The sequence below is a fragment of the Vibrio sp. SCSIO 43140 genome (genome assembly GCF_023716585.1).
Lineage (GTDB): Bacteria > Pseudomonadota > Gammaproteobacteria > Enterobacterales > Vibrionaceae > Vibrio > Vibrio maritimus_B.
The window spans coordinates 2,926,519-2,984,189 of the sequence record NZ_CP071850.1 but is presented as its reverse complement, the minus strand read 5'-3'; the positions used below and the strand labels follow the sequence as shown (position 1 = coordinate 2,984,189).

At 45.5% G+C, this 57,671-nt stretch carries 54 protein-coding genes and 2 tRNA genes (2 of these 56 only partly in view); 26 read left to right on the top strand and 30 right to left on the bottom strand.

The window, feature by feature from the left end; genetic code table 11:
- On the bottom strand, positions 1-1,103 hold the 5' portion of the coding sequence (locus J4N45_RS14285) for an ABC transporter substrate-binding protein (RefSeq protein ID WP_252012098.1). 163 nt of this gene lie to the left of the window's left edge; 1,103 of the gene's 1,266 nt are visible here — the first part of the coding sequence; it begins with the start codon at positions 1,101-1,103; its stop codon lies off the left edge, out of view.
- Between the two features lie 385 nt (positions 1,104-1,488).
- Between J4N45_RS14285 and J4N45_RS14280 the strand changes: the two genes are divergently transcribed.
- Positions 1,489-3,525, top strand: a complete 2,037-nt coding sequence (locus J4N45_RS14280) for a HAMP domain-containing methyl-accepting chemotaxis protein (protein ID WP_252012096.1) — start codon at positions 1,489-1,491, stop codon at positions 3,523-3,525.
- Between the two features lie 77 nt (positions 3,526-3,602).
- Here the strand turns inward: J4N45_RS14280 and J4N45_RS14275 are convergent, their stop codons facing one another.
- Positions 3,603-4,646, bottom strand: coding sequence for an aldose epimerase family protein (locus tag J4N45_RS14275; RefSeq protein WP_252012094.1), 1,044 nt, complete (start codon positions 4,644-4,646; stop codon positions 3,603-3,605).
- A 278-nt stretch (positions 4,647-4,924) separates the two neighbouring features.
- On the bottom strand, positions 4,925-6,673 hold the full coding sequence (locus J4N45_RS14270; RefSeq protein ID WP_252012092.1) for a family 31 carbohydrate-binding protein: 1,749 nt from the start codon (positions 6,671-6,673) through the stop codon (positions 4,925-4,927).
- 404 nt (positions 6,674-7,077) lie between these two features.
- Here J4N45_RS14270 and J4N45_RS14265 point away from each other — a divergent pair, with 404 nt between their 5' ends.
- Positions 7,078-9,384 (top strand): family 31 carbohydrate-binding protein, encoded by a 2,307-nt coding sequence (locus J4N45_RS14265; protein ID WP_252012090.1) that lies wholly within the window; start codon positions 7,078-7,080, stop codon positions 9,382-9,384.
- A gap of 106 nt (positions 9,385-9,490) precedes the next feature.
- Here J4N45_RS14265 and J4N45_RS14260 read toward each other — a convergent pair whose 3' ends face one another.
- Complete coding sequence (locus tag J4N45_RS14260) at positions 9,491-10,378, bottom strand: MalM family protein (RefSeq protein ID WP_252012079.1); 888 nt, start codon at positions 10,376-10,378, stop codon at positions 9,491-9,493.
- A gap of 479 nt (positions 10,379-10,857) precedes the next feature.
- On the opposite strand from J4N45_RS14260, the gene J4N45_RS14255 reads away from it, so the two are divergent.
- Entirely contained in the window at positions 10,858-12,156 is a 1,299-nt protein-coding gene (locus tag J4N45_RS14255) for a carbohydrate porin (RefSeq protein WP_252012078.1), read from the top strand.
- Between the two features lie 212 nt (positions 12,157-12,368).
- Here J4N45_RS14255 and J4N45_RS14250 read toward each other — a convergent pair whose 3' ends face one another.
- The 5 genes from J4N45_RS14250 to J4N45_RS14230 form a co-directional block, all read right to left on the bottom strand.
- On the bottom strand, positions 12,369-13,061 hold the full coding sequence (locus J4N45_RS14250; protein ID WP_252012076.1) for a hypothetical protein: 693 nt from the start codon (positions 13,059-13,061) through the stop codon (positions 12,369-12,371).
- A gap of 216 nt (positions 13,062-13,277) precedes the next feature.
- Entirely contained in the window at positions 13,278-13,499 is a 222-nt protein-coding gene (locus tag J4N45_RS14245; RefSeq protein WP_252012074.1) for a hypothetical protein, read from the bottom strand.
- 233 nt (positions 13,500-13,732) lie between these two features.
- A tRNA-Val gene (locus tag J4N45_RS14240) sits at positions 13,733-13,809 on the bottom strand.
- Between the two features lie 39 nt (positions 13,810-13,848).
- Positions 13,849-13,925: transfer RNA gene (locus tag J4N45_RS14235), tRNA-Val, on the bottom strand.
- A 180-nt stretch (positions 13,926-14,105) separates the two neighbouring features.
- Positions 14,106-14,771, bottom strand: a complete 666-nt coding sequence (locus tag J4N45_RS14230; protein WP_042472456.1) for a DUF2726 domain-containing protein — start codon at positions 14,769-14,771, stop codon at positions 14,106-14,108.
- A gap of 141 nt (positions 14,772-14,912) precedes the next feature.
- Between J4N45_RS14230 and J4N45_RS14225 the strand changes: the two genes are divergently transcribed.
- On the top strand, positions 14,913-15,449 hold the full coding sequence (locus J4N45_RS14225) for a lipocalin family protein (protein WP_252012071.1): 537 nt from the start codon (positions 14,913-14,915) through the stop codon (positions 15,447-15,449).
- Here J4N45_RS14225 and J4N45_RS14220 read toward each other — a convergent pair.
- Positions 15,446-16,207, bottom strand: coding sequence for an MBL fold metallo-hydrolase (locus J4N45_RS14220; RefSeq protein ID WP_252012069.1), 762 nt, complete (start codon positions 16,205-16,207; stop codon positions 15,446-15,448). The genes J4N45_RS14225 and J4N45_RS14220 overlap by 4 nt on opposite strands.
- 112 nt (positions 16,208-16,319) lie before the next feature.
- Here J4N45_RS14220 and J4N45_RS14215 point away from each other — a divergent pair, with 112 nt between their 5' ends.
- Positions 16,320-17,060 carry a glycerophosphodiester phosphodiesterase family protein gene (locus J4N45_RS14215; RefSeq protein ID WP_252012067.1) on the top strand — a complete coding sequence of 247 codons (741 nt, stop codon included), beginning with the start codon at positions 16,320-16,322 and terminating at the stop codon, positions 17,058-17,060.
- Here J4N45_RS14215 and J4N45_RS14210 read toward each other — a convergent pair.
- Positions 17,011-17,946 carry a LysR family transcriptional regulator gene (locus J4N45_RS14210; protein ID WP_252012065.1) on the bottom strand — a complete coding sequence of 312 codons (936 nt, stop codon included), beginning with the start codon at positions 17,944-17,946 and terminating at the stop codon, positions 17,011-17,013. The genes J4N45_RS14215 and J4N45_RS14210 overlap by 50 nt on opposite strands.
- A gap of 101 nt (positions 17,947-18,047) precedes the next feature.
- On the opposite strand from J4N45_RS14210, the gene J4N45_RS14205 reads away from it, so the two are divergent.
- Positions 18,048-18,974, top strand: coding sequence for a DMT family transporter (locus J4N45_RS14205; protein WP_252012063.1), 927 nt, complete (start codon positions 18,048-18,050; stop codon positions 18,972-18,974).
- Between the two features lie 118 nt (positions 18,975-19,092).
- Positions 19,093-20,199 (top strand): M20/M25/M40 family metallo-hydrolase, encoded by a 1,107-nt coding sequence (locus tag J4N45_RS14200; RefSeq protein ID WP_234495759.1) that lies wholly within the window; start codon positions 19,093-19,095, stop codon positions 20,197-20,199.
- Between the two features lie 66 nt (positions 20,200-20,265).
- Here the strand turns inward: J4N45_RS14200 and J4N45_RS14195 are convergent, their stop codons facing one another.
- Genes J4N45_RS14195 through J4N45_RS14185 form a run of 3 tightly spaced genes read right to left on the bottom strand, consistent with a single transcriptional unit; the run spans position 20,266 to position 21,436 of the window.
- On the bottom strand, positions 20,266-20,619 hold the full coding sequence (locus tag J4N45_RS14195; RefSeq protein ID WP_286036887.1) for a ribosome recycling factor family protein: 354 nt from the start codon (positions 20,617-20,619) through the stop codon (positions 20,266-20,268).
- Positions 20,598-21,035, bottom strand: coding sequence for a DUF3859 domain-containing protein (locus J4N45_RS14190; protein ID WP_252012061.1), 438 nt, complete (start codon positions 21,033-21,035; stop codon positions 20,598-20,600). Before J4N45_RS14190 ends, J4N45_RS14195 begins: the two co-directional genes overlap by 22 nt.
- A gap of 32 nt (positions 21,036-21,067) precedes the next feature.
- Positions 21,068-21,436 carry an ATP-binding protein gene (locus tag J4N45_RS14185; protein ID WP_252012059.1) on the bottom strand — a complete coding sequence of 123 codons (369 nt, stop codon included), beginning with the start codon at positions 21,434-21,436 and terminating at the stop codon, positions 21,068-21,070.
- 184 nt (positions 21,437-21,620) lie between these two features.
- Between J4N45_RS14185 and metA the strand changes: the two genes are divergently transcribed.
- Positions 21,621-22,562 (top strand): homoserine O-acetyltransferase MetA, encoded by a 942-nt coding sequence (metA, locus tag J4N45_RS14180; RefSeq protein WP_252012057.1) that lies wholly within the window; start codon positions 21,621-21,623, stop codon positions 22,560-22,562.
- A gap of 79 nt (positions 22,563-22,641) precedes the next feature.
- Here the strand turns inward: metA and J4N45_RS14175 are convergent, their stop codons facing one another.
- The 3 genes from J4N45_RS14175 to J4N45_RS14165 all read right to left on the bottom strand — a co-directional run bounded on the left by J4N45_RS14175 (position 22,642) and on the right by J4N45_RS14165 (position 27,307).
- The gene (locus J4N45_RS14175; protein ID WP_252012054.1) at positions 22,642-24,963 is read right to left on the bottom strand and encodes a hypothetical protein; all 2,322 of its coding nucleotides are present in this window, start codon (positions 24,961-24,963) and stop codon (positions 22,642-22,644) included.
- A gap of 327 nt (positions 24,964-25,290) precedes the next feature.
- Complete coding sequence (locus J4N45_RS14170) at positions 25,291-25,542, bottom strand: DUF3081 domain-containing protein (RefSeq protein ID WP_252012052.1); 252 nt, start codon at positions 25,540-25,542, stop codon at positions 25,291-25,293.
- Between the two features lie 97 nt (positions 25,543-25,639).
- Positions 25,640-27,307, bottom strand: coding sequence for an AMP-binding protein (locus J4N45_RS14165; RefSeq protein ID WP_252012050.1), 1,668 nt, complete (start codon positions 27,305-27,307; stop codon positions 25,640-25,642).
- Between the two features lie 227 nt (positions 27,308-27,534).
- On the opposite strand from J4N45_RS14165, the gene pilW reads away from it, so the two are divergent.
- The 11 genes from pilW (at position 27,535) to J4N45_RS14110 (ending at position 37,932) form a co-directional block, all read left to right on the top strand.
- Positions 27,535-28,311, top strand: a complete 777-nt coding sequence (gene pilW, locus J4N45_RS14160; RefSeq protein WP_252012048.1) for a type IV pilus biogenesis/stability protein PilW — start codon at positions 27,535-27,537, stop codon at positions 28,309-28,311.
- A gap of 177 nt (positions 28,312-28,488) precedes the next feature.
- A complete protein-coding gene (gene phnD / locus J4N45_RS14155; protein WP_252012046.1) occupies positions 28,489-29,427 on the top strand; it encodes a phosphate/phosphite/phosphonate ABC transporter substrate-binding protein in 939 nt (312 codons plus the stop codon).
- Between the two features lie 91 nt (positions 29,428-29,518).
- Positions 29,519-30,331: a phosphonate ABC transporter ATP-binding protein gene (gene phnC / locus J4N45_RS14150; RefSeq protein ID WP_252012044.1), complete on the top strand. Its 813-nt coding sequence runs from the start codon at positions 29,519-29,521 to the stop codon at positions 30,329-30,331.
- Entirely contained in the window at positions 30,328-31,125 is a 798-nt protein-coding gene (gene phnE / locus J4N45_RS14145; protein ID WP_252012042.1) for a phosphonate ABC transporter, permease protein PhnE, read from the top strand. The genes phnC and phnE (J4N45_RS14145) overlap by 4 nt, the downstream gene beginning before the upstream one ends.
- The gene (gene phnE, locus J4N45_RS14140; RefSeq protein WP_252012040.1) at positions 31,125-31,937 is read left to right on the top strand and encodes a phosphonate ABC transporter, permease protein PhnE; all 813 of its coding nucleotides are present in this window, start codon (positions 31,125-31,127) and stop codon (positions 31,935-31,937) included. Before phnE (J4N45_RS14145) ends, phnE (J4N45_RS14140) begins: the two co-directional genes overlap by 1 nt.
- A 161-nt stretch (positions 31,938-32,098) precedes the next feature.
- Positions 32,099-33,097 (top strand): AraC family transcriptional regulator, encoded by a 999-nt coding sequence (locus J4N45_RS14135; protein WP_252012038.1) that lies wholly within the window; start codon positions 32,099-32,101, stop codon positions 33,095-33,097.
- 121 nt (positions 33,098-33,218) lie between these two features.
- Complete coding sequence (locus tag J4N45_RS14130) at positions 33,219-34,820, top strand: aldehyde dehydrogenase family protein (protein WP_252012036.1); 1,602 nt, start codon at positions 33,219-33,221, stop codon at positions 34,818-34,820.
- 13 nt (positions 34,821-34,833) lie between these two features.
- Positions 34,834-35,850: a hypothetical protein gene (locus J4N45_RS14125; RefSeq protein ID WP_252012034.1), complete on the top strand. Its 1,017-nt coding sequence runs from the start codon at positions 34,834-34,836 to the stop codon at positions 35,848-35,850.
- A gap of 78 nt (positions 35,851-35,928) precedes the next feature.
- On the top strand, positions 35,929-36,618 hold the full coding sequence (locus J4N45_RS14120; protein WP_252012032.1) for a hypothetical protein: 690 nt from the start codon (positions 35,929-35,931) through the stop codon (positions 36,616-36,618).
- A 94-nt stretch (positions 36,619-36,712) separates the two neighbouring features.
- On the top strand, positions 36,713-37,531 hold the full coding sequence (locus J4N45_RS14115) for an SDR family oxidoreductase (protein ID WP_252012030.1): 819 nt from the start codon (positions 36,713-36,715) through the stop codon (positions 37,529-37,531).
- Between the two features lie 11 nt (positions 37,532-37,542).
- The gene (locus J4N45_RS14110) at positions 37,543-37,932 is read left to right on the top strand and encodes a helix-turn-helix domain-containing protein (RefSeq protein ID WP_252012028.1); all 390 of its coding nucleotides are present in this window, start codon (positions 37,543-37,545) and stop codon (positions 37,930-37,932) included.
- A 14-nt stretch (positions 37,933-37,946) separates the two neighbouring features.
- Here the strand turns inward: J4N45_RS14110 and rlmF are convergent, their stop codons facing one another.
- From rlmF to J4N45_RS14090, 4 genes are all read right to left on the bottom strand, one after another.
- On the bottom strand, positions 37,947-39,002 hold the full coding sequence (rlmF, locus tag J4N45_RS14105) for a 23S rRNA (adenine(1618)-N(6))-methyltransferase RlmF (RefSeq protein ID WP_252012026.1): 1,056 nt from the start codon (positions 39,000-39,002) through the stop codon (positions 37,947-37,949).
- On the bottom strand, positions 38,986-39,495 hold the full coding sequence (locus J4N45_RS14100) for a M48 metallopeptidase family protein (protein WP_252012024.1): 510 nt from the start codon (positions 39,493-39,495) through the stop codon (positions 38,986-38,988). The genes rlmF and J4N45_RS14100 overlap by 17 nt, the downstream gene beginning before the upstream one ends.
- Before the next feature lie 170 nt (positions 39,496-39,665).
- On the bottom strand, positions 39,666-40,850 hold the full coding sequence (locus tag J4N45_RS14095) for a D-alanyl-D-alanine carboxypeptidase family protein (protein WP_128649216.1): 1,185 nt from the start codon (positions 40,848-40,850) through the stop codon (positions 39,666-39,668).
- A gap of 317 nt (positions 40,851-41,167) precedes the next feature.
- Positions 41,168-42,439 (bottom strand): diguanylate cyclase domain-containing protein, encoded by a 1,272-nt coding sequence (locus J4N45_RS14090; protein ID WP_252012022.1) that lies wholly within the window; start codon positions 42,437-42,439, stop codon positions 41,168-41,170.
- 303 nt (positions 42,440-42,742) lie between these two features.
- Between J4N45_RS14090 and J4N45_RS14085 the strand changes: the two genes are divergently transcribed.
- The 7 genes from J4N45_RS14085 (at position 42,743) to J4N45_RS14055 (ending at position 48,107) form a co-directional block, all read left to right on the top strand.
- Positions 42,743-43,021: a hypothetical protein gene (locus J4N45_RS14085; RefSeq protein WP_252012017.1), complete on the top strand. Its 279-nt coding sequence runs from the start codon at positions 42,743-42,745 to the stop codon at positions 43,019-43,021.
- 136 nt (positions 43,022-43,157) lie between these two features.
- The gene (locus J4N45_RS14080) at positions 43,158-43,382 is read left to right on the top strand and encodes a hypothetical protein (protein WP_252012014.1); all 225 of its coding nucleotides are present in this window, start codon (positions 43,158-43,160) and stop codon (positions 43,380-43,382) included.
- 299 nt (positions 43,383-43,681) lie between these two features.
- Complete coding sequence (locus J4N45_RS14075) at positions 43,682-44,809, top strand: ABC transporter substrate-binding protein (RefSeq protein ID WP_503056903.1); 1,128 nt, start codon at positions 43,682-43,684, stop codon at positions 44,807-44,809.
- A 21-nt stretch (positions 44,810-44,830) separates the two neighbouring features.
- Positions 44,831-46,537, top strand: coding sequence for an ABC transporter permease (locus J4N45_RS14070; protein WP_252012010.1), 1,707 nt, complete (start codon positions 44,831-44,833; stop codon positions 46,535-46,537).
- On the top strand, positions 46,503-47,150 hold the full coding sequence (locus J4N45_RS14065) for an ATP-binding cassette domain-containing protein (RefSeq protein WP_252012008.1): 648 nt from the start codon (positions 46,503-46,505) through the stop codon (positions 47,148-47,150). The genes J4N45_RS14070 and J4N45_RS14065 overlap by 35 nt, the downstream gene beginning before the upstream one ends.
- Entirely contained in the window at positions 47,143-47,751 is a 609-nt protein-coding gene (locus J4N45_RS14060; RefSeq protein ID WP_252012005.1) for a CDP-alcohol phosphatidyltransferase family protein, read from the top strand. Before J4N45_RS14065 ends, J4N45_RS14060 begins: the two co-directional genes overlap by 8 nt.
- A gap of 8 nt (positions 47,752-47,759) precedes the next feature.
- A complete protein-coding gene (locus J4N45_RS14055) occupies positions 47,760-48,107 on the top strand; it encodes a YajD family HNH nuclease (protein ID WP_042499543.1) in 348 nt (115 codons plus the stop codon).
- A gap of 67 nt (positions 48,108-48,174) precedes the next feature.
- Here J4N45_RS14055 and dkgB read toward each other — a convergent pair whose 3' ends face one another.
- The 9 genes from dkgB to J4N45_RS14010 all read right to left on the bottom strand — a co-directional run.
- Positions 48,175-48,981, bottom strand: coding sequence for a 2,5-didehydrogluconate reductase DkgB (gene dkgB / locus J4N45_RS14050; protein WP_252012003.1), 807 nt, complete (start codon positions 48,979-48,981; stop codon positions 48,175-48,177).
- A gap of 115 nt (positions 48,982-49,096) precedes the next feature.
- The gene (locus tag J4N45_RS14045; protein WP_252012001.1) at positions 49,097-49,333 is read right to left on the bottom strand and encodes a hypothetical protein; all 237 of its coding nucleotides are present in this window, start codon (positions 49,331-49,333) and stop codon (positions 49,097-49,099) included.
- Positions 49,334-49,469: 136 nt separating this feature from the next.
- The gene (locus J4N45_RS14040; RefSeq protein WP_252011999.1) at positions 49,470-49,838 is read right to left on the bottom strand and encodes a hypothetical protein; all 369 of its coding nucleotides are present in this window, start codon (positions 49,836-49,838) and stop codon (positions 49,470-49,472) included.
- A gap of 213 nt (positions 49,839-50,051) precedes the next feature.
- Positions 50,052-51,500, bottom strand: coding sequence for a decarboxylating NADP(+)-dependent phosphogluconate dehydrogenase (gene gnd / locus J4N45_RS14035; protein WP_128648871.1), 1,449 nt, complete (start codon positions 51,498-51,500; stop codon positions 50,052-50,054).
- Positions 51,501-51,595: 95 nt separating this feature from the next.
- Positions 51,596-53,098, bottom strand: coding sequence for a glucose-6-phosphate dehydrogenase (gene zwf / locus J4N45_RS14030; protein ID WP_234495739.1), 1,503 nt, complete (start codon positions 53,096-53,098; stop codon positions 51,596-51,598).
- Between the two features lie 162 nt (positions 53,099-53,260).
- Entirely contained in the window at positions 53,261-54,265 is a 1,005-nt protein-coding gene (locus J4N45_RS14025) for a LacI family DNA-binding transcriptional regulator (protein WP_128648872.1), read from the bottom strand.
- 190 nt (positions 54,266-54,455) lie between these two features.
- Positions 54,456-55,559, bottom strand: coding sequence for a porin (locus J4N45_RS14020; RefSeq protein ID WP_252011997.1), 1,104 nt, complete (start codon positions 55,557-55,559; stop codon positions 54,456-54,458).
- Positions 55,560-55,706: 147 nt separating this feature from the next.
- Entirely contained in the window at positions 55,707-56,723 is a 1,017-nt protein-coding gene (locus tag J4N45_RS14015; protein ID WP_234495737.1) for a nuclear transport factor 2 family protein, read from the bottom strand.
- Between the two features lie 167 nt (positions 56,724-56,890).
- Positions 56,891-57,671, bottom strand: the 3' portion of a protein-coding gene (locus J4N45_RS14010) for an MFS transporter (RefSeq protein WP_252011995.1). 524 nt of this gene lie beyond the right edge of the window; only the last 781 of its 1,305 coding nucleotides appear in the window; its start codon lies off the right edge, out of view; its stop codon occupies positions 56,891-56,893.

Below are 57,671 nucleotides of genomic sequence, written 5' to 3'. Positions count from 1 at the left end.
GAAATTTTTTGCTTAAATGGGTTTTGCAGCCCTTTGTCTGCACCTTTTGCAACTGGAATGATTTGGTCAATCTCCGCAAGCTTGGTCTGGCTGTTTTCGTTAAGGAAGAATTCCAACCATCTCGCAGCTTCTGGTTTAGCGCCCTTAGCAAAAGCGAAACCATTGATGCCGCCTAGCGTATCGCTACCCGCACCGGCACCACCTTTAAGTACAGGGAAGTTCATAAAGCCAAGGTCTGAGTCAACCACACCTTTCTTATCAACCGCTTGTTGTGCTTGGAAGTTATAATCCCAGTCACCCATTAGATGGATAGCGGCTTTGTAGTCACCAAATAGACCTGCAGACTCACCATAACCCGCTGCCATAAAGCCAGGCTGGAAAGGTTCTAGCGCAGCAAGGCGTTTAAGTTCTTCACCTGCACGAACAAAGGCTTCACCAGCAAATCCGTCGCCTTGGTCTTGCATTGCTGCGGCAAACGCTTCTTGACCACCCGCTCGCATTACTAGGTAGCTCCAGTAAAAGTGCATTGGCCACTTATCTGCGCCACCGACTGCGATAGGAGTAATACCTGCGGCTTTTAGTTTCTCAATAGCGGTTAGGAACTCATCCCATGTTTGGATGCTTTCGCCATCAATTCCTGCTTGCTTGAACAATTTCTTGTTGTACCAAAAACCTACTTGGCTAACCATGTATGGCGCGCCGTATTGCTTGCCGTCAATTTTGAAGGCATTCATTCCCGCAGCAGAGAGTTCTTGATTAAGAGTTGCTGAGTAGCCTTCCATGTCTTCCAACAAACCAGACTCAGCGCGAACTTGGAAGTTACCACCGCCCCAGCTATAGAAAAGGTCAGGTTTTTGTTGTGACTGAAGTAGCGTTGGCAGTTTTGCTTTGAACGCTTCGTTCTCTAGAAACTCCAGATTAACCTTGATGTCAGGGTTCTTTGCTTCAAAGTCTTTGGCAATCTCTTCCCATACACCAAGCACGTTCGGGTCCGTTTCGATGTGCATCATTCGAACCGTGGTGTCAGCGAATGCTGTAGAAGAAAGAAATAGGGAAATCGCTGTAGCACTAAACACTTTACTAAGTTTGTGGTTTCTTAGCATGGTATTACTCCATTTTTTAATTTTTATCCAATATGACTCTCGAACTGGGTAAGCTTCACGTGAGAGTTACATATTATTTTTGTTGTTATGGAAACTTTGGCAAGCTTTGAAATGTGACCAGCGTAACACCAGATAATAAATATCACTTTTCATAATGACATTACTAAATATCGTTATTCGCAGGAAATAAATAGAATAAATGTGGTGAGAGATATAATAATACTTGCCATAGTTTTCATTTCAATCCTTGAAAATATATTCGAATTTTAGACTAATCGAATATGAGACATCCATCAATATTATTATCAACTAATCATGCTTTACATCACACTTGGTATTATCGAACCAAAACTACAATTAAAGGACAATAATAGGAAGGAATCAGATGCTAAATTCTATAATAAAACAAATTATATTTGTCTTCGCGCTTATCTCTCTCAGTGTATTCTTATTGTCTGCCAGCGCATACCGAAATGCACAACACATGACCGAGCAAATCGACAGTGTTGAATCTCAAGTTATCGACCCTCTCAATCAGTTTAACCAATTAAGGAATCGTCTTTTAGAAGCATCTAACTTAGTCGCACTATACAACCCAGACACCTCGCGCCGAGATGAAAGCGTACGACAAAATGAAACCACGGCAGTAGACAGCAGTGAACTCATTAATGAACTGGAGGCACTTGCTATTTGGCTATCAGCGCTCGATATAGCAAGTTGGTTGCCAACTCTCGAGCAAGTTAAACTCGACACGCTATCGACCACCCTAGCCGACTTCGTACCTCTGATGGAGGCACAGCTCGCAAGTAAGGATATCTCGGCGCAGGCCTCTATCGGTGCTCAGCTTAGTGCGGTTTTATACAGTCAATCGGCAGACACCATAGGGAATAACCTTAATAAACTGCAAGTAACAGAAGGGGTAAGAGAACGAGACATACAATTTTTGCAGTTTCATTTTAATTCCGCCGATAAACTGATCCGTCAGATACTATTACTTACTACATCAGATGAAGTCTGGGTGGTTAAATCCGGGCTAGACCGACACAACCGTATGCTTGAAAAGAAAATCGATTTCATCGCCAAGAAAAACCCGGCATTTTCTCTAGAAGCAGCATCCATACTCGAACCGCTTTTTACAGCCATAAATTCCTCTGATGGTGTGCTGACACTGCACCTAAATAACTTAGAACAGCAAAACGTGACTGTGGAGCAGCAGGCACTATTAATGCAAGCCAACAGCTCCCTTAAGAGCCAGCTTAATGAAGTGGAAGCTCTGCTCGTTTTAATGACGCAGAACAAGATAAATAGCTCGCGCCAATCTGCCATGACAGCGACACAGATGACATTAGGTCTTCTAGCGATGGCTTTGGTCATTGCCATAGGCGCGAGCTCACTGCTGACGCTTCGTATTCGCTCTGCTATGTCCAAACTCATCACCTCTTTAACTCGTATCGCTAATGGGCGTTTAACTAACGAAGATATTCCCGTCAGTAAAGATGAGTTTGGGAAACTTAGTTCGGCAACGAACCAAGTGCAGAGCCACTTACTTGATATCGTGTCTCAGCTCCAATCTGGTTCTGAATCTCTATTGTCAGCGAGTCATACTATTGCGACTCGCACAGAACACACTGCGCAAGTCACTAACAAGCAGAGTCTAAACATCGAAGCTATGTCTGTTTCTCTAGAGCAAATGAATCTCGCCATTCAAGAAGTCGCTTCGGCCGCAACCTCTACTCAAGATGCCATTGGTCGAGCGAAACTTAACGGTGATGAGTGCGCGGGAGTCACTAACAACAGCATCAACTCCATATTGTCGCTTGCCGAACAGCTTGGCCAATGTGATAAGAAAATGGACAGCTTGCTGGAGCGCAGTCAATCGGTTGAGTCCGTCTTACAAGTTATTCAAAACATTGCTGAGCAAACTAACCTGCTTGCACTGAACGCGGCAATCGAATCAGCACGCGCTGGTGAACACGGCAGAGGGTTCTCTGTAGTCGCGAATGAAATTCGACAATTGGCAGAGAAGACTCAAAACTCAACCTTGACGATTCAATCTATTTTGGGTGACTTAAACGCTGAGATTGCTGATATCGCTACAGAAGTGCGTGAATGTGTGAGTCATTCACAACAAAACGCTGACGATGCTACCTTAGTTGGAAACAGTTATTCCAAGGTACTTGAAGACATTAATATTGTTAACGGCATGAGCATTCAAGTCAGCGCATCCGCCGAAGAACAAAGCATAGTGGCACGACAACTCGTTGAAAGCATGAATGAACTTAAAGACGAATCTGTGCAAATCAGCGACATGTGCCAGAAGACAGAGGCGCAGTGCCAAGAGTTAGAGAACGTGGTACAGATTAATACTCACATTATTCAAAGGTTCGATATTAGCGCGGGAACTGACATCAAACCCATCTAATTAGAACATTTATCATTGACCACAAAAAAGGACAGTTTATTGACTGTCCTTTTTATTTATTGCTTTAAAACAGAATGTTACGCGTGACCCTCCACGCTCGCTTTAAACACCGTCGTAGAGTTAAAAGGACGATTAGGTGTTACTAATACTTGATCAGCGATATCTGGCATATTGACTTGATTTGGGTAACTTTGGGTCTCGAAACAAAATCCCATATGTGTACCAAACGGTTTGCCGAATGAATCTTTATGGTCACCTAAGTGATTTCCAGTGTAGAACTGCATTGCGGGTCTATCTGACATCACTTCGAGGACAATCCCACCTGATTGCTCAAATGCCCACCCTACGGGTCTCAACCCCTCACCATTCAGAATAAAACAATGATCGTAGCCACCAGCGGAGACAAGCGCCGCTTCTTCTGTGGCAAAGCCCAAAGCAATTCGTTTCGGTTGAAGGAAGTCCATCGCAGTGCCCATCACTGAACGTGATTGCGTAGGGATTTGCTCAGCATTAGTATCCCAGTACTCGTCAGCATCAATCGCCACTATATGCCCCTGAACATCATGCTTGCCTCCACTTAGATTGAAGTAAGCGTGATGCGTCAGATTAACGGGACAATCATCGTCCGATTCAACCCAATAGTGAACCGTCAGTTCATTAGCGTCACTTAAACGATAGGTGACGCAAATCCTCAAATTTGCAGGATAACCACCCTCTCCTTTGTTTACCTGCGTTTCAAGCGTAATCCCCTGAGCGGCCAAGATAGTAACGTCCCAGCGACGTTTGTGAAGTTCACAGTCACCACCATGTAAATGGTTACTCCCTTCGTTCTGGCACAACTGAATAGGATTTCCAGCGTGATCATAGCGACCATTTTCAATACGATTACCCCAAGGTCCAACAACACCGCCCACGTACGCTTGTCCCGCTAGGTAATGCTCTGGACGGTTGTAACCAAGAACTATGTTTCTTTCTCTATGGTATCTATCTTTGAGTTTGAAGCTCACTATGGATGCGCCTAAGTCACTAATTTCGACGCGGACACCGTTACTGTTTTCTAAACAATACAGTGAGTAGTCGCCCCAGGCAGAAGGCTCGACTAATGTTGTTTTATGGTCCATATCCACTCCTTTTTTATTACGATTTTAGAAAGCGGATAGCATTGCGCTATTATGATATTTAGCTCTAGGTTGATGTAAAATGATAACGATGTGCGAGATCACATCGTGAATGAAGAGTATGAAATGTTGTAAGGTAGAATTAAGAACTGACAACAAAAAGTAGTAGTACAAATAAACTGGGCCTCCTACTTTACCATATGAAACCATAACAGTAAGATATATTGTCTTATTTAAATAAAAATAGAGAGGCTATTAACCCCTCTATTTTTAGTGGTTATTTATTGAGCGCAACTTGTATTCCCGAACGTGATGTTTTTCTCGATAATAAACTGAGAGGCGCTGTCTTCTACTTTAAATGTAATTTTATAGTCACTACCTAAAGTTGCATTAAAACTACGACTATAGCTATCTCCAGAATTATCACCTGGTACACAATAGTCATCTAAGCAGATGTAGTTCCAACTTGCAGACCAACCAAGATCTTTATGAAATACCTCAATCTCTGTGTCCGAGCGATAATTGTAACCAAAATCAGCGCTACATTGACTGGGATCGGTGCCGCCACCTGAACCATTGTCGCCACCACTTCCGTTGTCACCTCCATTGTCAACGCCAGAGCCGTTATCGCCACCACCTGGTGTGCCAGTAGAGCCACATTGTTTATTTTCAAAAGTGACAGACTTGTCGGTTATGAACTGCGATCCTCCATCTGCCACTTTAAACTCGATACCGTATGTCGATCCTAGCTGCGCATCAAACTGTTTGACGTACTCGCCATTCTTGAGTTCTCCTTGCAAGCAGAGTCCATTCAAACAGACGTAGTTCCATTCCGCTGACCAGCCATTATTTTTGTGGAAAACTTCTATGGTTGAATCACTCACGTATCGGTACCCGAACTCTTCATTGCACGGCTCTGTTGGATTCGTTCCTCCATTATCGCCACCACCGTTATCTCCACCGCCATTATCACCACCACCGCCAGTTGAGCCATAGCCTAATGTCTCGAACAGTGTCTCAGAGTGGTTGATGTATTGTCCTTTCGCAATCTCCTGCTGCCAGTTCGATTTAATCAATGCATTAGCTTGAACTCGGCTGTCACCCCAATATCCTTCATTATAAGGAGCGGCCCAACGCCACTGGCTATCCCAGTCAGCATTGATGTAGGTGAAACCTCTTACAATGTCTGAGTTATCACTCATAAACTGAAAGTAAGGTGCAAACCACTCATCCCACAGCTGCTGAGAGGTTTTACTTTGTCGATTAGTGCCCTTAGCTGGATCTGCTGAATAGGTAAGATCGGCAACTTGGTAGCGTTGAGGCGTCGATTCATTTAAGAAAAGTGGTTTGCCTTTGCTTCGCGCAAACTGAGCGGCTTCATTAACACGATCCCAGTTACAATCTTGAGGAGCAAAATAAGATAGACCTACCCAGTCTACGTATTCAGAGCCCGGCCACCATTGATCAAGTTGACCACCTGGAGTCGGACAGTACGAAGCCACTTGCCACACTAAGGATATTTTCGCCTGATGCCCCAAGGCAATGATGCGATCATGGACATATTGGAAGCTAGTCACAATACCACTCGGTGAATGGCCATTCCATGGTCCATCAACCTCATATGCCCAGCGAAGATAAACAGGCCTATCGTAACCAGCAAGGGTATTTAATAACGTATCGATATTAGCGTTATATTGCCCGCTAGCAACCGCATCAACTTCACCATTCATCGACACGCCAACCACTAGCGCACTTGTTGGGTAAGCGTTAGCAAGTTCAGCAATATTGTTGCGACCAGCACCAGCATCCGCATCGGAATTCAGACCATCCAAATTGACGATTCCGACGTAGTTTGTCACACCCGCCGGTATTGCTCCCAAAGCACTTGCATAATCGTTTACGCTGTCCACGTCTTGACCGACAGAGACTAAAATACCACTCTCGGGCACTAACACTCCGTCCAAACTCCATGCTGACGCAGATAGTGACATTACTCCTGCAGCGATTAATGACAAATAGGTTCGTTTCATTACTTTTCTCCATGTATGACGAATCGAGAAAGAGCATAGATTAAAAATGTCGATATATTATTTGAGCAAAATCACACAAGAAAAATATGAAAATATAATCAGAAAAAATCATAATTGATATTGATTATTAAGATAATAATAAAGTTGATCCAACCAACGAAAAATACCTAGCAGCAATGACTCACATCACAAAAATACGTTAGTTATGAAAAGATCAAAAATAACTTACTAACAAAGCAAAATGTGACAACTGTCATCTACGTAACAAGAAAAACAAATTCATCTCAAGTTAATTAAATTCGGTAAACAACAAGTGAGTTTTCGCAATACCCTTCATCTCATCAGCTGCTAGAGATAATAGGGAAACCAAACCAATAACATCAATTAATATGGAAGTTAATGTTATGCATAAAAGCGAATACTCTCCTCCTAACCACAAATACCTAAAGGCATTAGGGTTAAGCTCTATAATCGTCGCCATATACAGTCCACTCTCTTACGCAGAAATCAATACCCGCATCGAGCCAGGCAACCCTGCGGTTGCGTATGCTGAAGATGGTGGTTGGACAGGCCAGTGGGCCTATTTGTGTGTCGATGATTACTGCGGTAGTGCACAGCTCGTCGATGGATTTTGGCAAAGGACGGTGACAGAGCAAGCCATTGTTACAGGCGAATCCTATCGATTGCAGCTAAAAGTCCAAGACAACGTGCTCTCACAGTACATTTCACCTGAATACACCATTACCGCAGACGCCGGTGGCGATGGAGGAGGTACAACACCGCCCCCGATTGAACCCGACGCTCCTACAATCAGCGCAAGCGCTTCACCGAGCAATGCAACCGTCGGCGAGGTCGTTTCTATTTCTGCAACTGCTAGTAGTGAACAGGCTTCAATCACAACACTTTCAGTTCGCGTAACCGCGCCAGATAATCAAATTGTATTAAACGAAACTATTTCACAAGCACAAGGTGCTTGGCAGTTCACACCTTCATTACAAGGGACTTATCAGGTTACCTACCAAGCTATTGATAACCAAGGTGAAACGGGTCAGTTCACGGACTCTGTATTCGCTCGGAATCCCGTTTCGGGCGGTGATGGTGTCGTAGTTAATGAAATCGCGGAACGTTATCGTGTTCGACATGAACTTTCGGGTAATGACTTCAATAACTTTAATGTGGAGTATTGGGAAGGTCGCTTCGGCTCCTTTATTTTAGAGGACTACACTCTTCCAAGCGCGAGTGACTCAAGACAATCAGCCTGTGGCACAACTGAACCTTGTGTCGTTGTGACATTAAACAGCGCAATACCACTCGCAATGACCGATGTGTTTGGCAATGAAAAGTCTTGCAACCAACAAACCCCTAACTGGCGTTACCACAAGATTTATGGTGATGAGACGAACTTCTCCTACGGCTATGTTATGGATGTGGTATTAAACGATGGATCAGTTGTCCCTGCTTGCCAAGCAACTCGTGACCAACGAGCGACAGCAACGACATGGCGCGCCGTTATGCAACGTTGGCCTCATATCAATCGACCATTTGAAGCTGGCGAGCAGATTGAGTTTGAGACCACTATCAGCTTCGACCGAGCTCAAACAACAGGCGATAACGTCAATTACTACGGACAAACTTTTAGATACGTCTTGGGGCAAGGGTTGACCGTAAACAATCGCGATAGTGCAGTAGGACCACTCAACATTAATGACGGCTTCGCTCAACTCGGTGGTAATACGACTGTACCGCAACTCTCTGCAAGCGGTGGTGCTCAGCAACGCTTAAGTTTTATGCAACATGTATACAATCTTGATAGAGGCAATGTTCAGTCGTGGCTAGACGGACGTCGCCTGATCCACACTAACTTTACATCAGGTGATCACGTCGAGGAGTTCCTACCGGGTCCACAAGCCATCAACGGGAACCTACCTTTCCCTGAAATGGCTGGATTAACCACTGACCCTATTCAACCAAGCTGTACCCAATGTCACACGCTCAATGGTGTGGGAGATATGCAAGCGAGACAGGATGTTGTCCCTCCTAAAATGTTTGGTTTAGGTTTGCTCGAGAACATCCCTCAAGAAACTATTGAACAATGGGCTGAGGAAAATGGAGGAACGATTAACTACGTGACGGTAGAAGGACAACAGTACGTTGGCCGGTTTGGATGGCGAGCAGAAACTATGAGTGTTGAGCATCAAATCGCTAAGGCGCTGCATGACGATATGGGTATTGGCACCAGTTTCGAGGGCTTTGGCCCCATGGAGCTCGCAGATAATCATGTTCAAGATATGGTAGTGTATACGAAGCTTGTGGCCGTACCCACGCCTCGTCAAAACCTAACGACCATGCCTGGACATAACCGTTTCCAAGAATTTGGGTGTAACTCTTGCCATAAAATGACGGTACAAACTGGTACTGACAGTGAATTTCCAGAGCTATCGAATCAGACGATTCATCCGTATACCGATCTACTCCTTCACGACCTTGGCGAAGGCGCATTCCGTACTGCCCCACTCTGGGGAATCGGTTTGAGCGGCTATGTCAAAAGTGGCGATGCCAATATGCTGACGCTGATGCATGATGGACAAGCAACCAGCGTTGATGCCGTATTGCAAAGACACGGCGGTGATGCCCAAACTCAATCAGATAACTACTTCAATGCGAGTCAACAAGCTCGAAACGAACTGGTTGAATATCTGATGGCGCTTTAGGGTTTTCGTTAGTATTGATAATTAACCAAGAAGAAAGCCCGCAGTTGATATTGCGGGCTTTTAGTTTTAAAAAAAGAGTGGAGTCAGAAGCACTAAGACAATATGCCTAGCCTTCAAAATTCTTCATCGCTTCGACAAACGTCTCTCTTGCCGTGGGCGATCCTTGCTTTTCGGCTTGCTTCATTATATCCAAAGCACGATCAAACTCACCGGCTCGAACGGCTGCGCGAATTCTGTCATCGAACAACTCAACGAACTCTGTATCCATCACTGATTGCTGATCTGTAACCACCACGGCAGCGAGTGCCGCTTCTCGGTCTTGCTGTTGTTGTTTTGACTCTTGTCTTACTGCGGGACCAGAATAGTCGAGCTCAAGCTCCACAGTTCCAACGGCTGCATGTGGGATATTCCACTCTGTGTTAGCCGCGAGATTTGCCTCTACACTCCCAGATCGAATCGCAGAGTCACTTGAAGGTTTAATTAGTGTAGAGTTCTTAAGGTCTTTATCCGTCGTGAAAATGACCAAGTAACGGGGTGACTTCCCATTCGGGTATTTTTGGGAAATCGTTTTTTCCATCGCGTAGTGTGTGGAGTACATAATTCCACTATTGCGATAGCTCAAATCCGAACTAGAGAGTACATCCAGTGCTTTGTATTCATTGTCTAAAATAAGGATCGATGGGACAAAGACTTGATTACCAACTAGAGAGATAACCTCTAAGTTCGCCTCTCCATCAAAAACTGGGAGTTCATAGCCTTTCACGTAACTGACTCCACTTACTAAACCTACTTTCTGTGAGTTAGTATCAATAACCGCAGTGAGATCACCCGATTTGGTGATCGGTTCATAACTCACTTTACTCAGCGTGGTACAACAATCCTTTTGACTACTTAGCTCGGTAATGCCTAAAGGGCTAGATTCACTAGTTTGAACTTGTGAAGACGTACATCCTATCAAAGACGCGACGACGGCAGCTAAAAACACACGTTTCATTGAACTCCTCCATGTGGAAACTAATCAAGCTAAATAACTCAGGTTAAATCTATCACGTCATATTTTAGTAGAAGCAATAAAACCATCACATAACTTGTTTATTCTTTATATATTCGCCTCCTAATTCTAATTAACGACATCACTTTAATCCATGGTCGTTATGTGAGGTAAACCGGGTTTCATTTAAAATGATAAATTTCGAAATTCAATTAATAAATCTTGTAAAAAAGCACCAATACAGATGGTAATAGATAGATAAACACCATAATCAAAAAACGTAACTATTACGTAATATCTCATTCCAATTTTCATATTTTTCATTCTTTTTTTATCGTGACAAATGTCAACAAAATTCATTATTCACAAGTGATCAATATCACCTAAATATATAGATTCTCTACTTATTATCAATGGCAACTTATCTCTTACCATACACGATAAGTACTCAATGCTATTCATATAATTAGTTGGAGAACAACATGGAAAAAACAGCATTAAGCAAAGCTCTATTTATTGCAGGAGTGGCTGCAATATCTTCAATGCCAGCTTTAGCAGAAAAACCAACCTCAGATTTTGAATTTCACGGTTATTTCCGTGCAGGTGCCTTCACTAGTGCCAAAGAAAATTTCAAACAGCACCGATGGGGTGGGCAAAAGGAGACATTGGGGCGTTTAGGCTTAGAAGCTGACGATTTCTGGGAGCTGGCGTTTATGCAGCGCTGGGACTGGGAAAAAACGGAAGACTCAGACGGTAAAAGTGTTCGTATCAACGCGCGTCTAGGTCAAGACAACCCTAACGGTAATGGTAGTAACGGCTATGCGAATATCGATGGTAAAGCGACAGGTTTGATCGAATCATTCGTTGAATTTGATGGTGTAACGAACACTGGTACGCTATGGGGCGGTCAGCGTTACTACGGTCGTGACAACTATATCTTCATGACTGACTTCTTCTACACTGATTATTCTGGCACTGGTATCGGTGTTAAAGGTACTGAGTTAGGTGGTGGTCTATGGGATTTTGCCTATATCGCTAGTAACAACTCCGTTGGTGACAACGAGATGCTAAATGCTTTCCACGTTCGTGCAGACTATGGTCAATGGCGTATCGAAGGTATGGCAAAACAGATGGGTGAAAACGTGAACGGCGATGAGTTCGCGAAATCTGGTTTCGAAGGTCACGTTCAATACTCTCCTTCTAACTTCTTTGGCTTTGGAAACGGCTTCTCTAAAGTCGGTGTTCAATACGGTCAAGGTCTGGGTGGTTCAACCATGCTAGGTCGTACATTTACCAACTATAACGCATACAGTCCAGGCGGCGTTGGCTTCATTGATGGTTCGACTGAGCAAACATTGATGTCTGCAGTAAAAGACGGTGATAGAACAGTTCGCGCGCAAGCATACGGTGGCTATATCGGTGAAAACTGGTTGTTCTTCCCTGCTGTGGGTTACGAACAAACATCTTATGAAGACAACGTAGATGACTTCTCATACTGGTATGCAATGGTTCGCCCTGTTTACACCATGCCTTCTATTGATGACTTCGCAATCGCCGCTGAATTTGGCTACACCGACAACAGTGCGAACCGCGACAATGGCGGCAATGCGACTTATAAAGCAACCATCGCTCCAACATGGACAGTAGGAACTGGTTTCGGTCCAGCTCCAGAAATCCGTCTATTGGCGACATACCTTAAAGGTAACCCAGGCGTTTCTTCAAACGCTGGTGAAGACGACCACGATTTTATCGTAGGTGTTCAAGTGGACATGTGGTGGTAACCGATTGTTTGCCCCTTCGCTTTTGAAGGGGCAGCATTATCTCAATGGAAGGAGGTGAGCAATTTCGATAGACGTATCAGTTTCTAGTGTTTTTTTTCATTGCTAGCAACAGCAATAACCCCCACCCCTTTTGCGGGGTTTTAAGGTCGAACCATCCCAACATAAGCGGCAGCAAGGGTTCGACCTCTTTTTATTTATAAATAAAAGATAATTTAACTCGGACGACTCATCTTGACGCGTTGTTTAACGCGATCGATACGCTCTTTGTTAACCTGTTCTTTTAACTTAGGCTTGATGTCTGCCACAGGAACGGCTTTCCATTCACCCTCATGATAAACAACGATATAAGACGCACGGCTAATCTCTTCTCGAACGATCCACTTACCGTCATCGATACGCTTCACATCCCCACGAATATTGCCATCAGAGTCTCGGACCGTCCAAGTACCATTGCCATTCTTGCTACCTGTAATAGTGTGTTCAGAGTGCAACGAAGAAATCGTAATTACATCATCTTTGATTAATATTTCACCAACACGTTTACCATTGTATGTAATCGAGTATAAGATCTCACCATCCAAATCACGCTCTTTGACCGTAGAGATCTTCGCATTTGGATTAACCGGTGATTCATACTCCGGCAGATGTACAGGCACATCTAGACCTAAATCTGGAATGTAAACATAGCCGAGATCAAAACCAAAATCCGGCTCTGTGGGTTCTGAGCCTTCTGGCGCACTGTTACCATAGCCAGGATCAACATTTTCAAAACCTAGGTCACCATCAAACTCAGGTAGCGGTTCTGTTGGGGATGAGCTTCCGCCACTTGATGAGCAACCGGCAAGTAAAGCGACAGCAAGTGCAGAGCAAAGGAGTTTAGTTTTTTGAATCGAGATTAATTTCATGATGTTTTGCCTTCATGTTTTGTGATGTGCAAATCCTAACCGCCGCAACCCAATCAAACTATAGGGCAAAATCTATTTCTGATATTTACGTTGTGAATATCGAGAGCTCATTGTTATTGGGTGGAATAATTACTTCGAACTCATCTAGCTTCGTTTTAGTCCCTAAACCAAAAGAAAGTTAACGCGAGATCTATGAATTCTCGCGCAATTTTTCCTCTATTGGTGTGCCCTCTTGTTCACTGGCTTTAAAAGCTTCATAAACGATGACTGCTTCCACATACCAATACCTGTCAAAGCAAGCGCTGGAATGAGTCCCCATAGCGTCGCTGCCATATAGGCTTCATTGCTTGCTAAAGGTGAGTAGAATGCTGCACCTACAAGTAGCGCTAATACTATGTGTGCCCACCTCAAGACTATTCTTATGTTCTTACCATTCATGACGCTTTCCTTCTGCTGTGGTCCTGAGTTCTATCGTACAGCGATGAGAGCTTCAGTTCTTATTGGTGCGATAAACGGTAGATATAGGGCGTGACATGCTCTATCTGAGGATAAATGGAGAACAATGGTCATCAAGCTGGGAAAAGAAGTATGAGCTTCATAAAAATGGAAAGGAATTTCCAAACGGCCAGATACAAAAAAGCCCGCTTTAAAAGCGGGCTTTTTCGAAAATTTGGTGGGTCCGGGCGAACTCGAATCGCCGACCCCTACCATGTCAAGGTAGTACTCTAACCAACTGAGCTACGGACCCAAATTTTTGTTCCATTCTGAATAAACATTCATAGAAGGATGGTGGGTCCGGGCGAACTCGAATCGCCGACCCCTACCATGTCAAGGTAGTACTCTAACCAACTGAGCTACGGACCCATCTCTCTGGAACGAGAAGGATATTAACCAGACTAACTTAGCTGTGCAAGTACATTTTTGTGTTTTTGGTGTCGTTTGACGCATTCGCCATCAATTCGGCTCTTTTTTATGCGCTACTGCTGAAAAAACGTGAAGGCTATCAAATCGTTGCCCTCACTTACCTGCGTTGGAACTGACTGATTATGCCGATTCTTCGTCATCAAATACCACATTGTAGTTTTCTGTGTACTGGCACAACGGCTGGCGGCTACATGTGAAAAAGCGTCGTCCTTTGAACTCCCCTTGCATCGCCGTTTTGATGTTCATTGGGCTGCCGCAGCGCTTACAAAAACGCACTTCTTTGTCTGGCTCAATTAAATCGATGTGAGCGGCAAGCAAACGGCGAATTTTGCCGACTTGGTAACTCAGTTTGACCGATGCACCAATAAGCGGAATGTTTGCAGACTTACATACCTGCATTATCAGCTTCTGACGCTCTATTTTGCCTTTATGAAGCTTTTGTCCATTGTCATATTCGATAATGACTCGTGGCTGCATCGTTCGTGGGTCACAAACAACAAAATCAAAGTAGCTTTTGGCTATTACGTTGTTGGCGATAAACCACTGCTTCTTGCTCTTCATTTGTTGAGGTGTCACGACGTTTGCCATGCTCACCTTCGTTAAGATCACACCGTGCTCGCCAACTGCTTCTTTTAACGCGTTATAAAACGCGGTCTGAGCTGACGATAAGATTGGTCCTTTCACTTTGTATTGATATGACTTGGTATCTTCCTGTTTCACAAAGTATTTAAGTGCAACCATGGAGAAGCCAACCAACAAGGCAAGAACAATAAAAATCTCTAACATGTTTTTAGTGATACCTAACAAAAATAGACAGAGTACGTGCTCAGATTAAGCTCAATAACCAATAGATGCAATCTTTGTGGTGTTATCCTAATAAAGTGACGTATATTCAATAGGTAACCAATCCAAAAAAGAGGTTTTAGGATGAAACTGATTCGACAATTTATGCTGTTTTCTTTGAGTTTGATGCTATTGGGTTGTACTGGGATGCCAGATACGGTGAAACCTGTAACAGGCTTCGACCTCGATCGATATCTCGGTAAGTGGTACGAAGTCGCTCGACTCGGCCACAGCTTTGAGCGTGGTCTCGACAACGTCTCTGCGACCTACTCTATGAATGACGATGGGTCTGTGAAAGTACTCAACCGAGGCTGGGATACCGAGGATAAAGAATGGTCAGAGGCGATTGGTAAAGCGAAGTTTGTTGAAGCGCAAGATATCGCTCACCTCAAAGTGTCGTTCTTCGGACCTTTCTACGGTAGCTATGTAGTTTACTACCTGGAAGAAGACTACTCAGTCGCTCTAGTGAGTGGCTACAACTCGGATTATTTCTGGATCCTGTCCAGAACGCCAACCATAGACAGCCAGAAGCTGGAACAGTACGTCGAGGTGGCCAAAAACGCGGGCTTTGATACTGCGTCGCTTATCTACCCTAACCATGACAAAGCGCAAACCAATTAACGCTTAGACCACATTGATTTCAATACACTATTGAGCTTTATCTTCGTCACCCGCCAATGAGTCACAGGTCTTCTTGGTGCGGTGTCGAGGATATGATTCCTTGCTACCTCATCAAACTCAACGGGCCCACGATGCGCCAACAATACACTTTTCGCGTTCAAGTTATACACCTTATCCACTGAGCGTCGATATTGGTTTGGGTGGAATACTGGAAAAGGAGCAATTAAGTGCTTTTTCACTTCAACCATCAAGTCTGCGACATACACTGTCGAGTGCTTCGCGTTGTAAACTGAAATATCACGATCTGTGTGCCCCGGAGTATCGATCACCTGCCAATCTTCAAACATTGGTACAGCGTCACCATCAGTAACCGCGTGGTCGACCTTAAGCTTTCTTTGATACCAAAGGTTTCTCTTCGGTTTACCCATTCTATTCGCCATGTATCGAGCAAGAAACAGATCGGTAAGATGCATGAGAATGCCATCAGCGCCTGAGTACCATGCTTTATGATGTGAACGAGACACAATTTTCGCACCTGTCAGTTTTTTTAACCTGTGCGCAGCCCCTGCGTGGTCGGGATGCATGTGGGTAACCACAATGGCTTTAAGATCCGATATCGGACGATTCAGTTCGTCGCGAATATAGCGTAATATCGTGCCGACATCAGCGCGGCTAGCACCATCCAGTAGTAACAACTTCTCTGGGTACTCTGCGAGATAGATTTGTTGGATATATCCTGAGATCTGGTGAATTTTCATAAGCCCTGCTAACTGGTCAGACAACCTTATTGCAAGATAACTTGATGTTAACAACATTGCAACAACACCTATTCTTTGTAGCGATAGCCATCGCTTTTTTTGAGGTTTGCTTATGAGCGTTATTTTTGTCGGTCATCGTGGTGTCGCGGGAACGCATCCAGAAAACACTATGGTCAGTATACAGGCTGCAAAACAGCTAGACATGAAATGGGTTGAAGTTGATGTGCAACCAACCAAAGACAATGTTTTGGTTGTATGCCATGACCACACCGTCAATCGTTGCAGTAACGGCAAAGGACGAGTCGATGAACTGACACTGAAAGAGCTTCAAGCCCTAGATTTTGGTTCTTGGAAGTCAGCGGAGTTTCAAGGTGAGTCTATTATCACCCTTGAGGCTCTTCTAGAGTTCTGTGGTGCTAATGACATGTCGATAAACCTAGAAGTTAAGGTCGACAGTCACGACCCAGCCTACGTTGTTTCATTGCTTAAGACTGAGCTTGAGAAAAGCGCTTTTAACAAGAGTAATCTCATTATCTCGAGTTTCAGTAACGACGTGATGCGCGAACTCCACCAAGCAGAACTCGGAATTCGACTAGGCGTGTTAGCAAAGCGCGTCAACCGCAAAACGCTGGCAACCATACTCGATGTCAATGCTTTTAGTTGTCACCTAAATTACAAATGGCTCACCGCCAACCATATCAACATATTGCGAGAGCTCGACGTCGAGATTTGGTGCTATACCGTCAATAATCCAAAATCCTTTAAGCACTTAGATAGCGTCGATGCCATCTTTACCGACTTCCCTACTCGCTTTGAGGGTGCGACGAATTTCGAGACATCGACTCAACCATAAAATCGATAAACGCCCTTCGTCTCGCCGGGGTGAACTTAGATTGGGGAAATTGCATGATGATTTCCCCTTGATAACGAGAGTTTACTCGCCACTCAGGTAATACCTGCAATACCTCTCCGTTGTCTATCGATTCATCGACAACAAACTCCGGAAAAATGCCTATTCCTAACCCCTCTTTCACGGCATTGAGCCGCATCTCAGAATGATTCACAGAGTAACGCCCGTGCACCTGTACTTTGACGTTATCTTCATCTTTTGAGAACAGCCAGACATTATCGTTAGGTTGCTCATTAAGATACAAACAATCATGATCGAGTAAATTATTAGGGTGAAATGGAATGCCATGCTCTTGAAGATACGCCTTATTGGCACAGAGTACCGCTTTGATTTCACCCAGCGATTTAGCGACTAAATTCTCTCTTGGGAAATGCGTTAACTCGAAGACAAAGTCGAGGTTATGGCCGAACGGATCGATAAACTCATCGCTTACGATCAAGCGAAGCTTCACCTCAGGGTATTTCGCTAAAAACTCGAGCATGAGTGGCTGCAAGATCCGGCGGCTGAATGCTTTAGGTGCCGCGATGCGCAGCTCACCCGTTACCTCACCTAAATCTTGGCTTGTAACATGCACTATGTCTGCTGCCGACTCCATTATCTTTTTGCTGTACTCGTAAACAATCTTGCCCGTCTCAGTGGTCACTTGCTTACGAGTAGTCCGTTCTAACAAATCCGCATTCAATGCTGACTCCAAGCGACTAATCTGGCGACTGACACCCGAAGGCGTGACGCCTAAGCGCTGTGAAGCAGCAGTAAAACTGCCTGACTCTACAACGGTCACGAACGCTGCGATGTCGGGAAGCATTGCCATGAGCTTATTTGTGTCCATTAGTCACAAGTCCTATGAGAATTGGGAGTATTATCACATCCATATTCATAAGTTAGCATAGGTAGACCAACACTAATAATTAACTTTTAGGTAACAGCTAAATGGAAAGGAATTTCGTTAACAAGGTCTCATTTCACTGGGCTATTTTAGGGCTTCTTGCGGTCGCCATCGTTTGGGGAACCAGTTATGGAGTTTCAAAACAAATACTTAGCCATGTATCTGTGCCACAGCTCCTGTTTCTTCGGTTTTTGATTAGCTGCTTAATTTTATTCACTATCGCTATTAATAAGGGACAAATAAGCCACTTTATAGCTAACCAAAAGCAGTATTTACAGGTAGGCGTCTCAACGGGACTGATTCTAAGCTGCATCTTTGTTACTGAAACCTGGGCGGTCAAACTGGCTCAAGCTGGGCAAGTGGCCGTTCTCATAAGCTTGTGTGTACTGTTTACACCAATCCTAGAGAAACTCTGGCTTAAGGTTCAGTTGCCTAAAGGGATTTTTCTACTTTGCATTGTCGGTGTGACCGGAATGATACTGATAGCAGAACCACACCAAGTCGCGCTTCGCTTAGACTTGGGGGTAGGCTTGGTGCTAGTCGCAGCCTTTCTGAGGGGCGTAATGGTTGTTGCCTGTAGAAAAGCGTTTACGAGCACTACCTTCCATGTTGAGTTGATTACCTTAGTTCAGCTTGCCACGGTCACATTAATGAGCCTAGGGCTTGTATTACTCGATAAAAATTCACCTTCAATGATCAGCGTGCTTGGAAGTCTTGATACGCGCGGATGGATCAGCCTTCTCTATCTCGCGCTTTGCTGTACGCTCATGGCGTTTTTTATCCAGAACTATGCCGTGAAGCACCTGCCGGCGAGCCAAGCCTCTTTGTTAATGGGAACAGAACCTTTGTTCGGCCTGTTATTTGCGACAGTATTTCTTCAAGAGACGATGTCTTTATTTCAGTGGATTGGATGTTTTATCGTCATATGCACCACTATTGCAGCCTGTTACAAATTTTCCAAACAAAACTAGGTTAAAAGACAGTCATATTCTCTAAATTGCGGACCTTTCTTTGATTTATCTCAGGTCTTTGGTCTCCAACTAGCGTGTAAAGTGGTCTTCCCCTGTTCCACTAACGTGAAGTGATCCAATGACTCAAGTAAATACAGAACGCCTAGTAAACCATTTTTGTGACCTCGTAAAAATCGATAGCGAATCTGGCAATGAAAAAGCCGTCGCAGAAGCGATTGCTGAGCAACTTGGTGAGCTAGGTTTCGTAGTAAGTAAACTACCTGTACCTGAGCAGTACACAAATGGCTTTAACGTATACGGTCGTCTTGAAGGTAAACAAGAAGGCAGCATCGTATTCAGTGCTCACATGGACACAGTAACGCCAGGCATCGGTATCGAGCCAATTATTGAAGACGGTATTATTCGTTCAAAAGGTGACACCATTCTTGGTGGCGACGACAAATCAGGTATCGCAGCTGTCATGGAAGCTGTGCGCTGCCTACAAGAGCAAAACCGTGAGCACAAAACAATTGAAGTTGCGTTCACTGTGCATGAAGAAGGCGGTCTATTCGGCTCTGAGTACTTCGACATGTCTTACATTCAGTCTAAGAACGCAATCGTACTCGATACAGGCGGTCCAATCGGCACTATCGTAACAGGCGCTCCTGGTCAGCAAAAGATTGTAGCTAAGATCAAAGGCCGCCCAGCTCACGCGGGTCTAGCACCAGAAGAAGGTATCAGCGCAGCTATGGTTGCAGCAGATGCTATCGCGAACATGAAGCTACTGCGAATCGATGAGCAAACAACAGCAAACATCGGCTCTGTGAACGGTGGTCAAGCGACAAACATCGTTATGCCAGAGCTAACGGTAGTTGCAGAAGCACGCTCTCTTAACAGCGACAAGCTAACAGCTCAAGTCAACCACATGGTAGAGACATTCCAGGCATCGGCAGAGAAGTTCGGCGCAGAAGTTGAAATCGAATCAACACGTGCCTATGACGCATTCGTGATTGCAGAAGATGACGCGCATGTACTGAAGATCAAAGAAGTATTTGCGGCTAACGGTATTGAAGCAAACACCAAACACACTGGCGGTGGTAGCGATGCGAACAACTTCAACGAGAAAGGGCTAACAACAGTTAACCTATCTACTGGTATGTCGAAAGTTCACACAACTGAAGAGTTTATCGCAGTAGAAGACATGGTTAAGATCACTGACTTTGTGATTTCTTACGTGACTGCGTAATTGCCAAAGCAGTAGAAAGCTCAAAACCGCGTTGTACTTTTAAATAGTAAGAGCAACGCGGTTTTTTTATAAGTCCTCAAACTCATCGATTGCAGCGCGCGCTTCGGCAAGTGTGCAACCAGACTGGAACATCAGATCCGCAACGGTTATTTCTGGGTCTTTCTCCAGCACTTCTTGAATCGGTGATTTATAGCCATCAAGGGCTTTATCAACCGCAACGGATATCCACCCAACGTTAGCCTCAAGCGCAAACTTCGTAAGCTGGGTAGCTTCTCCGGTCAACGTCCAATTGCGAGAGCGACGTATACGTTTTAGCATGCAACCACTATCCGCAGCACACGCCAAAACCGTCGATTTGTCTTCAACGCGGTGAACAAAGCTATTAAGGCGAATTGTGATTAGAAACCGCGATTTTTCCAAAACTGACCTTCATCTCTTGCCGTCACTTTGAATTTTTTCTCTGCAATCACTTTGCCTTGCATCTCAATGACCATATGCCACTCACCGAGGTTACTTTCCAATCCGTCAACAGGATGAAGCAACTGAATCGTATCGCCTAGGTAGAAATCCCAATCATTGCTGCCTACGTGCTCTTCACCGTCAAATGGAGCAAGGACCTGTCCTTTTTTGCTAAGAACACCCGGATGATAGATGCAATAGCGCACCTTTTCTCCTTTGGCCTTTTTGATGTTGACGATGAAACCAAACTCAATATGTTCATCCGCTGGCACTATGGTTGTAAAGTCTTGTATTTTAGGAAGATCTTTTGATCCAGAATCCCATGTAGAATAGATACCATACGACGTCATTTCGATGACTGGAGAGCGTTTTGCCATAATTAGATTTTTCTGTATTAAAGTGAATAAAGTTAGTCTTGCCAACGTTTTTGCATCTTGGCGATGACGCTGTCACTCACACCATGTACGTTCGGGTAACGCTGGTGACAAACGATGATGTCCAAGTCGGCCTTATAGCGTGTGGCTAAATTTTTATATGCCTTCATTTCCCACAAGCGAACAAAGGTGTTGGCAACGACCACGTCTTGGTTAGCCGCCAGTGCCTTCTCAACCTGCTGCTGACACCATTCATGTGCTTCGCCAATCTTGTCCCCGTCGTAACAATATTCACCTTTTTCATTGATAAAATACATATCAGCTTCGAAGTGCAGCGCGTCGAGGGTTTTCGCCAAGGTACTCTTTCCAGAACCAGGAAGACCGCGAATTAACGTGAGTTTCAAACAAGTTCACCGCAAAATATTGATAGTAGCTTGATTGTACCCTGTCTCACCCATGGACGTCATGACGTATTGCATTAAACCGATTACACCTGAGCTAAAATTAACTATCGACAAGCAAAAACGTTTGCGTTAACTTTAGAAGTATAGACGTCCAGAAGACCAAACAGAGCTTAGGGAGAAAGCTGTGCCAATTAAGATTCCCGATCAACTACCTGCCTCTAATGTCCTGCGTGAAGAGAACATCTTTGTGATGTCAGAGTCTCGCGCCTCGACTCAGGAAATCCGTCCGCTTAAGGTATTGATTCTCAATTTGATGCCAAAGAAAATTGAAACGGAAACCCAGTTTTTAAGACTGCTTTCAAACAGCCCACTTCAGGTTGATGTCGAACTGCTTCGTATCGACGATAGACCAAGTAAGAACACGCCAACTGAGCACCTTGATACTTTCTACCGCCAGTTTGAAACTATTAAAAACCGTAACTTTGATGGACTCATCATCACAGGTGCGCCACTTGGCTTGGTTCAGTTTGAAGATGTGATCTATTGGGATCACCTACAAACCATCATGAACTGGGCAAGCAAGCATGTGACCTCAACGCTTTATGTGTGTTGGGCGGCACAAGCGGGCTTAAAGCTCTTATTCGATCTTCCAAAACGCACTCGCAAAGAGAAGCTGTCAGGTGTGTATCACCATGAAATTCATGACCCGCACCACCCGATCCTGCGCGGTTTTGATGACACCTTCTTAGCACCGCATTCTCGATACGCTGACTTCTCACCAGAGTATCTAGAGTCACATACGGATCTCGATATTCTAGCGACCTCGGATGTCGCCGGCGTGTACCTCGCGGCAACAAAGGACAAACGAAATGTATTCGTAACAGGTCACCCTGAGTACGATTCTCATACGCTACACAACGAATACGTTAGAGATTTGGGTGAAGGTATGGAGCCAGCCATTCCAATTAACTACTACCCAAACAACAATCCAGACAACAAGCCGAATGCGAGCTGGCGTAGTCACGGTCACTTATTGTTTGTTAACTGGCTAAACTACTGTGTTTACCAACAAACACCTTACGATCTTGACCACTTTAGTGAAGATGCGTTTACGACTGAAGAGTAACCTTCGTTAGCAATAAGCTTTCTAGTGTAAAAAGCCCCTCATTAGCGAGGGGCTTTGTTTTACTGAAATAACGCATTAATTATTTGGTGAGTTCATCAAATTTGGCTTTTGCTTCTGCCTCGGTTTGGAAGAAGTAATTCGGTTCATTCTCACGCCATCCGAAGTACGTTTTAAAGCTACCTGTTGCCGCATCAAACTCAGCCAGCGGCATAGTGACGGTGTCGGTACAATAATCGCCAAAGCAAATCATATCCCCGTTGTCAGGAGTCAGCGCAAACAACGCCCCTGGAGCAGCAAGGAATACCAACCCTGTATCCTCGACGGTTAATGTCATGGTTTCCATTTCCCACGTAGGGTTATCATCCAGCGCATTTTCCGAGTACACGTTGTACCAAGTGCGTGCTTTATCGTCTTCGTCGTAAATAAAGCTCTCAGTGAATAGCTCACCATTGTAGGAACTCAGACCTGCGATGTGAATATCATCGATGTCCTCAATAGCAACACCGCTTTCCAATACGCTCGCGATCTTATCAGCGAGGTCAGCTACATCTATAGTACCCCACTCTGCGAACTCATGACCAACCCATAGACCAAACTTAGGCGCATCAAGTTGCCAGTACGTCACTTTCTGACCGATGTCATCTTGATCTACAGTAAAGCTGTAATTATCAAGCGCATGATGCTTCCATTCTGTAGACTCTATTGTTAGCTCATCGCTAACATACTCGTAAGTAGCAACATACTCGTGGAACAAGACTTTATCAGTTCCGGCCGTATTAGTCGTTTCGTCTAGTACATAGCGTTTACCGACCGTCGTTTCGACCTTCACACCCTCTACCATTTCTGTTGTGACTTCTTGCTCATACCAATAGTTAGTTCGCTCGTCGTTCCAACCATAACGATAGTCGGCGTATTCTTCCCAAACATCATCACCCCGCCACGCCCATACCGGGTAAGCGTTAGTATCGACTGTTTTACCTGAGCTATAACTTACTTGCTTGTTGACTTCATTGATACTACCATCCGCATCCCAATCCTTCTCTACAAGGTGAGTCGTGCTCGTAGAGTTCATAGTCGTGGTGCGTCTTTCTGCATAGTTTGGAACGGACGTTTCGATTGATTCGAAAGTAGCACTGTCATATTCCATAAACTGATAGAGTTCGACTATATCGCCATTATCACTAAACTCTTGCGACGTCTCCTTCTTCTGAACCATATCAACTGCACTCATGTCGCCATTTTTAACAGCAGCAACTAGATCGATACCATCATAGGTTCTGCCGAACGACGGATAAGAAGAGTCATCATCGCTTGGATTACCTTCATCAAAGTATTCAACAAACCGCTTTGTGAGTTTATCTTCTGATACGGAACCAATTCTATATGACTGACCATAGAACCTTGCGTCACCATCCCCATTTTTATCGATATTGAACTTTGCAAGTGAATTGAAACCGCCGTCTCCGTCATAGTACTTAGTAACTTCGTATACTTCATAGGCAATAGGATTATTTGAACCATCCACTTTCACGACATAGTCACTATCGCAGAAGTAACGTGTGCCAGATTCTACAATTGTCTTCGAGCCATCCTCGTGTTCTGTTATCACTTCCTTCCACTCGGTAAGAAGATGCAAAAGTTCCCCGGTGTGCCATTCAACAAAGCTCTCACGGCTAGAACCAGTTTTTACCGTCTCACCATCTTTGGCTTCTTCATCGGCTTCTTTCTGACGCTGATAGTCATTTTGCATCTCATCGACACGCTTGACTGCCACGTCTTTTAGCTTGGTTACCACCTCCGTAGGTACGTTAGCATCATCAAGGAAATCCCCCATCAAAACATCGGTATCTTCAATGCCATACTCACTCGCTAGCTCTTGCTTAGCCGCATCAACCACGACTGATAGCTGAGTTACATCCGCTTTACCTGCTTGTGCTTCTTCAAGCGTTTCCTCGATGCGATTAGTAAGATCGGTGGTAAAGGGAGTAACCGCCATAGGTGGAGGTGAAGTGCCCACTGCTAAGTCCATTACCGGCGGGGAGGATAAGATAACGGGTGAGTCTTTGAACTCTTCTCCCGTATCAAGGTCAACTGCCCCCTCACCGAGGTACGCTCTAATGGGTGCTAATTTCGCTTGAGCTAAAAGAGATTCCAACACTTCTATAGAATAGCTTCCCGTATCATCAGAGGTCGCCGTAGGCTCTCCCTCATCCAATTGGCTGTTCATGTTTAGATCAAGATAAACAATTGCACCTTGAATATAACCATCAATTACCTTCCCCGTAACAGACACACTTTGTACCGAAGGATCTGCTGGTGTACTGCCACCATCATCACTGCCGCCGCAAGCGAATAAAACAGAGGAAATAGTGATTGCAAGTAACGTTCTTGTAAAATTCATAACTCCCTTCCTTGTTACATTTTGATACATTCTCATTTCGAAGATTAGTGTCTGAATTGTCAGTTGCCAGTCACTCGAGATAAAAACCATAATAAATGTAAGGAATATAGAGCTAGAGCACTAATTGTAGGGGTAAATTGGAAGGAGTAGCTCATTACCAGCGCTCTAATAGCAAGATTTTTCTAGTATAATTAACAAGTTATTAACAAATAAGTTCTATGGAAATGATAACGTTTTGGTCGCACTGGGAGGAGAAACAGAAAACGAAAATGTCTGTGGAGCAACTTAATCTGTTGCTCCATAAAAGCGAAAAGATACAGCTACGTATTATTTCGCTAACCTCGCTACCTTGCGTAAGAAGCTATCACGCAGGTGCTCTTGGTCATACTCCAGATGATAGGTGTTGTGGAAGCCTATAGAAAGCTCAACGCCATTACCTCGCATGTAGACGTTGTAACCATCATAGTCCGAATAGGCTTCTACCCCTTCATAGATTTTTCCCAGTTCTGTTGCGGTGCCATTAGACATAATGGTGTCGTAAGCCTTGAGAACTTTGTTGGGATCAAGTTCGTTTTTCATCGCAGTCTCCTACTAACGAAAAGCCACACATAAAGTGTGGCTTAGGTGGGCGATTTGCGCCAGTTTATGTTCGCTAGTAGATACGCATCAAAGCGCGTTACTGGTCACGAAGCTCTCTTCTGAGGATCTTACCGACGTTAGTTTTCGGCAGTTCGTCTCTAAACTCAATTATCGTCGGTCTCTTATAGCCTGTTAGATGCTTACGGCAGTGTTGTTTTACGTCATCTGCAGTAACCGCGCCATTAGCCACGACAAACAGTTTAACTCGCTCACCTGCTATGTCATCTGGCACGCCAACTGCAGCTGCCTCGATAATTTTTGGATGTAGCGTCGCAACTTCTTCAACTTCACTTGGGAAGACATTGAAGCCAGAGACAAGAATCATGTCTTTCTTGCGATCTTCAATATAGAAGATGCCGTCCTCGTCCATACGGCCGATATCGCCTGAATAGAGCCAACCATCTGCAGTGAGAATTGCATTCGTCTCCGCGTCTTGCTTCCAGTACCCTTTCATCACTTGAGGTCCGCGGATCTGAATCTCGCCGACCTCACCAACACCTAGTTGCGTGCCGCTTTCATCGACGATACGCAGTTCAGTACTAGGTAAAGGCACACCGACCGCTGGCACATATTTTTGCTGGGTATGAACGCCACCCGCCACCACTGGCGAACACTCCGTCAACCCATAACCTTCAATGATTGGCATGCCTGTGATCTCTTGCCATTCGTCGGCAACGTGCTGCTGAGTTGCCATGCCACCAGCGATGGTGAATTCAGCATGAGAGAAGTCGAGTGCTTTAAATTTCTCGTTCTTGTTTAACGCAGCAAACAAGGTATTGAGACCAAAGATCATGGTGAATGGGTATTTGCTTAAGTCATTAATAAAACTGTTCAGATCGCGTGGATTCGTAATCAACAAGTTACTGCCACCCATGTACATCATCAGCATCATACTCACTGAGTTTGCAAAGATGTGGTACAGAGGAAGTGGTGTAACAGCACGCTCTTTATCTTTCGCTGTACGAGGGCCAAAGTGACCAAATACCTGTAATACGTTGGCAATGACATTGCGGTGAGTCAGCATCGCACCTTTCGCTAGACCTGTTGTACCTCCCGTGTATTGAAGGTAAGCAAGATCATCGTTTGCGATTGTTGGCTCGGCAAACGTCATTCTCTTGCCATCGGTCAGAGCACGACGCATCGAGATAGCGCCTGGAAGGCTATACTTCGGCACCATCTTTTTTACGTACTTCACAACAAAATTCACCAAGGTACGTTTGTGAGGCGCTAAAGCATCACCAATGCTGGTTAAGATGACGTGCTTGAGGCTTGTCTTATCGATAACCTGCTGGAGGCTATTACCAAAGTTGGTCACGGCGACAATAATGGTTGCGCCAGAGTCTCTAAGCTGATGCTCAAGCTCACGAGGAGTATAAAGTGGATTAACATTCACAACCACCAAACCTGCTTTAAGCGCTCCTAAAATAGCAATTGGATACTGCAGTAAGTTCGGCATCATTAGGGCGATGCGATCACCTTTTTTGGCATGCAGCTCAGTTTGCAAGTACGCAGCAAACGCCTCACTTTTCTCGTTAAGTTCACGATAGGTTAGCGAATGACCCATGTTCACAAACGCCGTATTATCAGCGAACTGTTCAAAGGGCTTTTTAAACATATCGTTGATGTTGTCATACTGGTCAACATCTACGGTTGCCGGTACATCATTTGGGTAGGTTTGTAGCCAGGGTTTGTCTGCGTTGCTCATCAAGTTTGATACCTTAGTTGTTGGACTGGTCTACTTTATCCAAGTTGGAGCAATGACTCTATTACTAGCGTCACCATTCCAACCCATTCGCTTGTTTTCTATACAAAGTTTTGTCACAACATGTGTTTGAATGTGCAATCACTCGCACTAACGCATGCCAACTCCCAATCACTTTAAACCGCATTTTAAGATAAGCGGACGATCGACAAAAATACAGCGGATAGTAAATGACTCCTCGCACCAAAGACCACCGTTCTGCAAACTTACGAACCCAACTCACCATGGTAGCAATCTCCTTTCTAATAGGAGGCTGCGTCACCGTCACTGATTCTGCTGAAACCAAAGTCGACCCCATTGCCGCTGCCGAAACGCGCATCGAACTCGGTTTAGCCTACATTCAAAGAGGCCAATTCAGCCGCGCCAAACAGGACTTTGAAAAAGCACTCGAGTTTGCGCCAAACTACTATCGTAGCCAACTTTCAATGGCACATTATTACGAAGTTGTTGGGGAGTACAAAATGGCAGAATCAAGATACAGAGCTGCACTCAAAGTTGCCCCGAACAACGGTAATGTCTATCACAACTACGGAACTTACCTTTGCAAGCAAGAACAATTTGAACGTGCGGATAGGTACTTTCTAAAAGCAATCTCACAACCAAATTATTATCAGATCGCTCAGAGCTACGAAAATGCTGGCTTGTGTGCGCTCAAAAGCAACAAGAAAGACAAGGCGCGATACTACTTTAACAAGTCTGTAGAGCATGCTCCGCTTTTACCAAAGGCCACTCTTCAGTTAGCCGCTCTAGAAATCCAGAACAAGGAGTATCACCAAGCAAGACTTCGACTTATGAAGTTTCATAAAAAATATGGTTATCAGACACCTAGCTTAAGGCTGCTCATAAATTTAGAGCAAGAAACCGGAAATGAGGTAATGGTTGAAAAGTACCGACACTTACTGTTCGATAAAACCACTGAACAAGCTATAAAGACAATTAAACTATAAAACAAACTTAAGTCAGAAATTCAAACCAAGTAGTCTAGAATTTGCCATATAAAAAAGGTGCAATTTATGCATTTTGTTACATCCTGACTTATTCCCGTCATATTGATGCTGCCGATCTGTCACATAACTCAATTAGTTTTATCGCAAGTTTTTTAGCAAATTCAATTGAGTATCAAGATGAAACTAATGAAATCTGCGGTTGCAGCCGCTCTGGTTCTTTCCTTCAACACCGTCGCGATGGATGCACGTTACGAAGATCGTACAGGCAATCTAGTGGCTGACACGCCGGTCAATGAGTCGGAATGGAATGACCCTTCTACGTTGATTTTTGCCTACACACCTGTAGAAGATCCAGCTGTCTACGCTGATGTGTGGAGTGAGTTCCTCGCGCATATGGAAGACACAACGGGCAAACGAGTTCGCTTCTTCCCAGTGCAAAACAACGCGGCTCAAATTGAAGCAATGCGTTCAGGTCGCCTCCACATTGCTGGCTTCAATACCGGCTCTACCCCTCTCGCTGTAAACTGCGCAGGCTTTAGTCCATTTACGATTATGGCGGCAGAAGACGGTTCATTTGGTTATGAGATGGAAATCATCACGCATCCAGAGTCCGGTATTAGTAGTGTAGAAGACCTAAAAGGCAAGCAGCTTGCGTTTACGTCACAAACATCCAATTCCGGCTTCAAGGCACCTTCTACGATTTTGGAAGCAGAATACGGCCTAAAACCTGAAACAGACTTTACTCCAGCTTTCTCTGGAGCGCATGACAACTCAGTTCTAGGCGTTGCACACAAAGACTATGACGCAGCTGCGGTAGCCAACTCAGTATTGAACCGCATGCTTTCTCGCGAAGTGGTTAAAGAGGATGCTGTAACCTCGATCTATAAATCTCAAACCTTCCCTACTACGGCTTACGGTGTCGCTCACAACTTACACCCAGAACTGCAAGACAAGATCAAAGAAGCATTCTTTAGCTTCGATTGGGATGGTACTAAGTTGCAGGAAGAATTCGAACGCAATGGTGAAGCTCAGTTCATTCCAATTACTTACCAAGAGCATTGGGAAGTAATCCGCACCATCGATACAGCAAATAACGTTTCTTATACCTGTAGCTAACGTCTCACTCCTCCATCAATACAAATTAAGGTGTTGTTGTTTCTCAGCGACACCTTCTCTAGTCGAAGTAATTCTATTTCTGAGGTAAATCATGCCTACACTGACACTCAATGGCTTAACAAAGCACTACTCTAATTCTGATAGAGCCCTTACCGATGTGAGCTTGTCTATACAAGCTGGAGAAGTCGTCGGACTTATTGGTCCTTCGGGCGCTGGTAAATCCACGTTAATCCGCTGTATTAACAGATTGACCGAGCCAACTTCTGGGGAAGTCAACTTTGAGGGAACCGATCTCACCAAGCTGTCAAAGAGTCAATTGAAACAAGCACGCCGTCAAATCGGTATGATTTTTCAGGAGTATGCGCTTATTGAACGGCTCACGGTAATGGAAAATGTGCTTTCCGGGCGATTAGGTTATGTCCCATTTTGGCGCAGTTTTTTGCGTAAGTACCCAGAGACAGATATTCGTAATGCTTTTGCACTATTGGATCGTGTAGGACTGCTTGCCCACGCAGATAAACGCGCCGATGCCCTGTCAGGTGGACAACGTCAACGTGTCGGGATTGCTCGCGCACTCGCACAACAACCTTCACTACTATTGATCGATGAACCCACAGCCGCCCTCGACCCTAAAACGGCACGTCAAATCATGCGCCTGATTACCAACATATGTCGTGAGCATCAATTACCCGCCATCATCAATATTCATGATGTTAATTTGGCAAAGCAGTTTGTTGATCGTGTCGTAGGTCTAAACGCTGGTGAAGTTGTGTTTGACGGAACACCAGAAGAACTCGACGAAACTGCCTTAACCAAAATCTATGGTGAAGAAGACTGGAATACACCCAATCAAGATGATGCGGAAACCGCTGAGCCTGAACTTGAATTAGGGATAGCTGTATGACCGCCTACGCTTCAACTTGGAAAAAACCGCCCCTCATTCAGAATGCTTGGGTAAGGAATGGAATTTGGATTGCCGTCGCTATATATCTTTATCTCGCTCTTCAATCTGTTGAGGTCAACTGGACACGAATTTATGAGGGTTCAGAGCGAGGTCTTAACTTCGTTAAAGCCTTTCTATCACCTGACTTTACCGGGCGGTGGGACAACATTTCTCAAGGGTTAATAGAAAGCTTAACAATGACCATGACCTCAACAGTTGTTGGTATCGTGTTAGCTATCCCCTTTGGATTAGGTGCTGCGAAAAACTTAGCACCAAAACCCGTGTACCTTTTTTGTCGAAGCTTTATCGCGATAGCTCGCAGTCTTCAAGAAATCATCATCGCCATCTTGTGTGTCGCGCTGTTTGGCTTTGGTACCTTTGCAGGCTTTGTCACCCTGACTTTTGCGACTATCGGCTTCTTGGCCAAGCTTTTTGCTGATGAGATCGAAGCACTCGACCCAGCACCACTTACCGCGATGAAAGCCTCAGGGGCTTCGTGGCTGCAGCAAGTCAACTACGCTGTTCAACCACAAGTAATGCCTAGGATCGCAGGTTTGTGTCTGTACCGTTTCGATATTAACTTTCGTGAGTCCGCGGTCATAGGCATAGTCGGTGCGGGTGGCATTGGCGCTACACTCAACACCGCAATGGATCGTTATGAATATGGCGCAGCGGCGGCTATCCTCATGATCATCATTGGTATTGTCATGGCCGCAGAATTTATTTCAACACAAATCAGAAAGAGAATCCGTTAATGAGCACGCTCTCGCACAGCCAAACACGTTGGCGCCGATACTCTCAGCAAGAGTCACTTCAACACTTTACTTTGTGGTTATTATTTGTCGCATTAACTGTCTATTGTTGGCAGATCATGAACGAAGAAACCTTGTGGTTTTTTGTGGTCGATGCGCCAAACCAAGTAGCTGACATATCGTCTAGAATGTGGCCGCCTCGTTGGAGTTACCTAGACCAGCTTTGGGGACCGCTCTGGGACACGATCAACATTGCGACCCTCGGAACAGCACTGGGTGTCGCCATAGCGTTCCCTATTGCTTTCTTGGCAGCTCGTAATACAACGCCGAGCGCAGCCTTTGCTCGCCCAATTGCATTACTGATCATCGCCTCAAGCCGCTCAATCAACTCTCTAATTTGGGCGTTGTTACTCGTCACGATCATGGGGCCAGGACTGCTTGCTGGTATTATCGCTATTGCGCTTCGCTCTATCGGGTTTGTCTCAAAGCTTGTGTATGAGTCAATCGAAGAGGTGAACGAAACCCAAGTGGCGGCTATTCGAGCGACAGGAGCATCTGAGCTACAAGTACTTAGCTATGGAGTGTTGCCACAAATCTTACCTAACTTTATTGGCACAAGCCTGTTCCGCTGGGACATCAACATCCGTGAGTCAACAGTATTAGGTCTCGTTGGTGCCGGAGGGATAGGCCTTAAACTACAAGAGTCGATGTCAATTCTGGCCTGGCCTCAGGTGACGGTAATATTTTGCTCAATTTTAGCAACCGTTGTCATTTCGGAATGGATTTCGGCTCGTGCTCGCCATGCTTTGATCTAAAACCCTCTAATACATGCGCAGACTTAACATGACAACGGGAGAGTCTGCGTATGCCTAAATCGCATAGCGCCGCCTACTAAATAACTTCCAACGCCTCAAATACTTAAACAATTTACTACTATTAAAAAGGAAGAATCCTAGCAAAACACCATGGAGAACACATGTCATTAGCGCAACGCTACCCATTCAACCCAGGCTGGAAGCTCCTAATAAGCGATATGGGCTGCGACTACAAGGCCGCTATGCGGAAAGCTAATATCGAACCCGATGACTATAATTCCAGTAACCAAGATATTGATGGCTACACCTTCTACGCTTTATGGCGCGCGGTAGAACAAGACGTTGGCATCAACACATTCTCAATTAAGATTGCTGAGTCAGTCACATTCGAAAGCCTGAGCCCTGCTTTATTAGGTTGCCTGTTTAGCTGTAATATGGAACAAGCTTTTCTTCGCATGCAGCGCTACAAGCCCTTGATTGGGCCTATTCAGCTCGGTATCGAACCGACCCCGGAAGGGGTTCGTTACACGGTAATTCCGCATGGTCAACAAAGTGAAATTCCCAAAAGCCTAGGCGTCACGGAGATAGCGTTACTGATTCAATTGGCTAGAGTGGCCACAAGAAAACACATTATCCCTCTTCAGGTAAATGTCGCTGAAAGGCATGATAGCTACACAGACCTTGAGCAGTTTCTCGGTTGCGCGATCGGTGTAGGAGGCGCCAACGAGTTTGTTCTTTCGTCCAATGATCTCACTACTCCACTACTGACAGAAAACAACCTTGTTTGGGAAACATTAGAAAAAACGCTAGAGGAGTCTCTGCGGGCTCATCTCGGAACGGACTCTACTTTAGATAAAGTGAAACAAGTCATTGCTACGTTATTACCCGATAGCACTGCTACCATAGATTGCGTTGCGGACCAGCTCGCTATGAGTACCCGTACGCTGCAGCGTAAACTCAAAGCAGAGGAAAGCAGCTTTCAAGAAATACTCCAACAAACACGCAAAGAGCTCGCCATGCATTACTTGGGGAATACGGAAGCTCCCCTTATAGAAGTCGCGTTTTTATTGGGCTATCAAGACAATAATTCTTTCTCTAGAGCGTTTGTCACTTGGTGTGGAACGACACCCAGCCAGTACCGTCTATCTCACTCTCAATAACCGAAAACAGAGGCGACGACAAAAGTGACGTGTTTGGCATATAAGTTGGCGTGATTTGATGGGAGACATATGGATTAGCCTTGTACAGTAATTAGGTACCCTCAAATAAAAGGAACCTATGATGCAAGCCAAACATGCCCTTGAATCTTTGAATCCTCAATCTTGGTCAGAAACCTCCGCAATTGAACGCCTATCAATTATAGAAGAAGTCCAAAACAACCTCCTAAAGTATACCGATGAGCTTGGTAAAGCTGACGCCGATATGAAGTGCCAGCTTACTGCAGAAGGCGCTGTTTCTTTTAGTGAAGGCGTTGGAACCACCGTCAATGCTATGGGTAATACGTTATTGGGTATTCGTCATCTGTATGAATCTCTTGTTAATAACGAAATGCCCTCTGCGCTAAGCTCACGCCCGATTGATGACAATGTCTACGCTGTCGAGGTGTATCCTCAGCATAAAAAGGACAAGCTCCTTGCTGGGAAAATGAAGGGGTACTTGCACGTCAGAGGCATGCCTAAACAGACTAACCCGCTTGATAAACCTTCTGGTATCATCGCAGTTTCCGGTGCAGGGAACTATAGCTCATCCATCGAGATGGCAATGGCGCTGTTTCTTGAGAATAAAGCCGTCATTCACAAACCACATCAACTAAACGAAGCCACTGACAAAGTATGGGAATTGATATTTGAACCACTAATTACGCGCAAAGCGCTAGCATTCATCGATAGCTCTCAAGGTAAAGAGATGGCTTCGCTCGAAGGTCTTCACTCCATCTACTTTACTGGCTCGACCAACGTTGCAAAGGCGATTCAAAGTGAGGCCCGCGCACCTCTAGTCTCAGAGTGTGGGGGCAATAACCCATGCATTATCGTCCCCGGAGAGAAAGCTTGGACGGATAAAGAACTTAACAAGTGGGCAGTTCAGATTGCGTCAGTTAGCAAGCTAAATGGCGGTGCTGTTTGTGGTCGACCACAAACCATCATTACGTCAAAAAACTGGAATCAACGCGACCAATTTCTTGATGCTTTACGAAAAGCAATCGAGGCAGAGACGTTCGCCACCACTACCTACTACCCTGGTTCCGACCGCACTAAAGCAATGTTTATCGAACAGCAACCGACCGCTGAAGTTCTCAAACCAGAAAGTGGCGTAAATCCATTCGGCGACTTTGTATTCATCCCCAACATTAAAGCCGATGACTTTGCCATCAGCAATGAGGCATTCTGCCAAGTGCTTAGTGAAATCCCCCTTGATACGGAAGCCAATGCCGAAGACTTTTTATCGAGCGCAGTTGAGTTCTGTAATGACAAACTACTAGGTTCACTTGGCTGCATGATCTTGGTAGATAATCACACACTAGATACCCACCGAAATACCATTGATGATGCGGTCCATCAACTCAACTATGGCGGGATAGCGGTGAACAATGTCGCCCCAAACATTTGGCTAAACGCGTACCTCACCTGGGGAGGCTGCGGTGAAACAACGGAAGAGCTCGTCTCTGGCGTAGGTAACTTCGGTAACGCGCTTAACTTTGATAACGTGATTAAGTCGGTGATCATCGACGACTTCAACGCTGACACCTTTGCGCTAACCAACAAGAAACAGTTTGAGCACCTACTGATTAACGCCTCTAAGTTCTCAGTTCACCAAACATGGGGACAGTTTATGAAGCTTGCAGGGCAGATGATTCTTGATAGCAGTTGTAAAACGCAGAAATAAAAGGGAGATAGCCATGGTTAATGACAAGAAAACTGTATTCGCAAATCTTTCAGGCCAACTGTTCGCAACATCAAGTCGTGTCTTTGCTGCCATTGATGGCTTGGGGCTGAGCGTTGAAGATCTCTGTAATGGAAACATGTCCACTGGACAACAATTCATAACGGAGTCAACCGGCACATTCAAAGGAGAAGTGACTGGTGAGATCGTTTGTACAGAGTTTTATCAAAAACAAGAAAACGGATACTCAGCTAATATTCACGGTATTTTGAATGTCGACGGGCATGCGCCTGTCTCGATAAAAATGCTCGGATTGATTGATGCCGATGGGACATCGCATTATCAAATAGCCCTTCGCCAACATGACTCGCTCGCCCTGTCACTGAATCATTTACACCTTTTCGCTCAAGGTAAAACCGACTTTGCGAAAGGTAGCTCTCAGCTAGAAATCATTCGCTGCGATTCGAATCCGTTTGGCAATGGTCGCTCTCTCTATCTAGGCGGCAATGCGTTCTTCGATCCAGATGCGCCTTTGGTAAATTACAAAGATTTCCCGTTTACACTCGAGTCTTTAAAAGATGCCACGGACACTACGCTTATTTACGCTGGTCAAGGTAACCTCAATGGCATCGAAGCATTCGGTGCAAACATACAGGCTGTTTTCGGTGGTCAACACGAAATACCTGAAGAAGGGCTTCGCCTCAACGGGTACTTTAGCGGTCCAGTTGCTGGCTCAATCAATGGCGTCATCACGGGCAGAAACTTTTTACGAGTTATGCCGGATGGGTCGATGTCGATGAACTCAAAGATTATAGTGAGAACGACACTTGGGGAAACGGTGCTATTAGAGGCACTAGGAGCGAGTTTCATAGAGACCGGTACAGCATGGTTTGAAACCTCACGTACCGTTTCAAACTCAGAGAAATACGCTCATCTGACCAAACTGTACAACGTCGGAGTAGGTTCGACTGATATAACGACGCAGCAGATTATCTACAACCATTATGGCTTTAATAACAATCCTTTCAAATAGGCGTTTCGATAATGAGACTTCGGGGGAGCATCAACATCGCTCCCTACTTTTCGTTCGCTGCGTACGGAGTAAGTGACTGTGAACAATACTTTACCTAAGCAGCTAGGATGGCAATTATTACTGGCTGATCTAGGAATCGAACCGGTTCACTTTCTCTCTAGTGCTCAGCTCCCGAACGATTGGTTTTCCAATGTCAAAGCCACCACCACAATTGATGAGTATTTCCAGTTTTGGACGGCTTTACTCCAACAAATTCGTTCTGAATCTTTGTCTGTTTTCCGAGAATTCAAACTAGAGCGTGTGGGCTTTCCACTGACTGCTGCCGTCTATCAACCGAATGGCATCCATGCCCTCTCTTTGTTGCTGTCTATTTTCCCTTCAGCGACACCATTCTCCCTCTCTATTTCCGAGGGCAAAATACTTACGAGCGTGACAATTACAGAGTCAATTGTGCTTAAAAACAAACCTCTCCCCCTTAAGGCTCTGCTTACACATTACTATATTAGGTCAATCGTACAACTTGTCTGCTGTGCAACTAGTCAACATACAGAATTAGAGCTTGTAACTAGCCCCTACCTATATATGCCAACAAGCCACTCACCGACAATGCTTGCAAATATGCCCTGTCAAAAAGGGGACCGCGCGCGTATCGTTTTTCGCACCGCCCAGCTATATCAACCTTTTATGACGCACAATCAACAGATGGTCGAGGTATACCGCAATCTTCTCAAAGACCAAAAAATTGGGAAATTAGGCGTGATTCGCTAGAGAGTTGGCGCGATATGATGTCTGACCAACAGGCTGATCGCACTATGATGTAAAGCAAGTACTCCAACAAAGCACAACCAAAAGGAAAGCCACTATGTCAAAAACTATTCTTATCACAGGCGCTTCAACAGGTATCGGTAAATCAACCGCTAAACGTTTCCAAGCTGAAGGCTGGAACGTGGTCGCAACAATGCGAACGCCAGAAAAAGATACAGAGTTGAGAGCACTTGAGAATGTATTGGTGACTCGCCTAGACGTGACCGACCCAGAATCTATTCAGTCCGCGGTTAGCTTAGCTTTGGCGAAATTTGGTTCAATAGATGTGCTCTTAAACAATGCTGGTTACGGTGCCTATGGTCCACTAGAGGCATTCTCAATGGAGAAGATCCGCCGTCAATTCGATACCAACGTGATTGGTTTGCTCGAAGTAACGAAAGCCATACTGCCTCACTTTAGACAGCAGCATAGCGGTACCGTAGTGAATATTTCTTCAATTGGTGGCCAGATGACTTTCCCGCTTGGCGCGCTATATCACGGCACCAAATTCGCTGTTGAGGGTATTTCAGAAGCAATGCACTACGAGCTCGAGGCAATTGGTGTCAAAACCAAGATCGTCGAACCTGGTATGATCAACACCGACTTTGGTGGACGATCATTTGATTTCACCAACGACGAGAGTATGGGAGAGTACCAAGCCGTGGTCCAGAGTTTATTTGGGGCTTGGTCAGCTTCTGAGTTCCCAGGTTCGGAGCCAGAAGTGGTTGCTGACGTAATTTATACCGCAGCGACAGATGGCACAAATACTCTGCGCTACCGAGCGGGCACCGATGCTGAAGAGCTATTAACGAACAGAAAAAGCCTTGACGATGAGACATTTATTGGAGGAATCAAGGCTCAATTAGGCTTAAGCTAGTTTTAGCCAAAGTGGGTAACGCTGGTAAGGGTTACCCACTGAAAGTTCGTCAAAATCACAACCTCGACCTGATGGAGAGAGTTGATAATATTCTGCGTGACTATTTCGACTCTGAGACAGCGGTTGAAAAAGGGTTGCCTTCCGTGAAGTACCTCAGTGAATCGATGTGTATGTCAAGTAACTACTTGAGCGATATGATTAAGAATGCAACAGGTAGGAATGCTCAGCAATACATCCAAGATCACGTCATTGAACGCATCAAGAATGCCCTGCTAAGCACCAACGAACAAGTCAGTCAAATTGCTTATGGACTTGGTTTTGAATACCCACAGCACCTGTCGAAGCTATTTAAAGCCAAGACGGGAATGACGCCGGTAGAGTATCGCAAGTCTATCAATTAAAACGCTGCTCGTTCTTATAACAAGTGGCTACTCAGGGTCAGGCGCTGCTCATGTGTCATAAACGACCACGCCACAAAGCGGCTTTTCTTCTGGCCTTGAGCCATCTCTTGAATGAGGACATGCGTTGCACCCAGCTTCTCTAGGCGTTTTTGCAGTGGGCGAATGTTGTCCTTCTTAGAAAGCAGTGTCGAGAACCAAATGACTTGGTGCGCAAACTGTTTACTCTCATTCGCCATGTTCAAAACGAATGCTTCTTCACCGCCTGGACACCATAGTTCCGCATTTTGACCACCAAAGTTGAGCCCGTCGCTCTTTTTCTCTAGTTGTTTTTTTCCCTGTAACGGAGCGCCGCGCTGCTGTCTGTTCTTAGTCAGATTCGCGTTCTTGCGCTCCGTTCCCTTCTGCGCATCTTCTGCGGACTTATGGAATGGAGGATTACAGGTTGTCGCGACAAACACATCCCCATGTTGAATCACACCTTCAAAAATGTGTTCACTCTGGGTCTGGTGTCTTAATTCAATCTTTCGCGTGAGCTTAGTATTCTGCTTAACGTTGTTAGCCGCACTCGCTAAGGATCCTTCGTCGACGTCACTCCCGACCCAGTTCCAGTGATATTGCGTCGCACCAACAATTGGGTAAATGCAGTTCGCACCAACGCCGATATCTAGCGCTGTCACCTTAAGGCGAGCTTTTGCCGGGCGGTCTTGCATCAAGTCATGCTGCAACCATTCGTTGAGCCTGTGAATGTAATCCGCACGCCCTGGGATTGGCGGACATAAATACCCACCTGGAATATCCCAATGACTCAAACCGTAATAGGCTTTTAGCAAAGCACGATTGAGCACTTTTACCGACTCAGGATTTGAAAACGCAATACTCATGTCGCCATGTGGATTTTTCACCACATGCTCAGCCAAACTTGGTTCAGCTTCGATTAGACGTTTAAAGTCGTAGCGCCCCTGATGCTTGTTGTTCGCATGAAGCCCGCTCGCTTTTCGCTTATCGACAACCATTGTTGACAGTTTGTCTTGCTTATGAGGTCGTTGGTTAGATTTATTTTGACGAGTCATTGAGTAGTTCTTTGTAGATCAAAAAAAGGCGCGCATCGAACTCAAGCTGATGGTAGTCAGGTTCCATATGACAACATAGTTGATAAAACGCTTTGTCGTGGTTCTTTTCTTTGATATGAGCCAGTTCGTGAACCACCAGCATACGAAGCAGCGACTCAGGCGCATCTTTAAACACACTCGCGATTCGTATCTCGTTCTTCGCTTTGAGTTTGCCACCATGAGCACGTGAGATATAGGTATGAAGACCAAGCGCATTGTTGATCACGTGGATCTTATTGTCCCAAATGACTTTAGAGAGAGGCGGCGTTTTTTTCATGTAACGCTGCTTAATATCCATGGTGTACTCGAAGAGGGCTTTTTCACTCTTGAGTTGATGACGGTCTGGGAAACGCTTTTCAAACCACTGAATGAAACGCCCCGACGACACCATAGAATCAATTTGGTCGACGAGATGTTGAGGGTAGCCAGAGATGTACTTGAGATGTGGGCTCATAACCAGTGCGGTGTTGCTATCAAAGAGCGCGTTATTCTAGCGAGGCAAGGAGATGAAATAAAGGCCCGATGCGTTCAGTCACGAACTTAAGTTTTTCAATGCGCTTCGAGTATATCCCCGCCTGCGCGGGGATGACGCACTTTTTGACTTTGACGATATACTTGTCTGGCTTACTGCTCCCAGAGATCCTTAGCATCGGTAAATAGCGACTTGAACCATAGCACCACCGTATCCCAAGCACGCTTAAAGATAGAGCCTTGTTCAACGCTTGATTTAGCGACGAGAGGTTCAGTGGCAATTTCATCGTTACCGACTTTCCAGGTTACGCTACCGATAATATCGCCTTGGTTGATTGGAGCGACCAAAGGCGCAAAGACTTCGACTTCCTTTGAAACGCCGCGGCTGTTACCTCGAAGGTACGTCGCGTAAACGTCTTGCTCAAACCCTAGCGGGATAGCGCTACTCGCCCCTTTCCATACTTTCGCCGTCACTTCGGTTGCGTCAGATTCCGCGAGCTGATCTGTCTCATAAAAGCGGAATCCGTAGTTGAGTAGCTGCCTTGATGCTTCTACACGAGTCTGTGCACTTGGCGTCCCCATTACAACGGAGATAAGACGCATCTGACCTTGCGTCGCCGAGCTAACCAAACTGTAACCCGCTTCTGAGGTATATCCGGTTTTACCACCGTCTACATTTAGCGAGTTATCCCAAAGAAGTCTGTTGCGGTTGTACTGCTTGATATCAGCCCAAACGAATCGTTTTTCTGAATACAGTTTGTAGACATCTGGCACATCCTCGATGATGTGGCGCATCAGAATCGCCATATCATTTGGCGTCGTGTGAATGCCCTGTCCATCTAGGCCATGTGAGTTGATAAACTGCGTACTTGTCATACCCAAGTTGGCAGCCCACTGGTTCATCAGCGCCACGAAGCCACTTTCGGTACCAGCAACATGCTCTGCCAAAGCGACAGCGGAGTCATTACCCGATTGGATAATCAATCCACGCATCAAATCCGCCACCGTGACGTTGTCACCTGGCTTAATAAACATTTTCGAAGAATCAGGGAATTTGACTGACCAAGCATTCTCACTCACGGCGACTTTGCTGTCCCATGTTGTTCTGCCAGTTTCGATCTCTTTACCCACGACGTAAGCTGTCATCAATTTTGTCAGACTCGCAGGGGCAAGTGCCGCATCTTGATTACCGCCGACAATAATAGACCCTGACTGGTAGTCCATAAGGACGTAGCCCTTAGCATTCAGTGCAGGTGGATTTGGTGTGACCAACGCAAAAGCTGTCGCCGACGAGCAAAGTGCAATCGACGCGAACAAAGCAGACATTGGTTTCTTCATCTCACGGACTCCTTATTCTGTGAGAGCCCCGCAAATTCTGGATAACGAGCGTTTGTGACGCCATTTGAACGCGGAGCTGAAATTTATTTAACCTCTACCCACAAACTAGAATAATATCGGTCACTTGGCTTAGTTTTTTTGTAAGATTTATTGCGTTTTACCAGCCATAGCGAGAAACCTATTCTCGCTCCTCCTTCAAAGCAAAAAGATCAACGCACGCGTAGCAAGGCTCCAACGTCATTTATCATAGAATTGCACGTCTACACCTTGTAACAAAGATGACATATTATGAGCAGCGATTAGTGTCAGAAATTGCCTTAAGCATCATCACATTCAATAAAGGCGCTCTGCCCACCCCCGGCTTTTTTCGACAAGTACATTGCCCTATCAGCACTAGATACTGCTTTCGCAACATCAAGAGCCTTACTTTCACAGAGTGTCGCCCCTAGGCTTAGCTTTACTTCTAGACTCAAAGAGTCATCGATATGAAAAGGATGTGACGTAACTTGAAGTATATGATCGGCAAGACTAAGTACATGTGCACGACTATTGAGGCCAGGAAGAACGACTAGGAACTCATCACCACCTAGCCTAGAGACAATATCCGATTGCCTTGTGAAGTCTTTGAGCTTGTTGGCGAGTGCCAGCAATACCTTATCACCCACTACATGCCCATAAGTGTCATTGATGTGCTTAAAGTTGTCGATATCGAGATACATAAACGCAACTTTTTCAGACCGAGTGCAGCACTCGCACAATAAGTCGTGCAGTTTGGACTCCAGTAGGCGTCGGTTGGGTAGGTCTGTCAGAGGATCAAGATTTTGAGCCTCCAATAGTCTCAACTCTTTTTCTTTTCGCTCGGAAATATCCCTCGCAATCGCAACAAAGTAGGTGTCGCCATTGTGTTCCACCATATTGACGCTTGCCTCAATGGGGAACTCACTCCCATCCTTTCTAATATGTGTCGATTCAATCAGTTTTTTCTCATGCATACGCATCGACTTAACATGATCTCGCCAAGTCATACTGTTGCGAAATAACGGGTTAATATCAGGAACAGAGAGCCGCAATAGCTCTTCTTTTGAGTAGCCAAGTCTTTTGTAGGCAAGTTCATTGCAATTCAGGATGTGGCCAAATTCGGCGTCAACCACATATATCGCATCATTAGACTTTCTTACAAGCTGATTTAGAAGAAGTTCAGCCGCTTGAAATTGACGCGAGCCCGATAGATCAACGATTTGGGAAATGAGTCGAGTTACATTGCCACTATTGTCTACCTCTGCAGCCATATTAAGCTCAGCTAAAATGGGGTGACCGTCTTTATGGCGGTAGCGCTTATGGATCTTTAATGGCTTTGTGGGGTTAGCAAGAAGCTGAGCACGAATGTCTAGATTAAGTGCAAGATCATCGGGGTGGGTAATAATGACCCCCTCAGTGAACAGTTCATCTTGCGTGTAACCTAGCATCTTGGTGAAAGCGGGATTCACATACTCGAGTTTACCCGACGGTCCACTGATTGCAGTGGGTACCGGGGTCACATCAAATAGACGCCGAATCGATATGCTCAGCTGTGTGGACTCATTCTCCATACTAAACTCACTTTCCGCTTAATCAACAACACTTCCCTGTTTGCCAACGGGCGGCTTCTTGTTCTAGTTTTTTAGATTGTAACTAACGCCGTCGACATGCGGCTTTCTCGTTCAAATTTGTAAAGAAGCTCTCTAATAGTGAATCAAGCTTGGTTACCTTGAGAGTATTATTTTTACGTTATTAATGTATTACTCAATTTTGAGACAGTATGAAACGATCGTTCGATATACCTATTTTGTACAGTGTTCACCCTGTCATACATCGCCTATCATGAACGCCCGCATACTCCAGAACCAATCTACATGAGCGCTAAACCCAGCCTTACGGTCGCAACACTAGAACTAATAGATTCAGTCAAAGCAGAGCTTCCCCTCTACAGTGAAGACACGTTTGTGTGTGGGCCCGATAATTCTTGCATCGGCTGCCCAAAAAAGCTGATGGAGCTTGTCGAAACAGAAGTCAGCTATTGGGAGTCGGCACTTGATCGTGGTATCGCTCCAAACTTTGAAGAACTGCGTCGTTTTGGCAAACTATGCAAAAGCGTAAAACGCGGGCTCGTCCGCAACGGCTTGGTCAGCTAGCCAACAATTTCAGAGCAAGAGTGCCCATTTTTTTGGAATCAGCCTCAACTAATGAAATTTATATCTATCACCATTGGTCTTGTTCCTCATGACAGCGTAAGAGCGCTTATCACCTACGTGAATTGAGGAGCATGTTATGAAAGCCCTAGTCAGAATCCACTCAATGGACAGCGCGACACCGACCACGGAAGCACGATTAGAGTTTTATCAGATAGGAATGCTCCTTGATGAACTTGGAAGCGATTGCCCGAATCAAACCACTCAGTTAGCAAGAGTGGAAATCTTTGAGCAGGGGCATCTAACTCGTTCATTCAATACCTGTATCGATGCCAGATTAAAAAGTATGATTGCTCGTTTTTAACTGATACTCGCTCCCTCTACTCCACCCAAACAGCGATACGTCTTACAAGACGTTTGTATTCGCTTTCCAAAATCCTAATTTATTCAACGGCATTGAAATTTTTTTCGTGTCGTCTCGGTCATGTTGGCTGATAAGAATCTAGTGATAACTCTACTGTTAGCACCAAGGCTATTGATTATCGCTCGGCAACCTTTACTATCATTTATTAACAACTAGGCAAGGTTAGCCACATACGACATAAAATGGATAACAGAATGAAAAATAAATTGTTTAAGACGTCGCTCATCTCTTCACTCGCGATGGTTGCAAGCGCACTTTCAGCATCAAGTGCTTTCGCGGAAGATGTGAACTGGGACGACGTTGTTAAGAAAGCAGAGGGACAGTCAGTTTACTTCCACGCTTGGGGTGGAAGCCAAGAGATCAACCGCTACTTGCAGTGGGCAGGCAAAGAGCTGAAAGCACAATACGGCGTGAACTTTAATCATGTTAAGGTCACCGATATTGCTGAGACGGGTTCGCGTCTACTGGCAGAGAAAGCCGCTGGCAAAAACAGCGGCGGTAGTGTCGATATGGTTTGGATCAACGGCGAAAACTTTAAGTCAATGAAAGACAATGCGCTGCTTTATGGACCGTTTGTTTCAGACCTTCCGAATTGGCAATATGTTGATAAGTCGCTTCCCGTAGATAGTGACTTCTCAGAACCTACTGAAGGCCTGGAAGCGCCTTGGGGTGTAGGTCAGTTAGTCTTTATTCATGATACGCAAAGCCTAAATAATCCACCCGTGTCTTACATGGAGATGCTGAACTATGCAAAAGCCTACCCAAATAAACTCAGCTATCCAAAGCCACCGGAGTTCCATGGCACCAGTTTTCTAAAGTCACTGCTTATCGAACTTACTGATAACGACCCTTCATTAGCTAAACCAGTGGACCAAGCAGACTTTTCAGGTGTCACTCAGCCTCTATGGAACTACCTTGATGAGTTCCACAAAGTTGCATGGCGCGGTGGTAAACAATTCCCTGCTGGTACAGCAGAAACTATCCAACTACTTGATGATGGACAGATTGATCTTGCGATTACGTTTAATCCAAATGCTGTGTATTCGGCACAAGCCAGTGGCAACCTTAGCGACACCACAACGGCTTATGCAATGGAAAGCGGTGCTCTGTCCAACATCCATTTCTTAGCTGTACCATGGAATGCTAACGCTAAAGAAGGCGCACTCGTTGCCATAAACTTCTTGTTAAGCCCAGAGGCGCAATCGCGCAAGGGCGACATCAACGTCTGGGGTGACCCTTCTGTGTTGAACAAGCAATATCTAAAAGGTAGCGCAGCTAAGACTCAACAATTCAAATCCGTTGCCGAACCTCATCCAAGCTGGCAAAGTGCGCTTGAGCAAGAATGGCTCAAACGTTACGGCAGCTAACCGAGACTTGAGTTAACGATTATGCTAAGACTGTTGTACGCCATATTGGTTGTTGTCTGCATTCTCCCTACCATACCCGGCCTTGCGGGTGTGGTAGTGGCATCACTCGGTTACATTCCTCCGCTCAACCTTAATGAGTTTAGCGTCACTGGATTTTCCGATGTTTTCGCGTGGCAAGGCGTCGAAAAATCCATCGCGCTCACTTTAACCACAGCTATTGTGAGCAGCTACTTTGCTTGCTTCCTCGCTTTTGCCATTATCGCAGCGAGTTGGAACAGTCGTTGGTGGAAAAAGATTGAACTGGCATTATCACCACTTCTGGCGCTGCCACACGTGGCGTTTGCCATCGGCTTTGCGTTTCTGTTCTCTCCAACAGGGTTTGGGGCACGGGCACTTGTTGAGCTCTTTGGAGTCAGTAGCCAATCCGGCCTTAGTGATGCGCCTTGGTTAGTCAAAGATCCCTACGGCATCGGACTGACCTTGATGCTTGCCATCAAAGAAGTACCCTTTCTTCTGCTGATGAGTATTCCAATATTACGCCAACTGAAAGTGTGTGAATCATTGAAGATCGCCTCGTCGCTTGGTTACTCGGAAGCGGCGGCATGGTGGAAAATCATCCTACCTCAATGGTTTGCGAAGATCCGCTTTCCGATGCTCGCTGTCATCGCGTATAGCCTATCTGTCGTTGATGTTGCCTTGATTATTGGCCCGACGAACCCGCCTACGTTTGCCGTTCTTGTATGGCAGTGGTTCAACGATCCAGACCTCAACCTACTTCCAAGAGCGAGTGCCGGTGCCGTTATTTTGTTTGTCATTGCAACACTACTCATTGGCTTGGCTAGGCTGATTGAGTTTGTCGTCGTCAAATACGCGAATAAATGGCAATATTCTGGACGCTACGCAATTCGCCTTCCGGGAAAATCACTATTTGTGGTTATTGCTGGCATCGTCACTACCATGGTGCCACTAACTATCATCTGGACGTTTGCTCAGCGCTGGCGATTCCCTGATCTATTACCATCACGCTATACAATGCGATTTTGGGAGTATGAATGGGAAGGAATGACTAGCGTAATCAGCCAGAGTATGACCATCGCTATAATATCTGCCTCGATTGCATTGATACTTGCCATCGTTGGGCATGAGTATCGAAACAAGTATCGTCTGCAGGTACCGGGCTATGTGATTGCGATTCCGATGCTACTTCCACAACTGAGTATTCTGTTTGGTTTGCAAGTTGCGACCTTGATACTTAACGACAACGCTTATCTATTCTGGGTGTGTTGGTCTCACGTATTCTTCGCGTTTCCATTTGTTTATTTATCGCTGGATGGGCCTTGGCGAGGGTTCAACGATCAGCTCACTAAAGCTTCCATGAGTCTGGGTAAAAGTCCACTTTACACTTGGTTTCACGTCAAACTGCCATTGCTGCTTCCTGCAATCGTCTTTGCATGGGCGATCGGTATCAGCGTGAGTCTGGCTCAGTATTTGCCAACACTGGTGTTGGGCGCAGGACGTATTGCTACCATCACAACCGAAGCAGTTGCTCTTTCGAGTGGGTTTGATAGACGTGTTACCGCGATATATGCGCTGTTCCAAGCTCTATTGCCTCTGTTCTTTTTCACCATTGCGGTGCTGGTTAATCGCCTTCACACCCGTTATCGCCGAATTAAATTTAAAGGATTGTTAGTTAATGACGCTCTTGCTAGAAAACCTCGCCATCCGTAAGCGTGATGGTGAGGTGCTGTTTTCTAATTGCAACTTCTCTATCGACTCAGGAGCTATTCTGACTCTGATGGGACCCAGTGGCTGCGGTAAGTCGACCTTGCTCGATGTTGTCGCCGGTCATCTGGCACCCGAGTTCACCTACTCTGGTCAAGTTCAACTCAACGGACAGCGAATCGACACTTTAGCTCCTCACAAGCGTCGTGTTGGCATACTATTCCAAGACGACTTATTGTTTCCTCATCTGAATGTTTGGGAGAATTTAGCGTTCGCTTTGCCCAATGAGGTCAAAGGGTCGAATCGCAAATCACAAGCGATGGAGGCGCTCAGTAAAGTCAGACTTTCGAAACTTGCTGAGCAATATCCAGAGCAACTCTCTGGAGGTCAACGAGCGCGAATTAGCTTAACCCGTATGCTGCTTGCAGAGCCTGAGGTTGCGTTGCTCGATGAACCATTTAGCAAACTTGATAAGGAGCTACGAGTACAGTTTCGCGACTGGGTAATCGAGCAATTAAAACAGGCTAACATCCCTACCCTAATGGTGACGCACGATGAAGATGATATCCCTCAAGGCAGCCAAGTACTCAAATGGCCATGGGAGAATGCACATGCTTGATCGATTGAGTATCAAAGTTATTCGTTGGCCACTAGCGCAGTCGGCGAGAGTATTAAACCAAGCGGGCATTACTGCAAATCAAACCACCTTATTCGGTTTTGCTCTTGGCTGTTTAGCCTTCCCTGCTCTCGCTTATGAGCAGTACTCATTTGCCCTTGTCCTCATTGTTCTTAATCGTATTTGCGATGGATTAGACGGAGCACTGGCTCGAATACAAGGAATCAGTGATGCCGGCGGCTTTCTCGACATCAGTCTCGATTTCTTGTTTTATTCTTTGATCCCGTTTGGCTTTGTTATCGCCAACCCAGAACAAAATGCCATTGCCGGAGCGTTTCTTATTTTCTCTTTCATTGGCACTGGCACCAGCTTCCTGGCATTTGCCGTGATGGCGGGAAAACGAGGGATTGAAAACCCTGTCTATCAACACAAATCGCTCTATTACATGAGCGGTTTGACTGAAGGCACAGAAACCATAGGGTGTTTTGTGCTACTTTGCTTGTTCCCGCAACACTTTGCGGCGATTGCGTTTGTATTTGGTACCGCTTGCTGGTTTACCACATTCACTCGCATTTACTCAGGCTTTCACACGTTAAAAGAGTAAGGAACAGCATGTCTTCTGACTATTTCGGTACCAGTGCCGCCTACGCGCGTAAAGAGAGCGACTACCGCGAAAAGGCACTTAAGTTATACCCTTGGGTTTGTGGTAGCTGCGCTCGTGAGTTTGTCTATTCAAACCTACGCGAACTCACGGTTCATCACAAAGACCATGACCACACAAATAACCCTGAAGATGGGAGTAACTGGGAGCTCTTGTGCTTGTACTGTCACGACCATGAGCATTCAAAATACACAGAGCATGAGCTCTACGGCAGCGAAGTGAAGCCCGGCGAAGATAATCACCAAGCAGCGACACACAACCCTTTTGCTGATCTCGCCAATATGATGAAAAAGAAGTAGCGATAAAAAAACGTCAGGCAAATGCCTGACGTTTTTCGTTAGAATCGCTGTGGATAAAATACTAAATCTAGTCCCACTCTGGTGCGAAATCAGGGTTCGCTAAGCGGTGACCACGATCTAGGTTAGCAATCGTTGCCATATCTTCATCGTTTAGCACAACATCAACATAACCTAAGTTACTCTCGATGTTTGCCTTTTTCGTCGACGATGGGATAGTGACAAAACCTGACTTAGCCATCCAAGCCAACACGACTTGTGCAGGTGTCGCGCCGTGTTTTTCGGCGATGTGCTTAATAGAGCCATCTTTCAATACGTCACCATAAGCGAATGGCATGTAGCCTGTCACAATCATCTCGTTCTGCTTGCAGAAATCGACAACTTGAGCGTTCTGCAAGTATGGGTGCACTTCCACCTGATTGGTGTAAAGCACGCCTTCACCAAGAATCTCAATCGCCTGCTTCATTTGCGCTACCGTAAAATTCGACACGCCGATATATCGTGCCAAGCCCGAATCTTGAGCATGCTTGAGCTCTTGAAGGTACTCCTCCATTGGCACTGCCTCATCTTTTAGCGGCCAGTGAATAAGAAGGAGATCAACGTGTTCGAGTTGTAGATCTTTCAAACTCTCATCAAGGCTTGGGATGAAAGAGTCTTTGCCAAGCTTATCCATCCAGATCTTTGTTGTCACAAAAAGCTCATCACGTGCGATACCCGAGTCAGCAATCGCTTGCCCTACTTCTTTCTCGTTTCCGTAGATTTGAGCGGTATCGATGTGACGGTAGCCAGCCTCAAGAGCCATTTTTACTGAGTTGTAAGCGTCATCACCCTTTAAGCGAAATGTACCCGCACCAAGCGTTGGAATAGAAAGGGACATAACTTCTCCTTAGTTTTGATTGTTGTCCCGTCAGTCTAGCAGTATGTGTACGTTCGATTTACTACCAAAATCACAAATGTTTATTGCGTTCGGTGCAAAGGTAACCAACTGAGTACTATTCGATTAACTTGTAGACTTTAGACCAACCATAAGGCGACGAGCGAACTTTACCGACCTCTGTACAATAGCGCACCGTGTAGCCATTCAGTCGAGATTGGATGTCACTCATGTACCAACCCACGTACAAGCCATGCTTTTGCATTTCAAGCGCCATCATTCGACAGGTATAACCCTGCTCTTTCCACTCTTGCGCTTGTTTTAGGAAAAATTCTTTAATTGGCGATTGTTTCACTAGCTCTATCCTCAAATCGTATCGTTTAGCTAAGTGTATCGCGCTAGTTGGGAAGGTGGTTTTGAGTTTCTAAACAGGCGTTGACGATTAGTTAATGATTGAGCCAGCGCCTGTTTGGTTGATAAAGAGAGGTAACTTATTTCGGTGTAGGTATGATTGCTTGCGTTTCGTCGAGTAACTCTCTTTGATAGCTCAGTGAATCCGACTGGTCATTGAGGTATTTAAGTAAAACTCGAGTTATGCCTTCACGGTAGTTTACCAGACCACTATCGGCACCATTGAGCTCGGTATTGGTATAGCGATAGTAAATGCCCTCTCCCGCTTGCTCACGAGATAGTCTTTCTAACGAAGAGTGGTTTTCAATCTTATCCCCATAAAACGCATAAGTAGGTCGACCATCCAGTGGCGTTAGTTCAATTGCCGTTGATAAATCTAGAAGAGGAGAGCGAGTTAATTTGCTCATCAACTCCGGTTCCGCAGAGAGTATGTTGAGGTATGTGCTCATAAAATATCCTTATAGGTTGACCGAGAAACGGACGAACCAATGTAAACATCATTGTCATGGCACATTATGACAGACGGCTTATATCCGCCTAAATTAGAAGTTATATCGGATTCGAATAGTTCAAGCTCCACCACCCTTGACGGTTGTATAATGCACAAAAAAAAAAGCCTCGCTTGATAGCGAGGCTCGAATTAGCTTTGTATCTTAAACCGCTTACACGTCGTAAGTTGTAGACGCAGTGTCGCCGCCCGTACCAGTCCAGTTAGTGTGGAAGAATTCACCACGTGGACGGTCAGTACGCTCGTATGTGTGAGCACCGAAGTAGTCACGCTGAGCTTGAAGCAGGTTCGCTGGCAGACGTGCTGTTGTGTAGCCGTCTAGGAAAGATAGCGCAGAAATCGTACATGGCATTGGGATGCCTGCTTCTAGAGATTTCGCTGCTACTTTACGCCATGCCGCTAGGCTGCTTTGTAGGATGTTTTTGAAGTACTCATCAGAACCTAGGAATGCGATATCTGGGTTCGCTTCGTATGCATCACGGATGTTACCTAGGAATGCAGAACGGATGATACAGCCACCACGCCACATTAGTGCTACGTTACCGTAGTTTAGGTCCCAACCGTTCTCGTTTGACGCTTCACGCATTAGCATGAAACCTTGAGCGTAAGAAATGATTTTAGAAGCGAGTAGCGCTTGACGAAGTGCATCAACCCACTCTTGCTTGTCACCTTCTACTGGCGTGATTGTCTTACCGAATAAAGACTCAGCTTCAACGCGTTGGTCTTTTAGAGCAGACAGACAACGAGAGAATACAGACTCAGAGATAAGCGTTAGTGGAATACCTAGGTCTAGTGCGTTGATACCTGTCCATTTACCTGTGCCTTTTTGGCCCGCAGTATCAAGGATCTTCTCTACTAGTGGCTCGCCGTCTTCATCTTTGTAGCCAAGGATGTCAGCAGTGATTTCTACTAGGTAGCTGTCTAGTTCAGTCTTGTTCCAATCAGCAAACACTGCCTGCATTTCGTCAGCAGACATGCCAAGACCGTCTTTCATGAATTGATACGCTTCGGTGATCAACTGCATGTCGCCGTATTCGATGCCGTTGTGTACCATCTTAACGAAGTGACCTGCACCATCGTTACCAACCCAGTCACAGCAAGGCTCACCAGCGTCAGTTTTTGCAGAGATACCTTGGAAGATAGGCTTAACCGCTTCCCAAGCCTCTGAAGCGCCACCAGGCATGATTGAAGGACCGAAACGCGCGCCTTCTTCACCACCAGAAACACCGGTACCGATGAAGTGGATGCCTTTCTCACGAAGAGCAGCAACACGGCGGTTTGTATCTGGGTAGTTTGTGTTACCACCATCAATGATGATGTCACCTTTGTCTAGTAGTGGTACTAGAGCTTCGATGAACTTATCGACAACGTCACCAGCACGTACCATAAGCATCACTTTACGTGGCGATTCTAGCTTCTCAACTAGCTCTTCTAGTGAGTATGCGCCAACAATGTTAGTGCCTTTCGCTGGACCTTCTAGAAACTCGTCAACTTTTGCAGCAGTACGGTTGTGAGCCACAACTTTAAAGCCGTGGTCATTCATGTTTAGGATAAGGTTCTGACCCATTACCGCCAGACCAATTACACCAATATCACCTTTCATCATTCTCTCCATCAATTCGGCAACTTAACTTGCTGCTTTGAAATTTTTGGTCGCGCCAAGTTGTGCAGCTCTCCTAGCGCGACATAATCTTGTGATTACAGTTCGCAGTAATCTGTGTCTGTCAGGTTCTTGCAAGGGAAGCGCCAAGCGCGACCATCGTTATGAAGCAGTTGATCAGACTCTTTAGGACCCCAAGTACCACATGCATAGCCAAATAGCGCTTGTGGATCTTGTTTGAAGTCTAGAATCGGTTGTACAAACTCCCAACACGCTTCTACTGCATCACTACGCGCAAATAGTGTCGCGTCACCATTAAGTGCATCTAGTAGAAGACGCTCGTACGCGGTAAGCATTTGCGTTTCTTGAAGTGACGCGTAGTGGAAGTTCATCTTCACTTCTTTGGCGTTAAAGCCCGCTCCTGGCTCTTTCAAGCCAAAGCTCATCTGAATGCCTTCATCAGGTTGAATGCGGATGATAAGCTTGTTTTCAGGTGCGTCTTTACCAAATACTGGATGCGGCGTTTGTTTAAAGTGAATCACCACCTCGGTGACACGAGTCGGCAAACGTTTACCTGTGCGGACATAAAAAGGAACACCATTCCAGCGCCAGTTATCGATAAACATCTTCAAACCAACATAAGTCTCTGTACGAGAATCGTCCGCTACACCGTGCTCATCACGGTAGCCCGGTAGGAACTGTCCACGCACATTAGATTCTGTGTACTGACCCAGCACTAGGTTGTTACGCAAATCATCTTCAGAAAGCGGGCGCAGACATTGCAGTACTTTAACTACTTCGTTACGAATTGCGTCCGCGTTAATTTGTGCCGGAGATTCCATGCCTACCATTGCGAGTACTTGCAGCAAGTGGTTTTGGAACATGTCACGCATTGCACCCGAACCATCGTAGTAGCCGCCACGCTCTTCAACACCTAAGAACTCAGCACCCGTAATTTCAACATAATCAACGTACTGATGGTTCCAGAGTGGCTCAAACATCGCGTTCGAGAAACGCAGAACCAGTAGGTTCTGAACCGTCTCTTTACCTAGGTAGTGGTCAATACGATAAATTTGATGCTCTTGGAAGTGCTCGTGGATCTCTTTGTCGAGCTGTCGCGCTGACGCAAGGTCATAACCAAATGGCTTCTCGATGATTAGACGCTTCCAGCCTTGGCTTTCATCATTAAGACCGTGAGCCGCTAGGCTTGCTGGAATAATGCTGTAAAGGCTTGGCGGTGTCGCCAAATAGAATAGCGTGTTGCGTTGTTCAAAGCCGTATTGGTTTGCAACGTCATCAAGGCGGGTTGCGAGTTTCGCGTAATCTTGAGTATCAGAGGTATCAATCGCTTGATAATGAAGATGGTTACAGAATGCTTCTAGCGTTTCTGGCTCTGTCTTCTCCATCTCTTGAAGAGAAGCTTTGAGTTTCTCTCTGTATGATTCGTCACTGTATTGAGTGCGGCTCACACCAAGAATAGCAAATGATTTTGGCAGCTGGTCGCTGGCATACAAATGGTAAAGAGCAGGGATCAACTTACGGTACGTAAGGTCGCCTGAAGCACCAAAGATCACGATGCTACTATTTTCAGGTATTACCATCTTTTTTCCTTAGACAATGGGGGCAATTGTTTAGCGGACGCCAATGTTAACAGCGTGCTAGATAAAAAGAAAATAAGTTTTGCCTATCCAAAGGATAGGCAAATTCACTCAAATGATAAGGTCTGACCACGACTATTATAGTCAGTTTAGAGATGTTAGAAGCTAGTTAGTGCTATTTCGCTCAATAAAGCGTACCGGGACCATCAAGCGAACCAAACTTGAGTCCTTCTCTTTGATTTGATTTGAAATGATTTTTACCGATTCTCTGGCAAGACGAGTGAAGTCTTGGCGGAAGGTCGACAGCTCGTAGCTTAGCCAAGTCGCCTGTGGAATATCATCAAAGCCAATCACCTGAACATCTTCCGGGATCTTCAAATCAAACTCAAAACGAGCGATGTCCATAAAAGCCATGGCAAGATTGTCTGTCGCGCAGAACACACCTTGTGGTTTTGCCCCACTTTTGAGCAATGCACGGATCTCTTCTAGCGCGCCACCATAATCGTAGTTGGCTTCAACGACTTTAGGGGTCTTGCCAGTTAGCGATTGAAACTCATCGCAAAAACCATTGACGCGCTCTTGGTTGGTCAAGGTCGGAACTTCACCCGTTAGATAAACGACGTCGGACAACTTGCTATCCGCAAAGCGCTGTGCAGCGATTTGCCCTGCAGAATAGTTATCACTGATCACATAACTACTCTTAGTTCCTTCGACGACACGGGCGTATTGCACGATAGGAATATTGAACTCTTCGCACTCATCGTAGAGCGCGGTATTGAACGTCGCGGAAGCGGCAATAACACCGTCAACGCGATACTGGAAAATGTTGGGAATCGAGTGCTGGTTCTCTCCATCAACTTGCCATGGAATGAGCACCGCTGAGTAACCAATTTTTTGCAACTCGCTACTAATGAGCTGCAGCGTTTTCATATGGATGGGATAATCCGCATCTGGGAAGACTAAGCCGATAAGTTTAGACTGATTGGTCGTCAGACTTCGCGCGAACGCATTGGGGCGGTAGTTGAGTGCTTTTGCTGCCTCAAACACCTTTTGTTTGGTCTTTTCTGCGACAGAGCTCCCTTCAACAAACACACGGGATACCGTCGATTGTGACACCCCTGCGAGTTTAGCGACATCTTTTGACGTGACCGTCTGTTTTGGAATATTCATTTATTTTGTTTAATTCACCGAGCCAATGGCGCTAAATGTAGCATAATTTGGTACGTATGCATTAACAGAAAAGCCTTACATCGTTTAAATGTAAGGCTTTAGCACATAAATACCATCTAAAATGGGTTGTACCCATCAACCTGCAGCAATTACCTGTTCCCCAATTGCAACAGGTTGAGGGAACAAGTTATTAGAAGTAGTAACGGATACCCGCAGAGAACTGGTTATCGCGGTTATCGTAGTGGTCTTGAACGTATTGGTCATTACCTTGGTCAAACTGGTATTCAGCCCAAAGAAGGAAGGTGTTCTTTGTAAAGTGATACTCTAGACCTGGAATGATGGTTTGACGCTCGTAGCCATTACCATTGTCATCTTTGCTAGTTAAGTAGTTAACGTTAAGCGTTGGACGAAGACCGTTTTCAAAGTGGTAGTAGGTGTATAGCTCTGCGCCACGCGAGTCATAAAACTCAGCGTTATCATTTACTTCCCAGTTTGTGCCTTCGCTGTATGTCGCGCCAACATAGAAGCCGCCTAGTGAATAGTTTGCACCAAGCAACGCGATACGTTGAATGTCACCATCGTTGATATTAGATGCATTCTCGATATCTGTAAGCTCATTTTGGTGATACGCCAAACCAAGCGTTAGACCATTTTCAAACGAGTAAGAGGTAGAAGCGCCCATACCGTTTTTCAATGTTGCAGTTGCATTGCCAGCTAGAGCAACATCGTTACGTGTTGTTTGGTAAGTGAAGCCGTATTTCCAGTCACCCCCCACGTTGTTACGATAAGTAATAGAGTTTTCAGCACGACCTGTGCCTGAAGCAATACCCCAATCCGCTAGATTGTAATAGCCAGTACCACGTGAACCATAGGTACGACCTAAGTCGGTGTACCAAGCCACATCATAGAAAGTACTCCACTGCTTAGTACCTGCAGCGATTTTACCCCACTTTTCGTGTTCTACACCTGCGTATAGAAGTCGGCTGTAGATGTCGTTGGCAGTCGAAGAAGAGTTATAACCCCACTCTGCGTGACCAAAGCCTTGCCAACCATTTTCAAGTTGCTTAACGCCTTTGAAACCGAAACGAGAACTACCACTGTTGAATTCATCAGTGCGAGCTTCATACTCACCAGCTGTGTCATCAAAATTGCGTGCTTTGTTTTGGTAGCGAACTTCAAAACGGCCATCAATAGTTAAAGAGTCACCATTTTCATTGGTAAAAGTGTGTGCGGCCATTGCAGAGGCAGAAGTAAGTGCAGTTACCACTAGTACACTTAATGCAGACTTTTTCATTTGCTTCCTACTTTACAGGCAATAGAAAGCCTCCGTGCCTAACAGCCCGTTAAAAAATAATAATCAGGAAAAACGATGCCACGTCCTGTGGCATCGGTTGGGAGCAGGCTTGAGGTTGAGAGGACGCTCAAGCCGTAGGTATTGCTCTTATAGAGAAGGGTTTAGGATGCTTGAAGTACGCTCGAACACGTCTAGACCTTGCTGTTTTAGCCAGTAAGGAAGGTCGATCAGTACCCAGTTCTCAGATAGCTTGTCGCCGTCACGGTAGTAAACGTCTACTACTTGCATGTCCGCACGAACCTCGCCGCCAGTCATACCTAGGAAACCACCGATTGGCGTGTTAGATAGGTTTGGCCAGCCGAAGAAGCAAGAGAAGCTGCCTTCTGCGAAACGACATACGTGGCCGTTGAACTTCTTGTCTTTTAGGTTGTTACGGAACGGAAGCTGGTGCTGCTGTTGGTAACGAGGAATTGTGTAAGATGCACCGATACCACATGGACCGTACCAGATCATGTCTTCAGACCAGCTCTTCGCTAGTACTTCTGGTGGGCAACCCATTGCGCCGCTGTCATTAAGTGCAGAAAGGTCAGCAACCATCTTGTTTACTAGATCTAGAGTTGCTTGACCTTCTTCAGGCGCTGCATCTTCAAACAGTAGACCGTCGTGGTTACGAGGACCAGGGTAAGTGAAGTGCTTACCTGTTGACGGTGGAAGTGGGTAGCAGCCTGCTTGATCCATCACACCTAGTAGGTCTAGGAAAAGACCTGTTTTAGTAATTTTACCGTTCTCTACGCAGTTGAATTCAGCGTAACGGATGTTCATGATTTTGCCTGTTGGACGCATACCTAGGTATTCAGCATCGAATAGACCCATGAAGTGACCCATGCTCATAACCCAGATTTCACCTGACGTTACTTCGTTTTCACCGCCGATAAAGATATCTTGGCGACGTTGCATGCGAGTCATAGATTTCATCAAAGGAGCCCAGAAAACTTCTGCAGCTGCTTCCGCACCTTCTTGCTCACGGAATGGGTAAACACCACGCCATAGGTAATCTTCTGAAGTGTGAGCTTTTAGTACTTCAGCAACGTTTTCGTGCGTTGCGTTTTCCATTGCGTCGAAGTATTCACGTACAACGCGTTTTGCTTCTTGATATTTAGACATAATCATCTCTCTTATTAATGATGAGTCATTGTTGGAACAGGACTCGTAATTAAGTTAGGTTGTCGACAGGTATCTTCAGATACCGGAGAGAATCTACCCGTCGACTAAATTCGTTGAAGACCAAAGTTCTTTAAAGACTGAGGTTCGTTAAAAAGTAAGCTCTTTGATTAAGCGCTCGCTTTTTCTACTTTCTTCTCTTTGTGGAACACGCCGCCTTTTAGTGTCTCTGGCAGTGTTAGCCATAGAAGACCTGCGATGATCCATACGATTGGTGAACCCCACATTGCCGTTTGTAGGTCGGTACGCTCTTGGATAAAGATGAGTACCATTGGCGCCCACATACCTAGGATACGACCACCGTGGAACAGTGCTGCACCGTAGCTACGAAGGTGCGCTGGGAATAGCTCTGAGAAGTAACCACCCCATACCGCTGATGAAGACAGACCGAAGTTATAAGTCAGGCCAAGGATAGCGAGCATGTTCAGGCCGCCAATAACCTTGTCACCCGGTGCGATGAAGAAGATTGACACCATGATACCGGCTAGGATGAAACCAAATGCGTTCACCTTACGACCGTACTTATCTGCCGCCCAACCCCAGAACCAAGCACCAAATAGTGAGCCAAATGCTGAGATGGAGAAGATAAGACCGATTGTTGCACCGTCAAACATACGAACTTCACGTAGGTAGGTCGTTACGAAACCACCGAAGAACTGGAAGCCGTAGAAGTTCAGACCTGCAAGTAGCAAACAAGTAATTGTGATAGTGCGGTAAGGCTTGCTTAGCATCTCGCCCCAAGAACCTTTCTTCGCTGTCACGTTAGAGTCTGTTGAAGCTTCAGCCTTCGCTTGCTCTTCTTCGCCGTAAGCAATCACTTTCTTGTCGCTTGGTAAAACGAAGATCATTAGTACAGCTGCCGCTAGTGGTGGCACACCGCCAACCCACATG

What these genes read in the sequence shown, in the direction of transcription:
- J4N45_RS14280 (WP_252012096.1), top strand. Translation starts at nt 1,489, where the DNA reads ATGCTAAATTCTATAATAAAACAAATTATATTTGTCTTCGCGCTTATC.
- J4N45_RS14275 (WP_252012094.1), bottom strand. Translation starts at nt 4,646, where the DNA reads ATGGACCATAAAACAACATTAGTCGAGCCTTCTGCCTGGGGCGACTAC.
- J4N45_RS14270 (WP_252012092.1), bottom strand. Translation starts at nt 6,673, where the DNA reads ATGAAACGAACCTATTTGTCATTAATCGCTGCAGGAGTAATGTCACTA.
- J4N45_RS14265 (WP_252012090.1), top strand. Translation starts at nt 7,078, where the DNA reads ATGCATAAAAGCGAATACTCTCCTCCTAACCACAAATACCTAAAGGCA.
- J4N45_RS14260 (WP_252012079.1), bottom strand. Translation starts at nt 10,378, where the DNA reads ATGAAACGTGTGTTTTTAGCTGCCGTCGTCGCGTCTTTGATAGGATGT.
- J4N45_RS14255 (WP_252012078.1), top strand. Translation starts at nt 10,858, where the DNA reads ATGGAAAAAACAGCATTAAGCAAAGCTCTATTTATTGCAGGAGTGGCT.
- J4N45_RS14250 (WP_252012076.1), bottom strand. Translation starts at nt 13,061, where the DNA reads ATGAAATTAATCTCGATTCAAAAAACTAAACTCCTTTGCTCTGCACTT.
- J4N45_RS14245 (WP_252012074.1), bottom strand. Translation starts at nt 13,499, where the DNA reads ATGAATGGTAAGAACATAAGAATAGTCTTGAGGTGGGCACACATAGTA.
- J4N45_RS14230 (WP_042472456.1), bottom strand. Translation starts at nt 14,771, where the DNA reads ATGTTAGAGATTTTTATTGTTCTTGCCTTGTTGGTTGGCTTCTCCATG.
- J4N45_RS14225 (WP_252012071.1), top strand. Translation starts at nt 14,913, where the DNA reads ATGAAACTGATTCGACAATTTATGCTGTTTTCTTTGAGTTTGATGCTA.
- J4N45_RS14220 (WP_252012069.1), bottom strand. Translation starts at nt 16,207, where the DNA reads ATGAAAATTCACCAGATCTCAGGATATATCCAACAAATCTATCTCGCA.
- J4N45_RS14215 (WP_252012067.1), top strand. Translation starts at nt 16,320, where the DNA reads ATGAGCGTTATTTTTGTCGGTCATCGTGGTGTCGCGGGAACGCATCCA.
- J4N45_RS14210 (WP_252012065.1), bottom strand. Translation starts at nt 17,946, where the DNA reads ATGGACACAAATAAGCTCATGGCAATGCTTCCCGACATCGCAGCGTTC.
- J4N45_RS14205 (WP_252012063.1), top strand. Translation starts at nt 18,048, where the DNA reads ATGGAAAGGAATTTCGTTAACAAGGTCTCATTTCACTGGGCTATTTTA.
- J4N45_RS14200 (WP_234495759.1), top strand. Translation starts at nt 19,093, where the DNA reads ATGACTCAAGTAAATACAGAACGCCTAGTAAACCATTTTTGTGACCTC.
- J4N45_RS14190 (WP_252012061.1), bottom strand. Translation starts at nt 21,035, where the DNA reads ATGGCAAAACGCTCTCCAGTCATCGAAATGACGTCGTATGGTATCTAT.
- J4N45_RS14175 (WP_252012054.1), bottom strand. Translation starts at nt 24,963, where the DNA reads ATGAATTTTACAAGAACGTTACTTGCAATCACTATTTCCTCTGTTTTA.
- J4N45_RS14170 (WP_252012052.1), bottom strand. Translation starts at nt 25,542, where the DNA reads ATGAAAAACGAACTTGATCCCAACAAAGTTCTCAAGGCTTACGACACC.
- J4N45_RS14165 (WP_252012050.1), bottom strand. Translation starts at nt 27,307, where the DNA reads ATGAGCAACGCAGACAAACCCTGGCTACAAACCTACCCAAATGATGTA.
- pilW (WP_252012048.1), top strand. Translation starts at nt 27,535, where the DNA reads ATGACTCCTCGCACCAAAGACCACCGTTCTGCAAACTTACGAACCCAA.
- phnD (WP_252012046.1), top strand. Translation starts at nt 28,489, where the DNA reads ATGAAACTAATGAAATCTGCGGTTGCAGCCGCTCTGGTTCTTTCCTTC.
- phnC (WP_252012044.1), top strand. Translation starts at nt 29,519, where the DNA reads ATGCCTACACTGACACTCAATGGCTTAACAAAGCACTACTCTAATTCT.
- phnE (WP_252012042.1), top strand. Translation starts at nt 30,328, where the DNA reads ATGACCGCCTACGCTTCAACTTGGAAAAAACCGCCCCTCATTCAGAAT.
- phnE (WP_252012040.1), top strand. Translation starts at nt 31,125, where the DNA reads ATGAGCACGCTCTCGCACAGCCAAACACGTTGGCGCCGATACTCTCAG.
- J4N45_RS14135 (WP_252012038.1), top strand. Translation starts at nt 32,099, where the DNA reads ATGTCATTAGCGCAACGCTACCCATTCAACCCAGGCTGGAAGCTCCTA.
- J4N45_RS14130 (WP_252012036.1), top strand. Translation starts at nt 33,219, where the DNA reads ATGCAAGCCAAACATGCCCTTGAATCTTTGAATCCTCAATCTTGGTCA.
- J4N45_RS14125 (WP_252012034.1), top strand. Translation starts at nt 34,834, where the DNA reads ATGGTTAATGACAAGAAAACTGTATTCGCAAATCTTTCAGGCCAACTG.
- J4N45_RS14115 (WP_252012030.1), top strand. Translation starts at nt 36,713, where the DNA reads ATGTCAAAAACTATTCTTATCACAGGCGCTTCAACAGGTATCGGTAAA.
- rlmF (WP_252012026.1), bottom strand. Translation starts at nt 39,002, where the DNA reads ATGACTCGTCAAAATAAATCTAACCAACGACCTCATAAGCAAGACAAA.
- J4N45_RS14100 (WP_252012024.1), bottom strand. Translation starts at nt 39,495, where the DNA reads ATGAGCCCACATCTCAAGTACATCTCTGGCTACCCTCAACATCTCGTC.
- J4N45_RS14095 (WP_128649216.1), bottom strand. Translation starts at nt 40,850, where the DNA reads ATGAAGAAACCAATGTCTGCTTTGTTCGCGTCGATTGCACTTTGCTCG.
- J4N45_RS14090 (WP_252012022.1), bottom strand. Translation starts at nt 42,439, where the DNA reads ATGGAGAATGAGTCCACACAGCTGAGCATATCGATTCGGCGTCTATTT.
- J4N45_RS14085 (WP_252012017.1), top strand. Translation starts at nt 42,743, where the DNA reads ATGAGCGCTAAACCCAGCCTTACGGTCGCAACACTAGAACTAATAGAT.
- J4N45_RS14080 (WP_252012014.1), top strand. Translation starts at nt 43,158, where the DNA reads ATGAAAGCCCTAGTCAGAATCCACTCAATGGACAGCGCGACACCGACC.
- J4N45_RS14075 (WP_503056903.1), top strand. Translation starts at nt 43,682, where the DNA reads ATGGTTGCAAGCGCACTTTCAGCATCAAGTGCTTTCGCGGAAGATGTG.
- J4N45_RS14070 (WP_252012010.1), top strand. Translation starts at nt 44,831, where the DNA reads ATGCTAAGACTGTTGTACGCCATATTGGTTGTTGTCTGCATTCTCCCT.
- J4N45_RS14065 (WP_252012008.1), top strand. Translation starts at nt 46,503, where the DNA reads ATGACGCTCTTGCTAGAAAACCTCGCCATCCGTAAGCGTGATGGTGAG.
- J4N45_RS14060 (WP_252012005.1), top strand. Translation starts at nt 47,143, where the DNA reads ATGCTTGATCGATTGAGTATCAAAGTTATTCGTTGGCCACTAGCGCAG.
- J4N45_RS14055 (WP_042499543.1), top strand. Translation starts at nt 47,760, where the DNA reads ATGTCTTCTGACTATTTCGGTACCAGTGCCGCCTACGCGCGTAAAGAG.
- dkgB (WP_252012003.1), bottom strand. Translation starts at nt 48,981, where the DNA reads ATGTCCCTTTCTATTCCAACGCTTGGTGCGGGTACATTTCGCTTAAAG.
- J4N45_RS14040 (WP_252011999.1), bottom strand. Translation starts at nt 49,838, where the DNA reads ATGAGCACATACCTCAACATACTCTCTGCGGAACCGGAGTTGATGAGC.
- gnd (WP_128648871.1), bottom strand. Translation starts at nt 51,500, where the DNA reads ATGAAAGGTGATATTGGTGTAATTGGTCTGGCGGTAATGGGTCAGAAC.
- zwf (WP_234495739.1), bottom strand. Translation starts at nt 53,098, where the DNA reads ATGGTAATACCTGAAAATAGTAGCATCGTGATCTTTGGTGCTTCAGGC.
- J4N45_RS14025 (WP_128648872.1), bottom strand. Translation starts at nt 54,265, where the DNA reads ATGAATATTCCAAAACAGACGGTCACGTCAAAAGATGTCGCTAAACTC.
- J4N45_RS14020 (WP_252011997.1), bottom strand. Translation starts at nt 55,559, where the DNA reads ATGAAAAAGTCTGCATTAAGTGTACTAGTGGTAACTGCACTTACTTCT.
- J4N45_RS14015 (WP_234495737.1), bottom strand. Translation starts at nt 56,723, where the DNA reads ATGTCTAAATATCAAGAAGCAAAACGCGTTGTACGTGAATACTTCGAC.